This window comes from Microbulbifer sp. ABM4_008 (assembly GCF_056311705.1).
This window is the reverse complement of the sequence record NZ_CM149970.1, coordinates 2,501-60,171: the sequence shown is the minus strand read 5'-3', so window position 1 is coordinate 60,171 and position 57,671 is coordinate 2,501. Positions and strand designations below refer to the sequence as shown.

The 57,671-nt window shown below is 51.0% G+C and carries 48 protein-coding genes and 2 rRNA genes (1 of these 50 cut by a window edge); 26 read left to right on the top strand and 24 right to left on the bottom strand.

What is annotated here, in order from left to right:
* From ACYX4J_RS00265 to ACYX4J_RS00230, 8 genes are all read left to right on the top strand, one after another.
* A protein-coding gene (locus ACYX4J_RS00265) for an RDD family protein (protein ID WP_444926184.1) crosses the window boundary here: on the top strand, positions 1 to 504 show its 3' portion. 180 nt of this gene lie to the left of the window's left edge; 504 of the gene's 684 nt are visible here — the last part of the coding sequence; its start codon lies off the left edge, out of view; its stop codon occupies positions 502 to 504.
* 12 nt (positions 505 to 516) lie between these two features.
* Positions 517 to 1,491 (top strand): stage II sporulation protein M, encoded by a 975-nt coding sequence (locus ACYX4J_RS00260; RefSeq protein WP_476177615.1) that lies wholly within the window; start codon positions 517 to 519, stop codon positions 1,489 to 1,491.
* Positions 1,481 to 3,067 (top strand): DUF4129 domain-containing protein, encoded by a 1,587-nt coding sequence (locus ACYX4J_RS00255; protein WP_476177614.1) that lies wholly within the window; start codon positions 1,481 to 1,483, stop codon positions 3,065 to 3,067. Before ACYX4J_RS00260 ends, ACYX4J_RS00255 begins: the two co-directional genes overlap by 11 nt.
* Entirely contained in the window at positions 3,057 to 4,367 is a 1,311-nt protein-coding gene (locus ACYX4J_RS00250) for a DUF4350 domain-containing protein (protein WP_476177613.1), read from the top strand. The genes ACYX4J_RS00255 and ACYX4J_RS00250 overlap by 11 nt, the downstream gene beginning before the upstream one ends.
* A complete protein-coding gene (locus ACYX4J_RS00245) occupies positions 4,364 to 5,368 on the top strand; it encodes an AAA family ATPase (RefSeq protein WP_444895787.1) in 1,005 nt (334 codons plus the stop codon). Before ACYX4J_RS00250 ends, ACYX4J_RS00245 begins: the two co-directional genes overlap by 4 nt.
* Positions 5,365 to 6,762: a DUF58 domain-containing protein gene (locus tag ACYX4J_RS00240; RefSeq protein WP_444895786.1), complete on the top strand. Its 1,398-nt coding sequence runs from the start codon at positions 5,365 to 5,367 to the stop codon at positions 6,760 to 6,762. The genes ACYX4J_RS00245 and ACYX4J_RS00240 overlap by 4 nt, the downstream gene beginning before the upstream one ends.
* Before the next feature lie 328 nt (positions 6,763 to 7,090).
* Entirely contained in the window at positions 7,091 to 7,558 is a 468-nt protein-coding gene (locus ACYX4J_RS00235; RefSeq protein ID WP_476177612.1) for a hypothetical protein, read from the top strand.
* 203 nt (positions 7,559 to 7,761) lie between these two features.
* Positions 7,762 to 9,915 (top strand): TonB-dependent copper receptor, encoded by a 2,154-nt coding sequence (locus tag ACYX4J_RS00230; protein WP_476177611.1) that lies wholly within the window; start codon positions 7,762 to 7,764, stop codon positions 9,913 to 9,915.
* 113 nt (positions 9,916 to 10,028) lie between these two features.
* Here the strand turns inward: ACYX4J_RS00230 and ACYX4J_RS00225 are convergent, their stop codons facing one another.
* From ACYX4J_RS00225 to cysK, 5 genes are all read right to left on the bottom strand, one after another.
* Positions 10,029 to 10,634, bottom strand: a complete 606-nt coding sequence (locus ACYX4J_RS00225; protein WP_476177610.1) for an outer membrane beta-barrel protein — start codon at positions 10,632 to 10,634, stop codon at positions 10,029 to 10,031.
* A gap of 51 nt (positions 10,635 to 10,685) precedes the next feature.
* Positions 10,686 to 10,943: a type II toxin-antitoxin system HicB family antitoxin gene (locus ACYX4J_RS00220; RefSeq protein WP_108734877.1), complete on the bottom strand. Its 258-nt coding sequence runs from the start codon at positions 10,941 to 10,943 to the stop codon at positions 10,686 to 10,688.
* A gap of 219 nt (positions 10,944 to 11,162) precedes the next feature.
* Positions 11,163 to 11,366, bottom strand: a complete 204-nt coding sequence (locus ACYX4J_RS00215) for a hypothetical protein (RefSeq protein WP_108734878.1) — start codon at positions 11,364 to 11,366, stop codon at positions 11,163 to 11,165.
* A gap of 104 nt (positions 11,367 to 11,470) precedes the next feature.
* Positions 11,471 to 12,307 (bottom strand): 3'(2'),5'-bisphosphate nucleotidase CysQ, encoded by an 837-nt coding sequence (cysQ, locus tag ACYX4J_RS00210; protein ID WP_108734879.1) that lies wholly within the window; start codon positions 12,305 to 12,307, stop codon positions 11,471 to 11,473.
* A gap of 38 nt (positions 12,308 to 12,345) precedes the next feature.
* Complete coding sequence (gene cysK / locus ACYX4J_RS00205; RefSeq protein WP_476177609.1) at positions 12,346 to 13,263, bottom strand: cysteine synthase A; 918 nt, start codon at positions 13,261 to 13,263, stop codon at positions 12,346 to 12,348.
* A gap of 202 nt (positions 13,264 to 13,465) precedes the next feature.
* Here cysK and ACYX4J_RS00200 point away from each other — a divergent pair, with 202 nt between their 5' ends.
* The 10 genes from ACYX4J_RS00200 (at position 13,466) to ACYX4J_RS00155 (ending at position 22,963) form a co-directional block, all read left to right on the top strand.
* Positions 13,466 to 14,131 carry a lysoplasmalogenase gene (locus ACYX4J_RS00200; RefSeq protein WP_444926193.1) on the top strand — a complete coding sequence of 222 codons (666 nt, stop codon included), beginning with the start codon at positions 13,466 to 13,468 and terminating at the stop codon, positions 14,129 to 14,131.
* Positions 14,132 to 14,209: 78 nt separating this feature from the next.
* On the top strand, positions 14,210 to 14,893 hold the full coding sequence (gene yrfG, locus ACYX4J_RS00195) for a GMP/IMP nucleotidase (RefSeq protein WP_444895781.1): 684 nt from the start codon (positions 14,210 to 14,212) through the stop codon (positions 14,891 to 14,893).
* Positions 14,894 to 14,908: 15 nt separating this feature from the next.
* On the top strand, positions 14,909 to 15,286 hold the full coding sequence (locus ACYX4J_RS00190; RefSeq protein WP_444895780.1) for an RNA-binding S4 domain-containing protein: 378 nt from the start codon (positions 14,909 to 14,911) through the stop codon (positions 15,284 to 15,286).
* An 85-nt stretch (positions 15,287 to 15,371) separates the two neighbouring features.
* Positions 15,372 to 16,865: a S1C family serine protease gene (locus ACYX4J_RS00185; protein WP_476177608.1), complete on the top strand. Its 1,494-nt coding sequence runs from the start codon at positions 15,372 to 15,374 to the stop codon at positions 16,863 to 16,865.
* A 25-nt stretch (positions 16,866 to 16,890) separates the two neighbouring features.
* Entirely contained in the window at positions 16,891 to 17,352 is a 462-nt protein-coding gene (locus ACYX4J_RS00180; protein WP_445355457.1) for a DUF4124 domain-containing protein, read from the top strand.
* Between the two features lie 151 nt (positions 17,353 to 17,503).
* On the top strand, positions 17,504 to 18,382 hold the full coding sequence (hslO, locus tag ACYX4J_RS00175; RefSeq protein WP_476177607.1) for an Hsp33 family molecular chaperone HslO: 879 nt from the start codon (positions 17,504 to 17,506) through the stop codon (positions 18,380 to 18,382).
* 277 nt (positions 18,383 to 18,659) lie between these two features.
* Entirely contained in the window at positions 18,660 to 20,207 is a 1,548-nt protein-coding gene (locus ACYX4J_RS00170; protein ID WP_282930824.1) for a phosphoenolpyruvate carboxykinase, read from the top strand.
* Positions 20,208 to 20,393: 186 nt separating this feature from the next.
* Positions 20,394 to 21,074, top strand: coding sequence for a hypothetical protein (locus ACYX4J_RS00165; RefSeq protein WP_444940473.1), 681 nt, complete (start codon positions 20,394 to 20,396; stop codon positions 21,072 to 21,074).
* Positions 21,075 to 21,090: 16 nt separating this feature from the next.
* Positions 21,091 to 21,801, top strand: a complete 711-nt coding sequence (locus ACYX4J_RS00160) for a D-Ala-D-Ala carboxypeptidase family metallohydrolase (RefSeq protein ID WP_476177606.1) — start codon at positions 21,091 to 21,093, stop codon at positions 21,799 to 21,801.
* 82 nt (positions 21,802 to 21,883) lie between these two features.
* Positions 21,884 to 22,963 (top strand): AI-2E family transporter, encoded by a 1,080-nt coding sequence (locus ACYX4J_RS00155; protein WP_413663709.1) that lies wholly within the window; start codon positions 21,884 to 21,886, stop codon positions 22,961 to 22,963.
* Positions 22,964 to 23,036: 73 nt separating this feature from the next.
* On the opposite strand, the gene ACYX4J_RS00150 is transcribed toward ACYX4J_RS00155, so the two are convergent.
* The gene (locus tag ACYX4J_RS00150; RefSeq protein WP_444940471.1) at positions 23,037 to 23,834 is read right to left on the bottom strand and encodes a bestrophin-like domain; all 798 of its coding nucleotides are present in this window, start codon (positions 23,832 to 23,834) and stop codon (positions 23,037 to 23,039) included.
* Between the two features lie 158 nt (positions 23,835 to 23,992).
* Here ACYX4J_RS00150 and ACYX4J_RS00145 point away from each other — a divergent pair, with 158 nt between their 5' ends.
* Positions 23,993 to 24,514: a peroxiredoxin family protein gene (locus ACYX4J_RS00145; RefSeq protein WP_444940470.1), complete on the top strand. Its 522-nt coding sequence runs from the start codon at positions 23,993 to 23,995 to the stop codon at positions 24,512 to 24,514.
* A 67-nt stretch (positions 24,515 to 24,581) separates the two neighbouring features.
* Here the strand turns inward: ACYX4J_RS00145 and ACYX4J_RS00140 are convergent, their stop codons facing one another.
* Positions 24,582 to 24,917, bottom strand: coding sequence for a PAS domain-containing protein (locus ACYX4J_RS00140; protein WP_444906941.1), 336 nt, complete (start codon positions 24,915 to 24,917; stop codon positions 24,582 to 24,584).
* A 200-nt stretch (positions 24,918 to 25,117) separates the two neighbouring features.
* Here ACYX4J_RS00140 and ACYX4J_RS00135 point away from each other — a divergent pair, with 200 nt between their 5' ends.
* On the top strand, positions 25,118 to 27,016 hold the full coding sequence (locus ACYX4J_RS00135; RefSeq protein WP_476177605.1) for a hypothetical protein: 1,899 nt from the start codon (positions 25,118 to 25,120) through the stop codon (positions 27,014 to 27,016).
* A 69-nt stretch (positions 27,017 to 27,085) separates the two neighbouring features.
* Here the strand turns inward: ACYX4J_RS00135 and ntrC are convergent, their stop codons facing one another.
* The 4 genes from ntrC to glnA form a co-directional block, all read right to left on the bottom strand.
* Positions 27,086 to 28,492, bottom strand: coding sequence for a nitrogen regulation protein NR(I) (ntrC, locus tag ACYX4J_RS00130; RefSeq protein ID WP_444906939.1), 1,407 nt, complete (start codon positions 28,490 to 28,492; stop codon positions 27,086 to 27,088).
* A 3-nt stretch (positions 28,493 to 28,495) separates the two neighbouring features.
* Positions 28,496 to 29,578: a nitrogen regulation protein NR(II) gene (gene glnL, locus ACYX4J_RS00125; RefSeq protein ID WP_444906938.1), complete on the bottom strand. Its 1,083-nt coding sequence runs from the start codon at positions 29,576 to 29,578 to the stop codon at positions 28,496 to 28,498.
* Positions 29,579 to 29,894: 316 nt separating this feature from the next.
* Complete coding sequence (locus ACYX4J_RS00120) at positions 29,895 to 30,449, bottom strand: DUF4124 domain-containing protein (protein ID WP_444895769.1); 555 nt, start codon at positions 30,447 to 30,449, stop codon at positions 29,895 to 29,897.
* Between the two features lie 188 nt (positions 30,450 to 30,637).
* The gene (gene glnA / locus ACYX4J_RS00115; protein WP_108734896.1) at positions 30,638 to 32,044 is read right to left on the bottom strand and encodes a glutamate--ammonia ligase; all 1,407 of its coding nucleotides are present in this window, start codon (positions 32,042 to 32,044) and stop codon (positions 30,638 to 30,640) included.
* Between the two features lie 325 nt (positions 32,045 to 32,369).
* Between glnA and thiI the strand changes: the two genes are divergently transcribed.
* The 3 genes from thiI to ACYX4J_RS00100 all read left to right on the top strand — a co-directional run bounded on the left by thiI (position 32,370) and on the right by ACYX4J_RS00100 (position 38,463).
* Positions 32,370 to 33,851 (top strand): tRNA uracil 4-sulfurtransferase ThiI, encoded by a 1,482-nt coding sequence (gene thiI, locus ACYX4J_RS00110; protein WP_282930812.1) that lies wholly within the window; start codon positions 32,370 to 32,372, stop codon positions 33,849 to 33,851.
* Positions 33,852 to 34,051: 200 nt separating this feature from the next.
* Positions 34,052 to 35,860, top strand: coding sequence for a translational GTPase TypA (typA, locus tag ACYX4J_RS00105; RefSeq protein ID WP_282930811.1), 1,809 nt, complete (start codon positions 34,052 to 34,054; stop codon positions 35,858 to 35,860).
* Between the two features lie 533 nt (positions 35,861 to 36,393).
* Positions 36,394 to 38,463, top strand: coding sequence for a glycosyl hydrolase family 18 protein (locus ACYX4J_RS00100; protein WP_476177604.1), 2,070 nt, complete (start codon positions 36,394 to 36,396; stop codon positions 38,461 to 38,463).
* Positions 38,464 to 39,852: 1,389 nt separating this feature from the next.
* On the opposite strand, the gene ACYX4J_RS00095 is transcribed toward ACYX4J_RS00100, so the two are convergent.
* Complete coding sequence (locus tag ACYX4J_RS00095; RefSeq protein ID WP_444895764.1) at positions 39,853 to 40,374, bottom strand: macro domain-containing protein; 522 nt, start codon at positions 40,372 to 40,374, stop codon at positions 39,853 to 39,855.
* A 178-nt stretch (positions 40,375 to 40,552) separates the two neighbouring features.
* Between ACYX4J_RS00095 and ACYX4J_RS00090 the strand changes: the two genes are divergently transcribed.
* Entirely contained in the window at positions 40,553 to 41,635 is a 1,083-nt protein-coding gene (locus ACYX4J_RS00090; RefSeq protein ID WP_444895763.1) for a GGDEF domain-containing protein, read from the top strand.
* 3 nt (positions 41,636 to 41,638) lie between these two features.
* On the opposite strand, the gene ACYX4J_RS00085 is transcribed toward ACYX4J_RS00090, so the two are convergent.
* The 9 genes from ACYX4J_RS00085 to ACYX4J_RS00045 form a co-directional block, all read right to left on the bottom strand.
* Entirely contained in the window at positions 41,639 to 42,409 is a 771-nt protein-coding gene (locus ACYX4J_RS00085) for a VIT1/CCC1 transporter family protein (RefSeq protein WP_444895762.1), read from the bottom strand.
* An 11-nt stretch (positions 42,410 to 42,420) separates the two neighbouring features.
* A complete protein-coding gene (locus ACYX4J_RS00080; protein WP_475709171.1) occupies positions 42,421 to 42,903 on the bottom strand; it encodes an N-acetyltransferase family protein in 483 nt (160 codons plus the stop codon).
* A gap of 35 nt (positions 42,904 to 42,938) precedes the next feature.
* Positions 42,939 to 43,706 (bottom strand): hypothetical protein, encoded by a 768-nt coding sequence (locus ACYX4J_RS00075; RefSeq protein ID WP_475709170.1) that lies wholly within the window; start codon positions 43,704 to 43,706, stop codon positions 42,939 to 42,941.
* A 13-nt stretch (positions 43,707 to 43,719) separates the two neighbouring features.
* Positions 43,720 to 44,301 (bottom strand): hypothetical protein, encoded by a 582-nt coding sequence (locus tag ACYX4J_RS00070; RefSeq protein WP_444918527.1) that lies wholly within the window; start codon positions 44,299 to 44,301, stop codon positions 43,720 to 43,722.
* A 130-nt stretch (positions 44,302 to 44,431) separates the two neighbouring features.
* On the bottom strand, positions 44,432 to 46,324 hold the full coding sequence (locus ACYX4J_RS00065) for a DUF885 domain-containing protein (protein WP_444895758.1): 1,893 nt from the start codon (positions 46,322 to 46,324) through the stop codon (positions 44,432 to 44,434).
* A gap of 188 nt (positions 46,325 to 46,512) precedes the next feature.
* The gene (locus ACYX4J_RS00060) at positions 46,513 to 47,334 is read right to left on the bottom strand and encodes a mechanosensitive ion channel family protein (protein ID WP_476177603.1); all 822 of its coding nucleotides are present in this window, start codon (positions 47,332 to 47,334) and stop codon (positions 46,513 to 46,515) included.
* A gap of 31 nt (positions 47,335 to 47,365) precedes the next feature.
* Complete coding sequence (locus ACYX4J_RS00055) at positions 47,366 to 47,959, bottom strand: DNA-3-methyladenine glycosylase I (protein ID WP_444908394.1); 594 nt, start codon at positions 47,957 to 47,959, stop codon at positions 47,366 to 47,368.
* 105 nt (positions 47,960 to 48,064) lie between these two features.
* On the bottom strand, positions 48,065 to 49,054 hold the full coding sequence (locus ACYX4J_RS00050; RefSeq protein ID WP_476177602.1) for an SDR family oxidoreductase: 990 nt from the start codon (positions 49,052 to 49,054) through the stop codon (positions 48,065 to 48,067).
* 230 nt (positions 49,055 to 49,284) lie between these two features.
* Positions 49,285 to 51,393, bottom strand: a complete 2,109-nt coding sequence (locus ACYX4J_RS00045) for a prolyl oligopeptidase family serine peptidase (RefSeq protein WP_476177601.1) — start codon at positions 51,391 to 51,393, stop codon at positions 49,285 to 49,287.
* A gap of 87 nt (positions 51,394 to 51,480) precedes the next feature.
* Here ACYX4J_RS00045 and dtd point away from each other — a divergent pair, with 87 nt between their 5' ends.
* On the top strand, positions 51,481 to 51,918 hold the full coding sequence (gene dtd / locus ACYX4J_RS00040; protein ID WP_413663730.1) for a D-aminoacyl-tRNA deacylase: 438 nt from the start codon (positions 51,481 to 51,483) through the stop codon (positions 51,916 to 51,918).
* Between the two features lie 108 nt (positions 51,919 to 52,026).
* A complete protein-coding gene (locus ACYX4J_RS00035) occupies positions 52,027 to 52,557 on the top strand; it encodes a GNAT family N-acetyltransferase (RefSeq protein WP_444895754.1) in 531 nt (176 codons plus the stop codon).
* A gap of 32 nt (positions 52,558 to 52,589) precedes the next feature.
* Here the strand turns inward: ACYX4J_RS00035 and ACYX4J_RS00030 are convergent, their stop codons facing one another.
* From ACYX4J_RS00030 to ACYX4J_RS00020, 3 genes are all read right to left on the bottom strand, one after another.
* Entirely contained in the window at positions 52,590 to 53,582 is a 993-nt protein-coding gene (locus ACYX4J_RS00030) for a YncE family protein (protein WP_476177600.1), read from the bottom strand.
* Between the two features lie 806 nt (positions 53,583 to 54,388).
* Positions 54,389 to 54,504, bottom strand: a 5S ribosomal RNA gene (rrf, locus tag ACYX4J_RS00025).
* A 203-nt stretch (positions 54,505 to 54,707) separates the two neighbouring features.
* Positions 54,708 to 57,589 (bottom strand): 23S ribosomal RNA (locus ACYX4J_RS00020).
* Positions 57,590 to 57,671 lie beyond the last annotated feature (82 nt).

Below are 57,671 nucleotides of genomic sequence, written 5' to 3'. Positions count from 1 at the left end.
GTCTGCGCCTTTTTTCTCGAGTGGTTTTACCCGGTGCTTTTTGAAGTTTTACGCGGTGGGCAAACACCGGGCAAAAAAGCCTTTGGCCTAATGGTGGTCAACGACAACCTTACGCCGGTGTCCTGGGGAGCATCCATCGTTCGCAACCTGTTACGCTTCGCGGATTTTATGCCATTTGCCTACGCCACTGGCGTAATAAGCATGACACTGGGGCGTCACTTCCAGCGCCTTGGCGACCTGGCAGCAGCCACCCTGGTGGTCTATCGCGAAGAGGAAAAGGCACCAGTTGCCCTGCCGGATACCACCCCGCTCCCACCACCGCAAAACCTTCGCCAGCAGGACCAACAGGCACTGGTCAGCCTTTTGGAGCGCCACCAGGATTTAAGCGAAGCGCGTCAGCAAGAGCTCGCCAATCTGCTCGAGCCGATTACTCGGAAAAGGGACAGCGATGCCTTGAGCTACCTGCGCTCCGTGGGCAGTTGGCTACTCGGTGGCAGGGGATAGGCAGAGGTACCTATGAAGCAGAGAGACTTTGAGAATCGCTACCGCGACAGCTGGGAGCAATTAGAAGCCTGGCTGAAAGCGGATCAGAACAAGTCCGAAGTTGCGGCCATGGACCTACCCGTCGCCTACCGCAACCTTTGCCAACAGCTGGCAATGGCAAAGGAGCGGCAATATACCAACCGCCTGATAGACCACCTCAACCAGCTGGTTATGGCGGCACATCACCGTGTCTACCGCCAGGAAACCTTGCGCCGCAAGGGATGGTTGCACTATTTGTTGGCAGGTTTTCCCCAAGCCGTGCGCGCTAATAGCCGCGCAGTACTGCTGGCATCCGCTTTGTTTTTAATACCAGGCCTGATCCTGGGAGTCGGCACTTACAACAACGATGCCCTGGTGTACGCAGTAATGTCACCGGAACAGGTTATGGGTTTTGAATCCATGTATGATCCGGGCAACCGGGTACTGGGCCGCGAGCGCGGCTCTGATACCGACCTGTTCATGTTCGGTTTTTATATCAAAAACAATATTGGCATCGCCTTTCGCACCTTTGCCGGCGGTGTACTGTTTGGCCTGGGCTCAATTTTCTTCCTGGTGTTTAACGGCATCTATATTGGCGCAGCGTTTGGGCATATCACCCGGGTGGGCTTTGTCTCCACCTTCTACCCATTTGTGATTGGCCACGGCGCCTTTGAGTTGACCGCCATAGTACTGGCGGGAGCAGCGGGCCTGATATTGGGGCGCTCTCTAGTGGATCCGGGCCAACACCGACGCACGGTCGCACTGCGCCTGGCCGCTGTCGAAGCAATGAAGATTATGTACGGCACTTTCCTGATGCTGGTGATTGCCGCTTTCCTTGAAGCCTTCTGGTCCTCCAGTGCCAGCACACCGATTGCGATCAAGCTCGGGGTAGGCGCCCTGTTTTGGGTACTGGTCTTTGCGTACTTTATCCTGGCAGGACGCAGGGAGGGCGCAACTCATGCAAATTAAGAATCTGGCCGTGCGTGCCCGCTTGCGCTCTCCCTGGGAGTCTGTCGATCTCGGTATCGCCCTGGCACGAAAATACTGGTGGCAACTTTTTATAGTCTACCTGTTGCCTGCAGCACCTTTATTTGTCTTGTGTTATTGGCTCTTTCCGGAGTCACCAACGCTCTCCATCTTTTTTATTTGGTGGCTGAAACCCGTATTTGATCGACTGCCCCTGTTTATGATCAGCCGCGCATTATTTGGATCACCGGTATCCATTGGTGAGGCATTGAAGCATTTCTTTAGCCAAAATCGTCGCGACTGGTTTATGTGGCTTACCCTCCGTCGGCTGAGCCCCACACGCTCTTTCGATATGCCAGTCACCGTGCTGGAGCAATCCACGGGCAAGGCCCGTACCTCGCGCCTTGGGGTACTGCACCGCAAACACTCTGGGGCCGCTACCTGGCTAACACTAACGCTTTACCATATTGAGATATTTCTACTTGCCGCATTAAGTGTGATGGCATTTCTGTTTATCCCTGAACAGTATTCCGATGGGATCGATTGGATCCCTCTGCTCCAAGGGGATACTCAATGGCTGGAATGGATGTATAACGGGCTCTACCTGTTTGTTATGGCAGCAGTAGCCCCCTTCTATATCGTTAGCGGATTTTGCCTTTATATTGGCCGTCGTATTGAGTTGGAAGGCTGGGATATAGAAATCCAGTTTCGGGACCTGCTGGAACGCCAGCAGCGTGAACAGGAGTCTCACCGCAGAAGAAAACCAAGCACTGCTGCCCTAATCCTGATCTGCGGGCTCACCTTTGGCTCATTAATTCCAGCGCCCCCCGCCAGCGCCGCATCCTTGGAAACCCCGCAGCAGGCCCAAGAGCATATTGACGAAATTCTCGCCGGCGATGACTTTCATCAAATGAAAGAGATCAGTGGTTGGCGCCAAAAAGACAAATCTGAAACAGAAGCCGTCAAAGAAAAGTTCCCCGAGTGGTTAATTAACTTTATCGAATGGCTTTTTGAGAACTCTAAAGATACGCCTGAAGTTGACGATGAAGTTAAATGGGGCCCAACAATTGCGAAAATCCTGGAGCTGCTGCTTTGGATTGGCTTGGTATTCGGCCTGGGCTATTTGCTTTGGAGACATCACGATAAAATTCTTCAGAGCTTGAAATGGCAGCCTAAGCCAAAGAAAAAGCAGCCCGTCCCCGAAACCCTATTCGGCCTGGATGTACGCCAATCGAGTCTGCCCGATGACGTTTGCGCTGAGGTCATGCGCCTGTGGACAGAGGGAGACAAGCGAGCCAGTTTGGGACTATTGTACCGCGCCACCCTCTCTCACCTGATTGAAGACTTCGAGTTTTATTTTGGCGATCACCTTACCGAAAGTGAATGCGCACAGCTGGTACAAGTAAGGCAACAGGAGCCGAATGAAGTACAGCGCCCAGTAAGTCCCGCCCTGAGTCAATTTGTACAAGAGCTTACTGCAAACTGGCAGCAGCTTGCCTATGCCCACCGGCCGCCAAAAGAGGCTCAGGTAAGCTCACTTTGTAGCCAATGGCAGGAGGAATTTGGCAATGACCGCTAAGAGAATTCTGTTGGCAGCTTTGGTCATAAGTGGCGTTGCACTTGTATGGCTATTCCTCACTTTCTACGAGCGCTACTCCAAGGAGATCGACAGCGGCTGGAGCATGGAAGCCAGACGAAATCCCTACCTGGCAGCAGAAAGATACCTCACCGATATCCAACTGGCGCCGCGTCAGGCAGATAATATATCTGTACTCCAAGGCCTCTCCTCCGATGCCACCCTGTTTATCAGCAGCTCCAGCCAGGTTTATAACCCCACCAAGGCCCAAGAGCTTCTCGAGTGGGTCGAGCGCGGTGGCCACGCCATCGTTGTAGCCTATACCGGCAACTTCGACAGCGACTCCGGGCGCAGTGAAAACCGCGATTGGCTACTTGAGTCCATGGACGTCTCCATCGAAGAGGGGCACAACAAGTTCGAACTGCAAGAAACCCTGGAGCAACTGCTCGGGGAGGATGCGGTACTCGAGCCTGAGCAGAGCCCCGCTGATGCCATGCGGGAGCACAATCGCAAACTGGACGAAGGCGAAACGGAAGATGAGCCGAAGGAACAAGAGGAACCTCGCAACCCCGATGTGTCAGAAGAGGATCTGGTAACCCTGCCTGTTGAGGGCGGCAGCGAAATACAGCTATACCTCGATGCCAGCCACCTGCTCTACCACCCTTCGTTTAATGACGAGACTATCACCGATGGACCTGTCTTCTGGGCAAAAGTACGACGCGGCGATGTCGGCGTACCGTTTATGCAGTTCGAGCGCGGCAATGGTGTGATTACCCTGATGACTGACAGCACCCTGTGGCAGTCCCAGCGTATTGGCCACTTCGATCACGCCTATTTCTTACAATTGCTGGCCGGCGAAGGAGAGTTTGTCTTTCTCACCCGCCCCCGCTTTGAAACCCTTTCTAAGGTTGCTCGTCAATACGCTGCAGAGTTTTTTCTCGCCGGCGCACTGGCCTTACTCGCTTGGCTATTACTACACGGGCGCCGCTTCGGCCCCTTGCAGCCGGAGCCAGAAGTGTCCCGCCGTTCTCTGCTAGAACATATATCCGCCTGCGGCCATTACTACTGGCAGGACGACCAGGGGGAAACCCTGCTGCGCGGCCATCGGGAAGAACTTCTACGTCGTCTTGGCGCCACCCATATCAACGCCACTAAAAAACGCAAACTGTGCGACAAGCTCTGTGCCTCCACTGGTATGGATGAACGGCTAATAGTTGAAACCCTGTGGGGCAAGCCCCCCACAACCGAAGAAACATTTACTGAACACATGCGTAATCTGCAGCGAATCGAGGCAGTCCTATGAACGAGACCACCCTTCAACCAGAACAACAAACCACGGGCCCGTCACCTGACTGGCAGGCTGCGTCCGCCAAACTTCAGATACTGCGCAACAATATCAACCGGTTGCTGATTGGCCAGGAGCAGGTGGTTGACCAGGTACTCGTAGCTCTGCTGGCTTCTGGCCACGTACTGCTCGAAGGTGTACCCGGACTCGGCAAAACCCTTCTGGTGCGCACCCTGGCCAACTGCTTTGGCGGCAATTTCCGCCGCATCCAGTTTACCCCGGATTTGATGCCCGCCGACGTTACCGGCCACGCCATGTACAACATGGGAGAGAGCCGCTTTGAGGTGCGTCGCGGGCCGGTATTTACCAACCTGCTGCTGGCGGATGAAATCAACCGCGCCCCCGCCAAAACCCAGGCCGCCCTACTGGAGGTGATGCAGGAGAAGCAGGTCACTATCGACGGCCAGGCATTGAAAGTACCCAGTCCATTTATGGTACTCGCCACTCAAAACCCCATCGAGCAGGAAGGTACCTACCCGCTGCCAGAGGCGGAACTGGACCGATTCCTGCTGAAAGTCCTCATCGATTACCCCAGCCTCGAAGCGGAACTGAAATTGGCCGCCGCCGCCAGCAGTGGCCGAATTGAGCGCAGCCTGCAGGAAAAGCTGGCCGGAGAAATTACTGTCGAGGGATTGCAGCAACTTCAGGCCCTGGTGCCCCAGGTGGGCTTGGACGAACAGGTATTGAATTACGCCGTGCGGCTGGTGCGCGCCACCCGCCAATCACCGCAGCTGCGCAGCCCCGCCGGCCCACGCGCCAGTATCGGCCTGCTGCAGGCAGCTCGCGCCAATGCGCTGTTACAGGGACGGGAATTTGTACTGCCGGATGATATCAAGGCCATGGCCATCCCGGTAATGCGCCACCGTATCGGCCTATCTCCAGATATGGAAATTGACGGTGAAACTGCTGATACGGCGCTGGCAATGATTATCGACAGTGTTGAGGCGCCGCGACTGTGACACAGACTGTAGCTGCAACAGAGCAACAGGCAGCACCAGCACAAAGCGGTCGCACCGGCCCGAGTCCGCGCCTGGTCAAACTGCTCGGCTACTGGTGCCTGGCGGCTCTGGCAATTACAGCAGCGCGAATTTGGTTTCCGCAAGCCAGCTCATTTATCGGCAACCTTTGGTGGGGAGCGAGTGCCCTGTTAATCAGCGCCACCCTGCTGGACTATCTCACCGGTTACCGTGTAACCGGTCTGCAGGGGCTGCGGCGATTGCCCGGCAACCTGGCCCTGGGCGTACGCAATACTGCGCGGCTAAAACTTCACAATACCGGCCCACGCCCACTATTACTCCAGGTTTCCGACTCAATCCCACAGCAACTGGGATCGACAGGGCTGCCGCGCTCCGCACAACTTAACCCGGACCAGGAAATCACCATCGAGTACGACCTGGTACCCCGTCGCCGCGGCAGCGCCTCTTTCGGACGAATCGAGGTACTGGCCAACTCTCCCTGGGGACTCTGGCAGACGAGGGTATGGTTGGGACAGGAGCAGACCGTCAAGGTCTACCCCAATTTTCTCGGTATATCCTCACTGCAATCTCTCTCCACCGAACAGAGCCTGCGCCTGATGGGGTTGCACCAGCAGCAGCGTCGCGGTGAGGGCATGGACTTCCGCCAACTACGGGAATACCGCCAGGGAGACAGCCAGCGACAGGTGGACTGGCGCGCGAGCTCACGGCTGCGCAAACTGATCAGCCGTGAATACCAGGACGAACGCGACCAGGAAATTATTTATATGCTGGATTGCGGCCGCCGGATGCGTGCGAAAGACGGCGAGCTGAGCCACTTTGACCACGCACTCAATGGCTTGCTACTTTCAGCTTATGTCGCCATCAAACAGGGGGACGCGGTCGGCTTGCAGGCATTTGCTGCGGCACAGGAGAGCAGTGGTGGACAGCTGCCTCCAGTAAAAGGCGAAAGTGCGATCAACCTACTGCTGAATAATGTCTACGACCTCCACTCTGGCACCAGTAGCGCAGATTACACTAGCGCCGCACAACAGTTGATGGCCCACCACAAGCGACGTGCCCTGGTAATCCTGATTACCAACTTGCGCGATGAAGATAGTGACGAACTCCTAGCAGCAGTCAAATTGCTGTCGCGCAATCACCTGGTGATGATTGCCAGTCTGCGGGAGACTTCTGTGGACAAATTGCTGCAACAGCCGATTCAGAACTTTGACAGTGCAGTAAACAGCGCAGCAGCGAGGGACTTCCTGCGCCGCAGGGAGCAATTACTTCAGCATTTGCAGGCACACAATGTCATAGTGGTTGACTCGAGGCCGGAGCTTTTGCACCAGTCTCTGGTAGAGGCCTATTGGCGCCTAAAGCGCAGCGGCAGAATCTGAATCGTCAAATTCACCGAGTGGGGACTCTCCGAGCCCCCACTATTTAAACCTTCTCTATAACCTTCCCACTACTCGCAATAATCCAGGGCTGTCCGGGAACTCTCCCCAATCCCGGGAATCTCTTATTGAGCGCGCTACCTCCTGGAACCTTTAGCTTCCAGCAAAGTTAGATTTATTTTTAGAATGCGCTGAAGAAAAGAAATTAAATTCCAACAAAACCTGATAAAGCTCAATTTACCTCGTATTAGTTCGCAAAAGTTAACTTGGGGCAGTGGCACTTTGCTGTATCACCCGTTAACCTCTTGTTACTCATCTCCGGGTATTTAAAATGGGCCCGGGCAAAGTACAGACCTTCTTATTTATGAGCGGTAAGCGCACCATCCAATACTGTTCCCGTCTGTCCCAGTGGCAGGCGCTATTGCTATTGCTGGTATTTCTCAGCGCGCGAGGCCTGGTTCCTGCAGGTTTTATGCCGGCAGATTTTGCAGCGGGAACGCCCTATGGGCTCTGCCATGGCGATAGCCGCAGCGCTTTATTGCTCAATGCCCTCAAAGCGAATTCCCACAGCGATCATCACGGCGACCACTCTGCAAGCCACAACCACGATACGCTTACCGCTCACTCATTTGCCGATAACCATTGTAATTTTTCCGCCGCTGCCAGTATTGCCAGCGCACCAACTACAGAACTGGAAATAGTCCTACCCGGTTTTACTCAACCGCCCTCTTGTCCGGCTTTTTTCCGCGTTATCTCTAACGCTTACAGCCGCCCACTAATTCGCGCTCCCCCGGTTTAATTCCTTTTTTATTCCAACATCATCACTCCGCAGTTCGCTGTGGACCGCAAGTCTCATTGCTGTCTTAACATTTTCAGCGCTTTGGGTCTTGCCAAAATACGACCACTTTTTCAAGTGGGGATATGTCGCGTGCGCCAAATGTTACTCAGGCCTGCGCGCTCACTGCTGCGTGTTCGAAACGCCAGCGAAAAGGATTGAAAACCATGCATCAGAGCATCAACGCAAAAATTTTTCTGAAAAAACCTCTCAGCCTGGCACTCGCTGCCTGCTGTACCTTTTCAGCACATCTCGCAGCGGAAGAATCCGAAGAGTCAGAGACATTAAAAGATAGTGAAATGGAACAAATGGTGGTTACTGGGGTAAAAACTGAACTCCCCCTCAACCTGGTAACCGACCCGAAAAAACCCCGTCAGCCATTACCTGCCAATGACGGCGCCGACTACCTGAAAACAATTCCGGGATTTTCCGTAGTGCGTAAAGGCGGCACCAGTGGCGATCCGATGCTTCGTGGAATGGGGGGCTCGCGCCTGGGAATGGTAGTGGATGGAGAAACAATGGCGGGTGGTTGTCCCAGCCGAATGGACCCACCTACAGCCTATATTTTTCCCGAGGCAATGGACGAAATTGAAGTTATTAAAGGGCCACAGAGCGTCCTCTATGGCCCCGGAAATTCCGCCGGCGTAGTTGTGTTTAACCAGCAGCAGGAGCGCCCCACTGAAAGCGACTGGAATATGCATGCAAGCCTGCTCGGCGCCAGTGCCGAGCGCCGCGATGGTCTATTCGATATCTCCTATAGTTCGCCGCAGTTTTCTATCCGCAGCTCCTCGACCTCGGCATCTGCGGACGACTACGAAGACGGAGATGGCAATGAGGTAAATTCCAGTTATGAGCGCTGGAGCAGCCAGGTCAATTTGGCCTGGACACCCAGCGACGATACACGGGTCGAGTTTGATACTGCATTTAGCGATGGTGAAGCTGCCTATGCAGATCGGGGAGTCGACGGTTCCAAGTTTGCCCGTGAGAGCTACAAAGCGAAATATGTCCGCAGCAATATCAGTAGCTGGCTCGACTCAATTGAGCTCCAGGCCTACTACAACTATATCGACCACATAATGGATAACTACAGCCTGCGCGAGTTATCCAGCACCGCTACCCCCATGGTCATGAATCTCGATAGTGAGACCACAGGTTTCAAGATGGCTCTGGTGTTTACGCCTATGGACGGTGTGGAATTGACCAGTGGAATTGATGCCCGGGAAAATCGCCACACCGGCCGCTCGACCATGAACCAGTCCACCATGGACTACCGGGATATGAAGCGAGAGGCCGATGCCGAATTTAGCCAGCTGGGGTTATTTTCTGAGGTCAGTTGGCAGGTCGCAGCCAATCAGCGCTGGATCGCCGGTGCACGAGTGGATGATTGGGAAGTAAAAGACCTTCGCGATGAGGTTGCTATATCCATGATGTCCTCAGTGGATAACCCCACTGCGGGAGAAACTCGCTCAGAGCTATTGAGCAGCGGCTTCCTGCGCTATGAATATGGTCTCGAAAGCGGCCCCAATAGTTCTGCCACACTCTTTGCCGGGCTCGGCTACACTGAGCGCTTCCCCGATTATTGGGAAATTTTCTCCTACGAGACAGCAGACTCCTACAGCGCACTGGATATCGAATCAGAAAAGACCACCCAGCTGGATATCGGCTATATCTATCGCGGTGAAAAACTCTCTGCCAGTGTCTCCGGATTCGTCAATCAGATTGATGACTACCTGATGATTGAGAAGGATTACGAAAAAGCGGCAGTAATGAGTAGCATGGACTCTATGGGTAGTATGAATATGGATGGTATGGACTCCTCCGATACTCGCACTACCTCCATTGTCAGAAACATCCAGGCACGCTCCTGGGGTTTGGAGTTTGACTCCTCATATCAACTCAATGAGCAGTGGCGCACTGAATTCACCGTAACATCTGTTCGCGGTGCCAACGAAACCGATGGCACTACCTTGGCACAACTGCCGCCTCTGGAGGGCCGCCTGGGACTCTACTATGAACAGGCCCAGTGGTCAGCAGGTGTTTTATGGCGCGCTATCGCAAGCCAGGACCGAGTGGATATCGGCAAAGGCAATATTGTTGGTCAGGATATTGGTGCAACTGACTCTGCCAACGTCGTTTCCATCAATGCCGGCTGGAAACCCAGTAAAAGTGTACTGGTAACTACCGGTATCGATAACCTATTCGATGAGACTTACGCTGAATATATCAGTCGCTCTGGAGCCAATATTATTGGTTTCGATCAGTTGACTCGGGTTAACGAACCGGGACGCACCTTCTGGCTGAAAGCCATTTATCGAATTTAAAAGCTATTGGGGCCCCAGGGCCCCTTTTCCATTCTCTAAAAAAATCAGTATTTAATTAAGAAATTTCTACGAATAAATTATTGAGAAAAATAGGTTAAAAGGCGGAGGGCATACTAAAAGCGGTAGGAAAAATTCAAACTCAGGGTACGCAGATGCCCGAGGTTAACACGTTCTATTTTGCCAATATTATTGTAGTTATACTCTAATGAAGTATCGAAATCTTGAGTCCACATAATTCGGTAACCCACTCCGGCGTTCCAAAAGGTATCACTGCCACTGGCATCAATAATATAGATATATCGATCATCCGGATAAAATGGTGGGTATTCTCGATACCAATAGCCTCTTCTTAAAACATTGTTCAAATCCACATCGGCATAATTATATCCCACCATCCAATAGAGACATTGAACGTGACAATTCAGGGTAAAATCAATTTTAAAATTTAAACCTACCTGATCTACTGTGACATGATTGTCATCAAAATGTGACGCCCGCAGCTCAACTTGCCAGACTCCTACCGCCGGCGTAATTCCAAGGCTGACATAGCCAAAAGAATCCCGCTGCTTATTTAACTGCTGCTCGCCACTCCCAAAACCAACAGTACCGATAATCCGGTACTCTCCCGTGGCGACACCATCAAAAGGATTATTCGCCTCGAATCCATAACTGGTCGCAGCTATAAAAAAGGAAAGCAGGTAGACGGATAGCTTTATCATCGCCACTCACATCAAAAAGCCAGTCATCAAGTTCAAGCTCAGTGAATTATTTCAAGTTGTTTCTACATCAATAATGGCCCAGACGCCTCCTACAAAAGCCGGGTTTTTCTTCAGGTTGTCTACATCGCCTGCTTGCGGCATTGGTTGTCCAGCCTGACGGAGCTCTTCCAACCGCTGAAAAATCGTTTCAGCCATTTTTTGCAGGGTCCCCTCAAGGGTATCGGCATAGCAGTGGCAATGCGGCAGATCCGGTGCAATGGCACCAAATCCGGCATATTCAATATTGTGCACCACAACCGGGTAGCGCATTGAAAAATACTCTTATGTATTAGCTTTCCAAAGCGTAGACTGCTTTACATTTTACGGGGGAATTTGGCAAGGAAATTAGCTAATTAGCCGGGAAATAATATTTCGCGCTGGCACAGATTCAACACTATAAGTGACAGCACTGAGTAGGAAGAACTGCCGTATTCAAATTAAAACCTGCAGCACTACAGTTTTTCACACTAGAAAATACTTGGAATTTAGTTAACGGGGCATCCTACCTAATAGGGCTCGGCGGGAAAATAGCATGCTGTTATAAGTGCGCCGCAGCGCAATATCATTTGCATCGACTGCATTGGAGAGGGCTTCAAAATGCCGCTGCAACCAGTTTATTTCCTCCTCCAGTTCCCGGCGCAAACAGCGAATTTCACCTTTATCCTGGTTAAAGCGCAGATCGGGTCCAGACATCAGTGAGCCTCCTGAATTTGGAAATATCCAAATCCCCTTTAAAGCCTCCACCAGTGGTGGTGGAGGCACAAAAATGCTCTCTATATATTTACTGGCGTCACACCCTAAGCAGCGGACTTATCCAGCAGTAGGGATTGCCAATCAAAAGAAGAATCGCCAATTACATAGAAAAAGGGATTTAGCAGAGAGTCTTTGGTGTTGTAGCGCAACAAATTAAACTCTTCATCCACAACAATACCACCTGCTGCTTCAACTACGGCTTGAGCTGCCGCTGTATCCCACTCGCAAGTAGGAGCCAGACGCGGATACAAATCTGCTGCCCCCTCAGCAACCAGGCATAATTTCAGCGAGGAGCCCATATTTTTGCACTCGACAGCTCCCAGTTCAGACTCGATACGTTGTACCAGCTGGTCGACGGTGCCAGTTCCATGGCTGCGGCTGGCCACAAGCTCAACAACTTCACTATTATCCAGGCGCGGCTTCAGTGGACGCACCCGAATTTCAGTTTCGCCATTGGCATCGCGCTTAAAGGCTCCTTCGCCCTTGCAGCCGGCATAAGTGATATTCAGTACCGGTACGTAAACCACCCCCAAAACGGGCTCGCCATTTTCGATTAACGCGACATTTACGGTAAATTCACCGTTTCGTCGGATAAATTCTTTGGTGCCATCGAGCGGATCGACAATCCAGTAACGCTGCCACTGACTGCGCTCTTCGAACGAGGGCATTTCCTGCTCTTCTGATAAAACCGGTACCCCCTCGATAAGCTGTGCTAACGCCGGTTCCAGTACTTTGTGAGCGGCCAGATCTGCGGCAGTTACTGGGGAATCATCTTTCTTTGTCTCGACTTCCAACTCAGCGCTGCTGTGATAAACCTCGAGAATCGCCTCTCCCGCGCGTTTGCAAATCTCTATCACCTGCTCCAAAAGTGCTTTATCCATTACAACTCCATACTCTGTGAACTCACCATTTTAAAATCTTAGGCGGAGAAAAGGTCCTGAACGGACAGGTAGCGCTCACCAGTGTCATAGCTGAACACCAGTACCCGGCTGCCCGCATCCATCTCCCCTTCGCGCTTTTTCAGGGCCGCAAGGCTGGCACCGGAGGAGATACCCACAAAAATTCCCTCTTTTAATGCGCAACGACGCGCCATTGCAAAACTGTCTTCCTCACTCACCAATACAGTACCGTCGAGTACTTCCGTATTGAGTACCTGGGGTACAAAGCCGGCGCCGATACCCTGCAAACGATGCAGGCCTTTCTCTCCACCGCTAATCACCGGTGATTTCTCCGGCTCTACCGCATAGACCTGTAATTTGGGAAAGTGCTCTTTTAAGACTTCACCACAACCAGTGATATGCCCGCCAGTACCCACACCGGTAATCATATAATCCAGCCCGTCAGGAAAATCTGCCAAGATTTCCTTGGAAGTAACATCCCGGTGCACCTGGGCATTGGCGCGGTTATTAAATTGTTGGGGCATCCAGCTATTCGCATGTGAGGCCAATAACTCCTCCGCCTTAGCAATAGCGCCGCCCATACCGCGCTCTTTAGGTGTAAGGACCAATTCTGCGCCCATTGCCTTCATGACCTGGCGACGCTCTACCGACATAGACTCCGGCATGGTCAGGATCAGGCGATAACCCTTCACGGCAGCAACCATCGCCAGTCCAATACCCGTATTACCAGAGGTCGGTTCGATTATTACCCCACCGGGCTGCAGGGCTCCACGACGCTCCGCATCCTCAATCATCGCCAAGGCAATTCGGTCCTTAATACTGCTACCCGGATTAAAACGCTCTACCTTCATCCAAACTTCTATATCGGGGCGGAAGAGGTGATTGATTCTTACGTGAGGGGTATTGCCGATTGTTTCCAGAATATTGGCCGCTTTCATCAGTGAGGCTCTCCATGACTAGTGCTCAAGGCAAACAACTGCCGGGCATGTATTTTCGATGCCCCATATTACCCCAGAAATGTCCCGCGGCCGGCACTGGAGAAAACTCAATTGGAATTAGAGAGTACAAGCTATCGATGATGCGGAGGAAAACCGTTAAATTGATGGGGAGGTATACAAAATAAAAATAAGGTAAGTACCTATGTCCGTAGAAAATTCCGCACCCCAGCACAACTTTCGCAATTACCTGGTACCGATGTTCCTGGCCAGTGCCACTTTATTCATCTTTCTGGATACCTGGAAGCTGGATAACTTGTGGATGCCCGCGCTAAAAGCGCTGCCGATACTGTGCCTAATGATGATTGCCAGACTGGAGCTGCGGGGCAAAACCCTGCTTTTCACTTTTCTAGCCCTCAGCTCCTCCGCCATCGGGGATGTACTCCTCGAAATGCAATTCCCCCAACACTTTGTGTTTGGACTGGGTGCTTTTCTTATTGCCCAGCTAATCTACGCGCTGGGCTTCCTGCGTTTTGCGGAGCCCCCCAATCGGCGCAACCTTATTCGGACACTGCCTATAGTGATTGCCGCACTGCTTTTGGCTCAAATTATCCTCCCTGCTGCTGGAGATTTAGCCCCAGCAGTATTAGCGTATCTGCTGGCTATCCTCGCCATGGCAGTCGCCGCCGCAATGCACAAGGGTGACGCCACCCTGCTATTTGCCGGGGCTGTCATCTTTATGGCTTCAGATACATTGATTGCTATTAACAAGTTCATCACCCCACTACCGCTAGCCGATGCCGCCATTATGCTCACCTACTACAGTGCGCAACTGTGTATCCTGTACGGAATCCGCCGCGCCCAGGCATAATGCAAACGATCCGGGAAGGCAGTGGCAAGCCAACTAAACTTGTCTTCCCGCCCCATTTCAAAGAGGTACATAGCTCCCATGCTCGACTGGCGAAGTATCGATACCGTATTGCTGGACATGGACGGCACCCTGTTGGATTTGCATTACGACAATCATTTTTGGCTCACGCACCTGCCCAAGCGTTACGCTGAAGTCCACGGCTTTGACCCGCAGGAAGCCCAGCAGAAGCTCGAGGCTGAGATCAATGCCCGCCGCGGTACGCTGGAGTGGTACTGCCTGGACTTCTGGGCGGAAAAACTGGAGCTGGATATCCTCAGCATATTGCGCGAAATCGAGACCCGCATCGCCCTGCGCCCTCACACTGAGGCGTTTCTGAGCGGCCTGCAACAACTGCAAAAGCCCACCTACCTCGTGACCAATGCGCACCGTCAAGGGCTGGATCACAAGCTGGAGATCACCGGTATCGACCGCTGGTTTGACGGCATCATCTCCTCCCATGATTATGGGCATGCCAAGGAGAGTGCCAATTTCTGGGACTCTCTGCGAGATAACCTGGAATTTGACCCGGAGAACACCCTGTTTGTCGACGATAACCAATCTGTTCTGAGCGCGGCCCAGGACTACGGTATCGCCCACCTATTGTGTATTCGCCAACCGGATAGCCGCGGGCCCAAACGGGAAATCACCAACTTCCCGGCGATCCATCATTTTGATGAGATCATGGCTTTTAACCGCAGCAGACTGGACACCGGGTCCGCCTGATTTCACAAGGAAACTATGGAAAAAGTACGTATCGATAAGTGGCTCTGGGCCGCGCGCTTCTTTAAGACTCGCAGTATTGCCAAGCAGGCGATCGAAGGTGGAAAAGTCCACGCCGATGGCCAGCGGGTCAAAGCCAGCAAGGAAGTCACTACCGGTGTCAAACTGAGCATCCGCCAGGGCTGGGATCTGCTGGAAGTTGAAGTAACCGCTCTATCGGATCAGCGGCGCGGCGCCGAGATTGCTCGCACCTTATACCGCGAGACCGAAGACAGTATCGCCCGCCGGAAAAAAGAGAAAACCGAGCGACAGGCAGCCAATGCCGGGATGCAACAGGAGCGACCTAATAAAAAGCAACGCCGTCAGATACACCGCTTCCTGCGGGAACAAGAGTAGACTCGGCAGACAAAAGTGGTGAAATTTCCGCCATTTCCCACTTTAGCTGCTAAACTGCCCCCACTTAACCGGATAGAAAACAGCCATGATGAAACGACTGATCGCCATTTCCCTGCTGATTTTGCTCGGTACACAAACCGCCCTAGCAGACAGCCGAGAACACGAGCAACTCAAGCGCTCAATCATCAAGATTTACACCACCGCCGCCGCCCCGGATTATTTCAACCCCTGGGCCCTGCTCAACCCCAAGCAGCTGTCCGGTTCCGGTGCCGTTATCCGCAACCAGCAAATCCTGACCAACGCACACGTGGTGGCCAACGGCAGCTTTATCCAGGTGCAGCGCCACGGCGATGCAAAGAAATTCCGCGCCCGAGTGAAATTTGTCTCCCACGATGCCGACCTCGCCCTGCTGACCGTCGATGACGAAAGCTTTTTCATCGATACCCGCCCCCTGGCCCTCGGAAAATTGCCCGACCTGCAGGAAGAGGTCACCGTCTACGGCTACCCAATTGGTGGCAAATCCCTTTCGATTACCCGCGGAGTACTCTCCCGCGTGGAGCACCAATATTATGCCCATGCGGAAAGTTACCTGATGGCGGGCCAGATAGATGCGGCCATCAACCCGGGCAACAGCGGCGGTCCGGTTATCTCCAATGGCCGCATCGTCGGCGTGGCCATGCAAACCAACCAGAGCGCTGAAAACCTGGGTTACTTTGTCCCCCCCAGCGTGATCGCTCATGTCTTAGAAGATGCCAAGGACAATGTGCACCAAGGGTTCCCCGAACTGGGACTGGTAACCCAGAGCCTGGAAAGCCCATCGATGAAAAAAGCGGCCGGTCTCGAGGAAGACCAGGATGGTGCCATGGTCGTTAAAGTGTTCGACAATTCCCCCGCAGCTGAAGTGTTTAAACCCGGCGATGTCCTGCTCGAAGTCGATGGCTTTAAAGTAGCGGCTGACCGGACTGTGGAATGGAGGGAAAACCAGCGCACCAACTACCACTATGCTGTGGACCGCCACCATGTCGGTGAACGTTTACCCGTGCGCTTCTCCCGCGATGGTAAAGAGCAGACCGCTGAGGTCACGCTGGCCGCAACACCTCCCTCACGCGCTATGGTGCTGGGAGAGCAATTTGACCGCCAGCCCCGCTACTATATCTACGGCGGTGTTGTCTTTGTGCCCCTGAATATGAACCTGATCAAACGCTGGGGCAAAAACTGGCACTCCAAGGCGCCTATTGACTACCTCTATGCCCGCAATCAATGGAGTGACGAGGAGCGCCGCGAGCTGGTCGTCGCCCTGAAAGTACTGCCCGCCAATGTGAACCTCGGTTACCACGACTGGAAGAACTGGATTATCGACTCAGTAAATGGCCACAGCATCAAGGACTTCGACGAGTTCGCTCAATTGATGGAAGGCAACAAACGGGACTTTGTAGATTTGCGCGACCGCTCCGGTTATCGGATGGTCTTGGATGCGGCAGAGGCCCAGGAGCAGCAGCCTCTGATACTGCAGACCTACCATATCCCCCAGCGCCATTCACAGGGGTTGTTCAGCCAGCTGGCCAATAAAGAAGAATAGAAATATAGAAGGGCATGGAGTAGCCGTGAAATTACTGTGTCTACGTTCCGTAATAGGCGGCCTTATACTGGCCGCTAGTGCAACCGCAAGCAGCGCAGAGATGTACCGCTGGGTCGATGAAAGTGGCCGGGTACACTTTGGCGATCGCCCCCCGACTGACGCCAAAGCCGAGGATGTTTCGGGGGATCTGGCCCCGATCAATTCTATTGGCTCCAATGGCAGTCGGCGGCCTATTTTAACAACCGCAACGAGATCGAGAGTTTCTCAAAAGGTTGATGATGAATACCGCGAGCGCCAATTGCGCGAGAAACAGGAAAAGCAGCAAAAGATGAAGAAAGCCTGCGACAAGGCTCGCAATGACCTTGAAGCCATTCAAGGGCGGGTTGTGTTTCTCGACAATAACGGCAAAGAGGTTCGTCGCACCGAGCGGGAGAGGCAGCAAATAGCTGAAAAGCTTCAGCGGGAAATTAAATACTACTGCGGCTAATTACCCTCCTCCATAAGCGCTGACCCATTGTGATAATGGGGTAGCGCTTTACATTCTTCCTCTACTACATCAGCAATGATCAGCGACAGCTACCATTTAGGCATATCCACCTCTAAAATCCTGCGGTTTTAATACCGAGAGCCCCCGACCTATGTCCGATCAGCTGGAACGCTTTATTTTCTCCAAACACGATATTCGCGGACAGGTGGTGACACTTACTGATTCCTACCGCGATGTACTGGAACACAACCCGCTGCCTACGCCAGTAGCCCGCCTGCTGGGGGAGTTCCTCACTGCAGCCAGCCTGCTTTCAACCACACTGAAGTTCGAAGGTGTCCTGAGCCTCCAGGCCCGTGGCGAAGGCGATGTGCCGATGATTATGGCGGAGTGCACTCACCACAGCGACCTGCGCGGCATCGCCCGAGTTGCCGAGGGTGCACAAATCGACGAAAACGCTACCCTGCGCGATATGATCGGCCCCCGTGGAGCCCTGGCCATTACCCTTGAGCCAAAGCGCGGTGAGCGCTATCAAGGTGTGGTTCCCATGGAGCAGGACAACCTGGGCGGCTGCCTGGAAGACTATTTTAAGCAATCGGAACAGCTGGCTACCCGCGTATGGCTGGAAAGCAGTGACAATACCGTCGCCGGTCTTATGTTACAGATTCTGCCGGGCAATAATGCCGCCACGGAAGAGGAAAATCAGGACGCCTGGGAAACAGCGATTCACTTAGCGGAGACCGTAACTGACGAGGAGTTATTTACCGTTTCCCACCCAGAGCTGATTCACCGCCTATTCCACCAATTGGAGCCGGCAACCCTGGGTACCGACACTATTCGTTTCAAGTGCAGCTGCTCGAGAGAGCGCAGCGCCCGCGCGCTGGTTTCCCTGGGTGCAGAGGATGTCTACCGCCTGCTGGAAGAGCAGCAGGGTGAGATTATCGCGGACTGCCAATTCTGTAACACCCAGTACCGCTTTGACCGGGATCAAATTGAGTCGCTCCTCAACGCTCCCCCCCACACTCTTCACTAATGCGCGCAGGGCTGCGCAACCGCCGAATCCTCAGCGCAGCCCTCTACTCCCCCTATTAAATTCAGAAAAAAAATAATCAAGACCTAGACCATAAATTGCATGAATTCAAGTCGACATTATTTTCCATGACAGCGCTGTCATTGACTACAAAATAGCCATAGTTGGTATCCGCATATTTTGAATTTTGCAATAATGCGCCCCCAAAATTTTCTACGGCTGTCTAAACCTTGGGCAGCCCCATTTTATTTACTGTCCAACTTTCACGGGTATTCCACGAATGGCACAGATCGACGACTCCGCGATGGTCTTCAAGAACCTATCACCGGCACAATTGGTAGAGCAGGCTCTGACGCGCGGCGAGGGCAAGCTGTCAGATACAGGCGCTCTGGTGACTGAAACCGGCGCACGCACCGGTCGCTCCCCGGCTGACCGCTTTGTTGTAGAAGAGCCCTCCACTGCCGACAGCATCGCCTGGGGCAACGTCAACCGTCCTTTCCCGCAGGATAAGTTTGACGCCCTGTGGGATCGTGTAGAGGCTTTTGTTGCCGGTCACGATACTTTTGTTCAGCACCTGCATGTGGGCCAGGATGAAGATCACTACTTGCCAGTGGTAGTGACCACCCAAACTGCATGGCACAACCTGTTCGGCCGCAACATGTTTATCCGCGCCGAAAAGTACAACCCCAAGTCCAAGGAAGAGTGGCAAATCCTGCACGCTCCTCACTTTGTCTGTGAGCCCGAGCGCGATGGCACCAACTCCGAAGGCTGCGTAATTATCAACTTCGGTCAGCGCAAAGTACTGCTGGCCGGTATGCGCTACGCCGGCGAAATGAAGAAGGCCATGTTCTCCGTACAGAACTTCCTACTGCCGGAAAAAGACGTGATGCCCATGCACTGCGCGGCTAACGTCGGCGAAGATGGCGATACCTGCCTGTTCTTCGGCCTGTCCGGTACCGGCAAGACCACCCTGTCCGCAGATCCCGAGCGCTACCTGATCGGTGACGATGAGCACGGCTGGACCAAGGGTGCCGTCTTCAATATGGAAGGTGGCTGCTACGCGAAAACCATCGACCTGAGCCAGAAAAATGAGCCGGTAATCTGGGATGCCATCCGTTTCGGTGCCATCGTTGAAAACGTGGTAACCAACGATCACGGCACTGCTGACTACTGCGACACCAGCCTGACTGAAAACGGTCGCTGCTCCTACCCGCTGGAGCACGTCGAAATGCGTCAGCTGGAAAACCGCGCTGGCGAGCCGAAGAACGTTATCTTCCTGACTTGCGATGTATCCGGTGTACTGCCACCGGTATCCATCCTCTCCAAAGAGGCTGCGGCTTACCACTTCCTGTCTGGCTACACCGCCCGCGTAGGCTCCACCGAACTGGGCGCAGAGGCCGGTATCCACCCGACTTTCTCCACCTGCTTTGGCGCGCCGTTTATGCCCCGTGCACCGCGCGAATACGCAGACCTGCTGATGAAGCGCATCGAAGAGTTCGGCTCCAAGGTCTACCTGGTAAACACCGGTTGGACCGGCGGCTCCGGCGACAACGGCAAGCGCTTCCCGATTCCGGTAACCCGCGCTGTCGTTGCCGCTATCCAGAGCGGCGCCCTGGAAGGCGTTGCCACTGAGCACCTGGATGCCCTGAACCTGGATATCCCGATGGAAGTGCCCGGCGTGGACAAGTCTTACCTGAACCCTCGTGAAGCCTGGGCTGACAAAGCTGCTTACGACGATCAGGCAGGCAAGCTGGCCAAGCTGTTCGCCGAGAACATTGAGAAGTTCAATGTCAGCGAAGACGTTAAAAATGCAGGCCCTAAAGCCTAAGTAGAGGTTGTCGGGCACAGTGCGCTGTCCGTGACCCAAAAGCCGCTGCTCCCCCAGGAGCGGCGGCTTTTTTTGTGGCTGATCCCAAGCCCGCAGCCCGTCGATTTTTGCGGCTATAGTGAGTAAACAGGCGCCGACGATTTTAGCGTCGGAGGAAAAACTCTCTCAGCAGCAATCGCGAGCACTATGTCCGCAGGTAACTCGTTTACTCGCTTCGAAACTCTGTTCCCACACAAGCCGCCCGGGCAAAGAGTCAATCGGGTGGTCGTCAGTGCCCTCACTTTAATACTCAGTGCCATCCTGTTTACCCTCTGGCTCTATCTATTCCTCTCCTCGCAAGAGAAGTCCTATGTCGAGCAGCGTGGCTATCGCCTCGCCAACGAGGAGACCTTTAACAAATTCCTGCGAGAGGGCAGTAACCGCTCCAGCGTACAAGCACTCAATCAATTGCTTCGGGACCGGGGTGTCGCCGAGGTTTTTCCTATTCGTGATCTTCTGCGACAGGGGGGGGACTGGCTGGAACTGGGGGAACCCCCATTCGCCATACCACCCAGGGACCAGTGGTCCAATATTGTGAAAACCCTCACCCTGGTGCGAGATCAGGTAATACCGCTAATTGGCCCTGTCACCGTAGTTTCCGCTTACCGCACTGATGCCTACAACCGAAAACTTGTGACCGAAGACCAGCCCCGCCACCGTGACTTTTGCGGGCTGGACTTAATTCCGAATTCCAATATCGGTAAAAACGAACTCGCTGAAGAGCTAAGCACACTGCACGCACGCCTCGGTCCCGACAGCAATGTCGGGATGGGCCTGATTGACGATGTCCTGTTTCATGTCGATACCTGTGGCTATCGCACCTGGTAATTGAGGGAGCTGCCCGATGGTTATGCAAAGTAACAAAGAGTGCGTAGAAATCGGCCAGCGTCAACTGCGCTGGCGGATCATCATCATTGGGGCAATCGCACTGGCGATTCTCACCGGTCTATTTGTTTTTACTTACGAACGAGCGCGCGAGGCTGATGACCGGATGAAATCCCCTATCGATATCCTACCGCTGCTAATGATCCCGGAGGTTTACGATATCCAGGGCTATCCGGCAGCTTCCGAGAGGGCATTCAGCCGCTTCCTGAGCAAAGGCAATAACCATGCACGCTTTACTCAACTCAAAAAATTCCTGCGCTCCAACCGGGTTGAACAGGTTGTACAACCCTATGAGCTATTGCGTCAGGGCAGTGACTGGCAGGATTTGGACGAACCCGCATTCGCCATCCCTCCCAAGGAGCTCTGGTGGGGCATCGTAAATACTCTGCGGGTAATCGAGCGGGAAATAGTGCCCCGCGTCGGCCCAGTAACAGTGGTCTCCGGGTGGCGCACAGTGGATTACAACCGTAAGGCCGGGGGTTCCAAGGGAAGTAAACATCTGCATTTCTGCGGGCTGGATATAGTTCCGAAAAAGAAGTTCTCCCGAGAGCAATTGGTGCCCGTACTGAGGGATATCCACAAGCGCAACGGCCGCGAGTGGCAAATGGGCCTCGGAATCTATCGGGGCATTCGATTTCACGTGGATACGTGCGGATATAGGCGCTGGTAAAACCCCACTGCATCTGCTTAGATAGAGCAAAAATTAGGCGCCCTACCACTGGGCTGCCGAAAGAGAAGCAGAGGAAGTCGCAGTGCAAGAAAAACTGGAAAGGCGCTCATTTATATTGACCTTATTATTGGTCAGCGTAGCTTTTTTACTCCTAATAAAACCCTTCTTTACCCCTATTTTTTGGGCTTGTGCCACCGCACTGATTTTCTACCCCGTGTACCGTCTGCTGATGCAGCGCTTTCCCAATTCGCCTAATTTAATGGCTCTGCTAACCCTGTTTATGTGTATCGTTCTATTGGTGATACCCGTATTGGTAGTGGCCACCTCTTTTATTAATGAAGCGGTAACTCTGTATCACCGGATCCAGGAAGGACAAATTGATGTTTCTAAATCCTTTGAGCAGATTCGCAGTGCTTTCCCCAGGGTTAACAGCACGCTCGAAAGTATTGGCGTGGATGTCGAGGAGGCCAAGCAGCGCCTGATGGGTGGAGTGATGAATGCCGGTAGCTTCGTCGCAAAAAATGCGATTGAGGTCGGACAGAATACTGTTAACTTTTTCGTTATGTTGGGCTTAATGCTCTACCTCACCTTCTTTCTGATTCGCGATGGTGAAAGACTGGTAAACCTGATTATCCACGCCCTGCCACTGGGTGATGAGCGCGAGCACCTTTTGTTGGCAAAGTTCGCTGAAGTCACTCGCGCAACCATCAAAGGAAATCTGGTAGTCGCTATTACCCAGGGCGGCTTGGGCGGAATTATTTTCTGGGTGCTGGGCCTACCGGCACCGGTCCTTTGGGGTGTTTTAATGACCCTGTTGTCATTGCTGCCCGCCGTCGGTGCCGCATTGATCTGGTTCCCCGCTTCTATTTACCTCTATGCTATTGGCGAACCCATGAAGGCAACGATTTTACTCGCCTATGGTTTCACCGTGATTAGCCTGGTAGATAACCTGTTGCGCCCAATATTGGTGGGTCGAGACACAAAACTCCCCGACTATTTAGTACTATTCTCCACTGTCGGCGGTCTGTTTATGTTTGGAATCAGTGGCTTTGCGATAGGGCCCTTACTCGCCGCACTATTTCTCGCCTTCTGGGAGATTTTTATGCGTGAGTTTGTGCATCCCGAAGATGTCTTAATGCCACAAAAACCTGAAGATCTTTAACCTGTTCCCCGGGGCGGAAAATCCTTAATTCCGCCCCATCCTATTAATATGCAAAGTCAACTCGCACAACAGCTCAGGGGGCAGCCTCCTGTAGCTCTTTCAGCTGCAAATTGAGATCGCTCATCGGCGACTGATCAACCAACAGTGCTCCCTCATTTGCCCGATCCAAATCCGCCACCAGTAAAATCACTGTTGAGAAAGTCAGGGCCAAAGCTATAACTACTTGAGCAGATCCCCCGCGACTTATACCCAACTGGTATCCAATTGCCAGCATCGCCAAAATGGTCATAAAGTACAGGGAGAGCCAGAGTGGACCCGGTATACGGTATTGCAGCCCAACCACAACCCTGGCGCGGTGCAGATCTACCATCCCGTTAACCTGCTCGGCAAACTGGCGTAAATAATCGGCGTTGTAATCCTGTGCGATGTGCGCCTCGATCATACGCCAAAGAGCCTGGTGAATTTCCTCACTGCGAGCTACATCTTCCGGAGTGACGGCGATTGATGGGTCAATATCCCTAAGATTTGCATATTCAGCTATTAGGTCTCGCGCCTTATCCTGCTTATCCAATTGCAGAAAGCTCGCATTTAAATATGCGGCCTGGATGGTATTGACCTCCTGCAACAGCAATGCCTTGCGTTCATTAAATCGGTCGGCTGTCATATTAAAGGTAAATGCCAAAACGAATGCGACCAGGCCCAAAGTGGCAGCTACCGCACTGCCCAGGGAAGAATCCTCCTTGATACTGGCATTCACTACCCGCCGCTGCCCCAGATAAATCCCCACAGCTAAAGCGCAAAGCACTACGGCAACTGAAATGGTATAGATCAGTGGAAGTGGCAGAGTATAGAAAAGGCTGTCAAAGCGCATTTAAGCCCCTGCAAAACGGCAAGTCCATAACGGTGCATTGACGCACCAATATTCTTACTTTGGCGCATAAAGCATAGCAGTTATAGCAGAGCTATTGGCCAGTTAGGCCTTAGGGCAGTAGCATAGGCGTATCGGTAAACTACAAGGAAAAAATATTCGTGAAATATCTGCTGACCCTCTTAATTACGGCGTTTATCAGCCTTCCCAGCCTCGCTCTGGAAGTTGGTGAAATGGCGCCAAATTTCACTCTACAGGGGTCTGATGGCCAAACCCACACATTGGCGGACCTCCAGGGAAAAAGCGCTGTTGTGATCGCTTGGTTTCCCAAGGCATTCACCCGTGGCTGCACCATAGAGTGTAAATCGCTCGCCCAAAACGGTCACTTGATCAAAGATTATGAAGTCACCTATTTTATGGCCAGTACAGATGATCTTGACGATAACACCCGATTTGCTGAAGAGAGCGAAGCGGACTTCCCGTTACTCAGTGACCCCACCGGTGAAACGGCTAAAGCGTACGATGTACTTATTCCCGTAATGAATATCGCCCGTCGCGTTACCATTTATATCGGTAAAGATGGCCGAATTAAAAAAATTGACAAGGATATTAAACCGGCAACCAGCGCAGAGGATATAGCGCGAACGCTTGGTGAATTGGGAATTAAAAAAGTTTCAACCTGAAGGGTAATCCAGATCAATTACTATAAATATCAAATAGCTCAAATTTTGGGCTATTTGTATTGCAAAATCACTTCTTAATAGAAAAAGAAATTCCAAAACAACATTGCTCTCCTTCAAAATCCGCCAGCCACTTACACACACTTAGATTAACTTCACCCAGGCTAGATTGAACGACATGCTCGAGAAGGTAATCGGGTTCCCCTGAGGAAAATACACGCTGGTCAGCTTCACGTAACGCTTTGGCATTCTCTGCCCAGGCCAATTGGACATCAGTTTTACCAACCACATCCTCTCCGGCCAATTCGCATATCCTTTGATTACCCCAAATATATTTCTCACTTTTATCTTTTACCCAAAACAAGAATGGAACGTCATCAACGACTTTCAATTCATCTCGAGTCATATAACACCTGTGGATTACTCACATTAAGCATTTAATAAAAATAATAATAGCTGAGTTAATCGACCCTATAAGTTCATAAAAAAATAAAAGGAAAACTTAGCTTTGCAACCTAATGCATGCGTACCACTATTATGCCGTGCAATTTAACTTCACAAAGGTATTATACGGCCAATAATTAATATTGAATATAGAGAGAGGTTATGAAGGAACTGACCAGACACCTAACAATACTAGCAGCATCATCGATTCTTGTTAGTGCATGTAGCGGAGGAGGAAGCAATTCATCTAGCCCAGAGCCGGCACCAGAAGAGTCATCAATTACCCTGCATGGAGTCTTTGACGAAAGCTTCTCTGAGTTTCCAGAAATAACAGTCAGCATTGGCGAAAGCCATTATACTGCCGAGCAAACAAACAACAATGAATTCACGGTTGAAATAGAAGGCGACCATAGCGACGAGCTAGTAACCATAATTGCGCAGGGTGCGGTCTCAGATGACTGGAGTTACAGTTTTAAATCCTATACTGGGTCATTTAGTGAACTCTCGAGCCAAGCAATAAATAATGAAGTAAGCTACCTCAACAATAACCCGGGTTTAGTGTTAAACAGCTTATCAGCGTCGATCTCCAACCTTGCAGAGATATCAAACAACAACAGTGAAATCACAACCACTGAAGGCCTAAAAAAACATATTTTCGAAGTGCCTATGGAGGATGCTATTAATTTAGCTATATTCCTAAAAGGTGCAATTAATGAAGAGTTCTCAGACAACACGAACTTTTTCTTTCTCGAAGATAGATATTCAAATACGACAGACTTCATCAGAGATTATTCATTCTCAAAAGCCTATATAGAAGACATAATTCAATCAAATCAAGAGTATGCAGAGGAGCTTCTACTGAAAATCCTAGACAATAATTACTCTCACCAACAGAATTACAGGCTGAATGAATCCTTAGAAACAATCTTTTTGACTGGAAGCTCAGGCAGCGACAATTTAATACCCGGGGTCATACAACTCAAGGAAGAATTACAAAATTCCGGCACAGCTAATTTTATTGGAATTGGAGAGTTCACTCTGTCACTGGATGAGGACGGTGACATTAATGGACAAATAGCTGACGGAGTAAGCTGGGGCAGGTTCAGCCTTCATAACTGTATAGATATTCGAAACAGCAACTTTAATACAAGGCATATTTATTCGACGCCATATAGCCAGGTACTGGAGATCAACCTCAATAGCACTTGTACAAGCCAGAGCGGGGAGCAATATGAATACAGCGAAAAAAGATACTTAAACACCATAAATACAAGTTATTCCGCCTCCTGGGAATCAATTCCCAGTCACTTTTCAACTAAAACTTACCATCCAAATTTCCACCAAAACTGCAACTGCAAATACTTCTCTGGAAAGTTCAGCATGGACTCTGAGAATACTGGTAAAGAGAAATTTGGGCCGGACCTAAAAGAAGAAGAAACATTTTCAGCAGTTCTAACTAATGAATTAGTCATAAACTACGAAAGTGGCCAACAAACACGTTACATTCCCATGAGTACATTCGGAAATGCGACCAGGGTCATTGCCGTTAGCACAGGTAGCGATGGCACAACAGATATATTTTCTAGTTTTTTGGTTGAAGAAGATGACACACTACTTGAGGCTCCTCCATTAAGAGTGGAGACTCACACTTCATTTCCAACTCCCAATATTTGGGCAGTCGTTTATTCCGATAATGGAACTATTCAACAAGAATTTACCTACCCTCTCGATCCATTCAATCCATTTTCTGACTATGACTGGATGACGGATGAACGCAAAGGCTCGTGGGAGATAGCAGCAGACGGCTCAATAGTTTCGAACCACTACTATGATCCAAATCTGGAAACGGAGGAGAATTCCACTGCTGCTTACCTGCCATCCTGCGAGGGACAATCTGAAGACTGCATACTATGGAAAAAAAGGCGATTACGACTTATCAATACCGATGAGGATATCTACTATCTTGAATCTTACCTTGAAATCTTCTCTTCAAGACTAGAAGAAGGCCAGACAGATTATAAAAACGGCTTCATTGGCCGCTTTAAAAAAGTAGATATCTAAAACCAGCTGCAATCTATTTTAATTGAAAAATGTGCTTGGAGAAAAATTTTCCCCAAGCACAAACTCTCTTTATTCCCCACCGATCTCCAATTCTTTTAGCTTCCGTGTCAAGGTATTTCTACCCCATCCCAATAGATCAGCTGCATCGCGTTTACGCCCAGCAGTATGCTTAAGCGCAATTTCTATTAACGCTTTTTCAAATGCGGGAACAGCCTCATTTAAAATTTCGCGCTGCCCAGAGGATAGGGCCTGGTCAGCCCACAAGCGCAGTGCTTTTTGCCAGTCTGCCGGTGTTTCTGTCGTCGCGCCCTGCTGATGCAACTCCTGTGGCAAATCTTCAATATGCACCTCGCGCCCAGAGGCCATCACGGTAATCCAGCGGCAGGTATTTTCCAGTTGTCGTACATTACCAGGCCAATCCAGCCCAGAGAGGTACTCCTCAGTTTCCTTGGTTAGGATCTTTGATTCCACCCCCAGATCTTTTGCCGCAGCATTAAAGAAATGCCTCACCAATCGCGGAATATCCTCACGGCGATCCGCGAGTCTTGGAATATGGATGCGAATAACATTCAGGCGGTGAAACAGGTCCTCGCGAAATTTATGCTGACATACCAACTCTTCCAGATCCTGGTGAGTCGCCGCAATAATACGCACATCCACTTTGACCGGGGTGTGGCCACCGACACGGTAAAATTCACCATCAGCCAACACGCGCAATAACCGGGTTTGCGTATCTGCGGGCATATCACCAATTTCATCTAGAAACAGGGTGCCACCATTGGCCTGTTCAAAACGTCCGGCACGCTGGGAGCTGGCACCGGTAAAGGCCCCTTTTTCATGGCCAAATAATTCAGACTCCATCAGGTCCTTGGGTATAGCCGCCATATTCAATGCAATAAATGGCTTATCCCTGCGCGGACTGTGATTGTGCAGAGCCTGCGCCACTAACTCCTTACCGGTGCCGGATTCACCGTTGATTAAAACGGTGATATTGGAGTGAGACAAACGGCCAATCGCACGGAAGACCTCCTGCATCGCCGGCGCTTCTCCAATAATTTCTTTATTACCCTGACCATTTTCCGGCTCAACCCGTTCTTCAGCACTCTGTTCACTGGCGTGCATCAATGCGCGCCGGGTTACCGCTACGGCCTCATCAATATCAAATGGCTTAGGCAGGTATTCAAAGGCTCCCCCTTGGTAAGCAGCTACCGCGCTATCCAGGTCCGAGTGCGCAGTCATAATAATTATCGGCAGACTCGGTCGTTCAGCCTGGAAACGCTGCAACAATTTAAAGCCATCGGAGCCCGGCATGCGGATATCACTGATTACTACATCCGGTGAATCGCTATAGAAATCATCCAGGGCGCGGTCGCCACTCTCGTAACACTGGGTATCAATTCCCTCACGCGATAGCGCTCTCTCCAGCACCCAGCGGATTGATCTGTCGTCGTCAATAATCCAAACGCGATTACTCATTCTCTAGGTTCCTGTATTAGCTAATTCGGTAGTCAGGGGCAGATAAATTTGGAAAATGCTACGGCCGGGTTGGCTGTCACACTTAATCAGCCCCTTGTGCTGATTAATAATGTTCTGGGAAATTGAAAGTCCAAGACCTGAACCCTCGGCGCGGCCGGATATCATCGGGAAGAATATCCGCTCGCGAATTTCCTCCGGTATGCCCGGGCCGTTATCTTCAATTTCTATACGGCAGACCAATGGGCAGTTGCGGCGGCCAATGGTGAATTGGCGCTGGATACGCGTACGCAATACCATCTCCCCACTACTGAGGCCAATACTTTCATCGATGGCTTGCATGGCGTTGCGGGCAATATTAAGCAGCGCCTGAATCAATTGTTCGCTATCGGCGGGAACATCGGGAATAGACGGATCGTAGTCCCTGCGAATTTGAAGCTCACCGATACACTCTGCATCCAGTAATTGGGCAACCCGCTCCAGAACCTCGTGCACATTAACCGGCTCCAGTACTACCGGCTGGCGTGGTCCCAATAAACGGTCAACCAGATTGCGCAGGCGATCCACTTCCTCGATGATAATCTGTGTATATTCGTCTAACTCCCGGTCCGGCAACTCGCGCTGCAATAGTTGTGCCGCCCCGCGGATACCACCGAGGGGGTTCTTGACCTCATGGGCCATACCGCGAACCAGGTTTCGTGTCGTTTCCTGGGCACTGAGCAGCGCATCTTCCCTGGCAATTCGCAACAGGCGATCCATCGGCTGCACTTCCACAAGTAGCACAGAAAACTCGGGGACCGGGCTGACTGAGTAATCCACGGTCCGGGTTTCAAGATTGTTCAACCTCCAACTGGCCCGGCGCACTGTATACTTCTCATTTTTGCGCAATGCTTCCCGCATAGCCTCATAGGCAGTGGGAGATTCTCGCACCACCTCCTCCAACTTCGAGCCTTTAACCCGGGTACTGGAGGCGGCAAACAAGTCCTCAGCAGCATTGTTCAAATAGCAAAGCGATAAGTTTTCATCCAGCACCAACACTGCGGAAGTCAGGCTATCGAGTAATTGGCGCAACTGGCGATCATTCAGCATTCACAAAATTTCCGATTCATTCCGAGGCTCTGACCAAACTCCCTTTGGTCACCCCCAGCAAACTAGCGCTGTATCTAGTCAGTGCAAAAAGCAAACCAAAATGGCGCATAAGCTGGCATTTGTAGGCGGAAGCAGCTTCAACCGGACACAATCAGTGCGCGATTAGCAACAACGGCATTGCGAGTATTCAGTCTCAGAAATAGGATGCCGCCGACCACAGAGAGAATGCACCATTAAGGTGCATAGGTCAAAAAACAGGCAGGCGGACTTTAGAGCGAAGTAAGGGGTAGCGGGAGCTTTGCACTCCCTCAAACATTCACCCCCGAGCTATCGGGCGCTTGACATGAATTGTGATCGTTTGCGACTGGGCCAATACTTGCCCTTTGGGCCCTAGCAGAACCGCCTTGAGCGTATGGGTACCGCGGACCAGGGCGGAGATATCCAGGGAGTTACCAGCCGAACTTCCCTGCCAGCGCTGCCCATCAATAACCGCATAAAAGCTAGCGCCCTCTGGATAATTGGGGGCCACATCCACCTGAAGCGCTATCAGTGTCTGCCCTGGCGGAATAGTCGCCTCATTAATTGGACTCACAATTCGAATCGATACCGGCCCCAACTCTCCATCATCACTTTTGGGCGACAGCTTTCTTGTGGGCAGCTGGCGGGGCAGCGCAATTGGCTGAATATTGATTGGGGCTAAATCCACTTTCTCTGAGTTGCCATTTGCCGGTGGTGTATCGCTAAAACTGACCTGGCCATCGGGCCCAACCACTTTGTAGATCGCGCCAGCCTCTTCATTCTCTTGAGAAGCCGCAACTGCCACCAGAGGCATTGCGAGTAACAGGGCCTTTAATTGCCAAAACCTTGCCATAGTGTTTTCGACCGCAGGGCGGACGCTCCTTTCTTCCCAGATCGGGCCAATGGGATATTCCTGAGCCTCCGCATAGCGGCACTCAATTCACTTCCACTGACAGTGTACTCGCAATAAAAAAGCCCGCACCAGGGTGGCGCGGGCTTTTCGAGAACAGCTCGACGGCATCATCGTGATGCCGGTCGCCATTACACGGAGTAGTACATATCGAACTCAACCGGGTGAGTGGTCATGTTCAGGCGCTCTACTTCTTCACGCTTCAGCTCGATGTAGGCATCGATAGCATCGTTAGTGAATACACCACCGGCTGTCAGGAACTCGCGATCCTGATCCAGAGCATCCAGGGCGCCTTCCAGGCTGGAAGCGACAGTCGGGTACTCAGCCAACTCTTCCGGCGGCAGATCGTACAGGTCCTTGTCCGCAGCATCGCCAGGGTGGATCTTGTTCTTGATACCGTCGAGACCCGCCATCAGCAGTGCGGCGAAAGACAGGTATGGGTTGGCGGTCGGGTCCGGGAAGCGAGTCTCGATGCGCTTGCCTTTCGGGGAGGGCACGAAAGGAATACGGATAGACGCAGAGCGGTTGCGCGCAGAGTAAGCCAGGATTACCGGCGCTTCGAAGCCAGGTACCAGACGCTTGTAAGAGTTGGTGGAAGCGTTGCACAGCGCGTTCAGGGCGCGAGCATGCTTAACGATACCGCCGATGTAGTACAGAGCAGCTTCGGACAGACCAGCGTAGGCGTCACCGGCAAACTGGTTTACGCCATCCTTGCTAAAGGACTGGTGAACGTGCATACCGGAACCGTTATCGCCAACCAGCGGCTTGGGCATAAAGGTCGCGGTCTTGCCGTAGGCGTGGGCAACGTTGTGTACAGCGTACTTGAGGATCTGTACTTCGTCCGCTTTCTTAGTCAGGGTGTTGGCGGCAACGCCGATCTCACACTGGCCAGCAGTACCCACTTCGTGGTGATGCACTTCTACGCGCAGGCCCATCTGTTCCATCGCAGAACACATTGCGGCGCGAACGTCGTGCAGGGAATCCACCGGAGGAACCGGGAAGTAACCGCCTTTAACGCCGGGACGGTGACCAATATTGCCTTCTGCAAAGTTGTGACCTGAGGACCAGGCTGCTTCTTCGGAGTTGATCTTGTAGAAGGCGCCGCCCATTTCGGCACCCCAGGTGATGTCGTCGAATACGAAGAACTCGGGCTCGGGACCGAACAGAGCGGTGTCACCCAGACCAGTGGACTTCAGGTATTCCTCAGCGCGCAATGCGATGGAGCGAGGATCTCGCTCGTAACCCTGACCGGTAATTGGGTCGACGATGTTACAGCGAATGATAACAGTGCTCTCATCGGTGAAGGGGTCGAGGAAAGCGGTCTCGTCGTCCGGCATCAGGATCATGTCGGATTCGTTGATGCCCTTCCAACCGGCGATGGAAGAACCATCGAACATTTTGCCTTCTTCAAAGAACTCACCGTCAACTTCCGACGCAGGGATGGAAACGTGTTGTTCTTTACCCTTGGTATCGGTAAAGCGCAGGTCTATCCATTTCGCTTCACTTTCATTAATCAAACCGAGCGTTTTCGCTGACATTGCAGTCCTCCAGGTCTTGAAAAGTAATTGGTCGCTATGCCTTGCTGTCGCTGCCGGCATTCACTCTCTACCTGGCGTGAAATAAAGCAAGGAGTGTGCCAAATTAGGGCAATCGCCTCATAGTCCCGGTTGGCGCCGGTGCGAGCCCCAGCAAAGTGCTGACGCAGCCAGGATAGATGTATTGTGGCCGAGCAGCCACATAAATACGCACCAAAATAGAACATATTTGTTCTCGCTTCGCCCGCAAACAGTGCACAACCAACTTGGCTCTGGCTAGTTTATAATGCCGCACCTTCTATCAACATGCGGTACCCCACGGATTCCCATGCACTTTGTCGTCAAGTTTTTTCCAGAGATCACCATCAAGAGCAACCCTGTGCGCAAGCGCATGTCGCGCCAGCTCAAGGACAACCTGCAGCGCCTGCTGCGCCAGCTGGACGACCGTATCCAGGTGCGAAAGGATTGGGAAAAGATCGATGTGATCGCGCCCGATGCTGTGTCCCACCTGGGTGGACGTATCGAAGAGGTGCTCTCTCACACCCCCGGCATCGCCAACTTCTCCCGCGTGCGCCAGTTCCCCCTGGGTGACCTGCACGACATGTACGAGAAAACCCTGTCGGTTTGGGGCGCAGCCCTGAAAGACAAGACTTTCTGTGTACGGGTTAAACGCACCGGCAAACACGACTTCCAGTCTCTGGATGTGGAACAGTATGTGGGTGGCGGCCTCAACAAGAATACCGAGGCATCCGGAGTCAAACTGAAAAACCCCGACATCACCGTTAAGCTGGAGATCCGCCACGACAAGCTCAACGTGATCGAAGAGCAGCATCCCGGCCTGGGCGGCTTCCCCCTGGGCACGCAAGACCCGGTTTTGTCACTGGTCTCCGGTGGCTTCGACTCTACCGTGGCCAGTTACATGACCATGAAGCGCGGTATCCGCACCCACTTCCTGTTCTTCAACCTGGGCGGACGCCAGCACGAGCTGGGCGTGAAAGAAGTCGCCTACTATCTGTGGAACAAATACGGCGCTTCCCACCGGGTGCGCTTTATCACCGTGCCGTTTGACGAAGTAGTGGCAGAGATTCTCGAGCGGGTCGACGACTCCCATATGGGCGTTATTTTGAAGCGCATGATGCTGCGCGCCGCCGATGTGATCGCCAAGGAACTGGAGGTGGACGCCGTAGTCACCGGTGAAGCCATCGCCCAGGTTTCCAGCCAGACCCTGAAAAATCTGTCGGTGATCGACAGTGTTACCAATACCCTGGTATTGCGCCCACTGATCACCACCGACAAGACCGATATTATCCGCACCTCCCGGGCCATCGGCACTGAAGAGTTCGCCGCCAATATGCCGGAATACTGCGGCGTTATCTCGGTAAAACCCACCACCCGCGCCAAGATTGAAAAAGTGGAGTCCGAGGAAAACCGCTTCGATTTCACCGTCCTCGATCGCGCTATCAGCAATCGGGTGATGCAAAATATTGATCAGGTGATCGAAGAAGTCGATGGCGAAGCACCGGATGTGGAGATCCGCGAAGAGCCGGGCAGCGCTGTGGTTATCGATATCCGCCACCCGGATGAGGAGGAGCTGGATCCACTGGAGCTTGGCTGTGAGGTGCAGACTATTCCTTTCTACCGTCTCAACAACAGCTTTGCCCACCTGGACCAAGAGCGTGAGTACCTCCTGTATTGCTCCAAAGGCGTTATGAGCCGCCTGCACGCCTCACACCTGTTGGACGAAGGTTTTCGCAATGTGGGCGTGCTGCGCCCGCTGATTCCCCACAGACCGGAAACCATTAAGAAGTAACTTCTGCTCAAGGCGCGGGCAATTACCGCCCGCGCGGGTTTTAAAGCGATCAGCGCCCCGGGGCGGTGATTTTTTACTCAAAATCACTCCCAATTGTCATGCGGCCCCCCTATAATCGCCGCCTTTGGCCGGAATGCTGCTGTAGAAACCCCGCAGGCCCCCGCCCCGACTTACCAAGATTTAACGCCCAGAGGCCCCCAGTGATAGAGAATCTGCGCAATATTGCGATTATCGCCCACGTAGACCATGGCAAAACCACCCTTGTGGACAAGCTGTTGTCCCAGTCCGGCACTCTCGACCGCCGCGACGAAGGCGCCGAGCGCGTCATGGACTCCAACGATCAAGAGCGTGAGCGTGGCATCACCATCCTGGCGAAGAACACCGCTATCCGCTGGAATGACTACCGCATCAATATTGTCGACACCCCTGGGCACGCCGACTTCGGCGGCGAGGTAGAGCGCGTACTGTCCATGGTGGATTCAGTTCTGCTGCTCGTAGACGCAGTAGATGGCCCCATGCCGCAGACCCGCTTCGTAACCCAGAAGGCATTTGAGCAGGGCCTCAACCCGATCGTGGTGATTAACAAGATCGACCGCCCCGGCGCTCGCCCCGACTGGGTGATGGATCAGGTATTCGACCTGTTCGACAGCCTCGGCGCCACCGACGAACAGTTGGACTTCCCGGTTGTCTACGCCTCCGCCCTGAACGGCATCGCCGGTCTCGACGACACCGACCTGGCCGACGATATGACGCCGCTGTTCCAGATGATTGTGGACAAGGTTGAGCCCCCGAAGGTTGACCCCACCGGCGCCTTCCAGATGCAGGTTTCCGCTCTGGACTACTCCAGCTACGTAGGCGTAATCGGCGTTGGCCGTATCACTCGCGGTACCCTGAAGCCGAACCAGCAAGTGGTAGTTCTCGATCGCGAGGGCAACTCGCGCAAAGCCAAGGTCCTGCAGGTTATGGGTTACCTCGGCCTGGAGCGTGTAGAAGTGGAGCAAGCCAGTGCTGGCGATATCGTGTGTATCACCGGTGTGGGTGAGCTAAATATCTCCGATACCCTGTGCGATCTGGATACTCCAGAAGCCCTGCCCGCCCTGAGCGTGGACGAGCCCACCGTAAGCATGACCTTCCAGGTCAACGACTCCCCCTTTGCTGGCCAGGACGGCAAGTTCGTTACCTCGCGCAACATCAAAGAGCGTCTTGACCAGGAGCTGATTCACAACGTGGCCCTGCGTGTAGAGCAAGGCGACTCTCCTGATAAGTTCAAGGTTTCCGGCCGAGGCGAATTGCACTTGTCTGTCCTGATCGAATCCATGCGCCGAGAAGGTTTCGAGCTGGGCGTTTCCCGCCCCGAAGTGGTGCAGAGAGAGGTCGACGGAGAGATCCACGAGCCTTATGAAGAAGTGGTTATCGATGTTGAGGAACCTCATCAGGGGCCCATTATGGAAGAGCTGGGCCTGCGCAAGGCCGATCTCACCAATATGGAGCCCGACGGCAAAGGTCGCGTGCGCCTAACCTTTATCGTGCCCTCGCGCGGCATGATCGGCTTCCGCTCCCAATTCCTTACCATCACCAGTGGTTCTGGCATTATGACCAGTATCTTCGACCACTACGGTCCGGTGAAGCAGGGTGAGGTGGCCAAGCGCATCAACGGTGTACTGGTTTCCATGGTCAAGGGCAAAACCCTCGCCTATGGTCTGTTCGCACTGCAGGATCGTGGTCGCTTGTTCCTGGGCCACGGCGAAGAGGTCTACGAAGGCCAAATCGTCGGTATTCACTCCCGTGGCAACGACCTGGTAGTAAACCCTACCAAGGCCAAACAGCTCACTAATGTGCGCGCGTCAGGTACTGACGATGCGCTCACTCTGTCACCACCCATTCGTCACACCCTTGAGCAGGCTCTGGAATTTATCGAAGACGATGAATTGGTAGAGGTGACTCCCAACTTTATCCGCCTGCGCAAGAAAATTTTGCAGGAAAATATGCGCAAGCGTGCGAAGAAATAATTAGTATTTTCTTCAACTTTAAAAAGGGCCCTCTGGGCCCTTTTTTGTTTTTGCCATATCATGACATCTTCAATCCCTGAAGAGGGACAATCAAAAACTTCTCCGTAGCAACATTCCATAGTAAAGAGGTGATTGATTAACTCGACAGAAGCCGTGCTGCACTAAACTGCAGGGAGGCTGCCTGCAAGAGGCCGTAAATATCGCTCGCCAGAATCCGGTATTTTTTTCCAATCTCTTACCCAAAAAAGAAAATTTATCTTCTTTTGATATTAAATAATCGACCATTTTTATCGTTTATCTGCTCAAATATTTATTCCTGGAAGGTGCAATTAAATTTATGCCCGCACTTTTTATTGTCCCCATCATAAAATTACAGCGGAAATAAATATAACCACTCAGCCACTACCCTCCGTGGCTTGCACATTTATTCCACATTTCCTCGCGGAACTTTTACCTCTCCATTTATTCAAATTTTTCCACATATAACGACAAATTTCTTTATACATAATTAAGACCTATGGGAGGTCAATCTAATGTTTTCTTTCCTGCAATCTCAGGATCGAACAAGGATGTTGGTGGGCAGCCGCAGTGAACGCGGATCTAAATTTGGGTTTAAATTAAAAGCTGCGGCGGCACTCGCAGCAGCAATCGCCATCAGCGGAAACGTCAGCGCACAAGAAACCTCTAAACGTGTATCTGCCTATTGGGCCGATTGGGAATACTGGGCCGACTCATCCTTCACCCATGACAACGTGGATTTCTCCAAGCTCACTCACGTTCAGTACGCCTTTGCCTGGAATGACGAAGACGGCAACATCTACTTTACAGACCCCTACGTTTTCTACGGCCTGGGCGCCCAATCATTTTCCGGCGGCGCCGGTGATGGTCCCGTAAAATGCTCGCCGCAATTCTGGCACCCCTACAGCCAATACGATTCCAGTATTCAGCCCGCGGTCTGCCAGGGCTGGAATGACCACGAATCAGGTTTTGTAAAATCGGTACATGACGACGGTGCCAAGGCGATCCTGTCTATGGGCGGCTGGACCCTCTCCCACAAAGTCTCCGAGATGATGGAGAGCGACACCGCACGTGCAGCCTTTATCGAAAATGCAGTGACACTGCTTACTGACTGGGATTTCGATGGTCTCGATCTCGATTTCGAATACCCCGGCTATGCACCGAACGGCGGACGCTCGATCGACAAAGAAAACTTCACCACCCTGCTGCAAGAGCTGCGCGCGCGCTTCGATGAGGTTGAAGCGGAGACCGGCAAAAATCTGGAACTGACCGCTGCCGTGGCCTGTGGCCCCTCGATTGCAGAAGAGGGTTATGATTTTGCTGCTGTGGGCGAAGTCCTCGACTATGTCAACCTGATGACTTATGACTTTGGTGGCGACTGGGATACCGTAGCCCAGCATACCTCGCCGCTGTACCCCTATGAAGGCCAGGTCAACGAAGGCTTCGACGCAGACAGCTGCCGCAATATGTGGATGACTGAGGGCAATATTCCTGCTGAGAAAATCACCCTGGGTATGTCCCACTACGGCCGCAGCGTGGCTGGCGCCACCGCAATCGGTGAAGCCGCCTCCGGACAAGACGTCGCTCACTGGGGCTCTGACACCGAGACGCGCTACTACCAGATCGTTGAGAAAATGCAGAGCGACTCTTCATTCCAGACCGCTTACGATCCCGAGGCCGTCACCCACTATGGTTGGTTTGAGGATGGCGGTTTTATCTCTTTCGAAGATACGACTTCTATCGCCGCACGCGCCCAATATGTGCTCGACCAGGGCCTTGGTGGCGTGATGATCTGGCAGCTACGCGGTGGAATGCTATTGGAGAACAATGAATACCAGTATCCACTACTCGATGCCGCACTCGAAGTTTTCGGACAGGGTGGCTCCAGTGATAGCGATACCGGAGATACTGGCGATACCGGAGATACCGGAGACACCGGAGACACCGGAGACACCGGAGATACCGGAGATACCGGAGACACTGGAGACACTGGAGACACTGGAGACACTGGAGACACTGGAGACACTGGAGACACTGGAGACACTGGAGACACTGGAGACACTGGAGACACCGGAGATACTGGCGACACCGGAAGTGGCGGTGGCAATAATAATGGCGGAAGCAGCGCCTGCGTCGCGTTTGAGCAGCCCTATGCCGGCGACCCAGGTTATTCAGTCGGTGACGTTGTTGTCTTTGAAGGAGTCGCCTACGAGTCCACCCACGAGCCAAACTGGTGGTCTCCAGGTTCCGCGCCATCGCTGTGGACCGAAACCACCTGTCAAACTGAGGGCGAAGGCTCCGACAATGGTTCCGACAGCGGCTCTGACGATAGCAACAACAATGGCTCCGATAGCGGTTCTGACGACAACGCCAATAACGGTTCCGATGACAACACCGACAGCGATCAAGGTTCAGGTGAGACCGCTTCCTGCCCCGAATTCCAGCAGCCATATGCTGGTGACGAAGGCTATCAAGTTGGCGACCTAGTAACCTTTGAAGGCCAGGTTTATGTGTCTACCTTTGGTCCCAACTGGTGGTCCCCGGCTAGCGCCCCCCAGTACTGGGAAGCGAGTTCCTGCCAGTAACCTGGATACACTTTGACCGTCTTCTCAAGGAAGGCGGCTCAATATTTCAATAAAAGGGCCCTTATCGGGTCCTTTCCATTTATTATTTAGTCCGCCCTTAAAATAATTATTACGGCGTATCTTGTAAGATATGCATCACTTCACCAAAGTTATCCTTTGACAAAATATATCTCAGCCAACGAATACCATTATCTGTCAAACTTTGCTCATACTAAATGTGCTTTTGATCTCGCAGATAAATTCTGAGTCTGGGGTAAGAGGCAATAAATCTCTAAAACTTACAATCAATTAAATTAATTTTTTATTATCCATTCTTAAAATGTATTTTGGAATTCATCGGCTAGGTGCCGGACCAGTGCCATTAGCTGTTTCAACCGCCTGAATTTGGCTCCAATTATACTCTTTAGGAAAAAGGGAAAATAATGAGTTAAATTTCACTCTATTGGAGCTGGCAACAAAATAACTATTTATCCCCAAGACTATCAAAGTTAAAAAAACGATAAGATTCTAAAATTTTTACGAATTGATTGCCTCAACCTATAGTCTCCCAATATCTTAGACTTAACTCTTTATCAAGTTCTATTTTTCCGTAGGGATTAAGTATGCAAGCAGCTTAAAGAAGGTCGCAAACAATATTATAGAAACAAACATTACTGGCCGCATTGATAAAATATATCCCTCAGTAGTAAGGCCTGCCAAGATAGCGTTCTCAGATAAAGACTGTTCTCGCTGAGATACTAAAAATTTTAAATAAGAAGTAACTATAAGAGCCACTAATGAAAGTGGTAAGCAGAATGACAATCCAGTCCTACTTACAGTGAATAATAACGCGCTGGCTATTCATAGGCGGCATGGGAAACTGTAAAAAAGAGGATTTCTTTTTCATTTTAGGGGACACTCACCCCCGACACAAAGCACATCTACGCCCTATGCCTTCATAGATATTTTGTTCTTGTATGCAGACTTTGCAGTGGTCCATAGTTACTAAAAATTTTTAGGCTTAAAAAATACATATAAAAATAATGCATATTTATTAAGTTATTGACAACTATCTTTAGCGAATAGATGACTCATTACAACTAACGATTTCAATATTTAGTACGTTAGAACTAAATAGTTAGGTGGAGACATAGCACTTAATAATCAACGGAAGAGTTAGAAAAGACTGTATAGCACCTGAATAACTCTCAATTCATGAGATCAGAAGACGACTTGGTAAGTTATTGCTTGTTAGACTGACATGCCGTGGTTCGATCTGCCTGCACCGCAGAACTACTTTATATACGCCACATTAGGTTATTGAAGGAACCATTAACTGCATGGAATCAATAGTGCTTAACTAAACAATTAACACAATAGGCTGTATCCCATTCAATTACCCGTGACACATCAATTATGGCCATAAAAGCGCTGCTCAACTTTCTGCCACTGCGCCAATGCAGTTTGTGAGTGCAAACAAACTGTGAGTCTCTCGAACCTTGAGGCATAAGCGCGTAAAACGGCCAATCCCTGGTGTGCCGCAATCTCGTGAGGGAAGCGGTTAGTGCCAGCTCCCAATGCCGGAAACAGTATCGTTTTGCAGCCGCGCTCTATCGCCAACTCTAAAACACTTTCATAGCAGTGTCTCAACAGCACTATGGCCTGGCTCCCCCATTGATCGCCACTGCTCCACTGGGGCGTAACAGTATGCAATAAGTAATCGACCGGTAAATCATAGGCTCGAGTCACGCGAGCTTCACCAACTGGGCATGCTCTTTGATTGGCACATTGGGGGGTTAACCGAGTCCCGCACTGGGCATAAATCTGCGCTGAAAGCCCCCGCCCCCGAATAAGATGCTTGTGTGCCGGACACACCAGAGCATCTCCACGCATCGTCAAGATATCGCCAGAAGTCAGTTGAATTTGTGTCACGATTTCTCAGTTCTAAAGTTTGAGTTACTGATACTGTAGCTTGCTACTTTGGTCGGTGACAGATTCCCCCTATACTCACCATTGCTTCACTCCGGCAGTGGCTACCAGCATAGTTGTATGATGCAGGACGGTCCCGAGCAAGCGGAAGGTTGCAGTCGGTATAGCAACGGGAATGACTATGAGCTCAGGGTATAACAATCAAAACCCCGCGATATCCACCTCTATTGATGAAGTGCAGCGCATAGATCTGCGCAGACGGATATTGGCCTCCTCTTATATGCTGATATTCGCTATGGCTATCACCGGAGCCATGGCGATCATCGCCCTTACTGCAACTAATATCCTGCAGGCATCGACGCTTTTTATCGTCGCGGTGGTTATTTTATTTGCATATATCACTGTCAACATTATCGGTCCTACCGAGAAAACGCCATTATTGGTGGGAATTCTTTTATTGGCGCTGTATTTCTACTTACTAATGACTGGTGGTGTAAACAATACCGGATTGATGTGGGCAGTTATGCTGGTCCCCGGATTTATCAACCTTTACGGCTATAAAACCGGCACCACTGCACTGCTCGGCATAGGTCTCGCTACGGCAGCAATCCTGTTTTATCCGGATTTCCCAGGGCTCACGGCCAAATATGATACGGCCTATCGTGCGCGTTTTATTGCAGTATTTGGTGCACTCACGGCTCTAACTGCATTACTTGACAGTAGCCGTCACCAAACTCAACAGCTCCTCCAGCGATTAACAGGTGAATTGGAGACCTATGCTGCCACGGACACATTGACCGGATTAGCAAATCGCAGAGAAGCATTTCGCGCCATTCATGAATTAGAACGCCGGAATGATGAGCTGAAAGATCAATATGTCATCCTTATCGGAGACTTAGATAACTTCAAGACGATCAACGATACCTACGGACACTCCTTTGGCGACCGCGTATTACAAGATGTTGCCAAGATACTGAAAAGTAACACCCGGTCTGAGGATATTGTGGCGCGCTGGGGCGGCGAAGAATTTTTATTGCTATTGCCGAATACTGACTTGAAAGGCGGCAGTGTCCTTGCAGAAAAACTTCGTCGCAGAGTATCCACCCTCAGTCGCCGCTATACACGCCCGGTAAAAATCTCAATCAGTCTCGGAGTCGTCGAAGGCAGCACCAATGGCAAGCCACTCAATCAGCTATTGGCCGAAGCAGATAAACGTATGTATCGAGCCAAGAATGGCGGGCGCAACAAAGTGGTAGCCGCATAAATATTAAGTCACCAAGTGGCGCAGTAGATAGCCAACGACGAGTGCCAGGGCCGCTGCGCTACTGCCAAAAAACAGAGTTTTTAAGCCCGCCACCAGCAGGTGGTGGGAAAACACCAGTCCTTTGCACAAGCCAATAGCAAAAAAAGCGCAGACCGACAGAACGGCGCTCGCATAAAATTGTTCGGCGGGATTAAGGCTGTGGAAAAGGTAGGGCAGCAGGGGAATAGCACCTACACACAAAAAAGCGGCGAAGGTTATCAGTGCCGCCCCCAGAGGCTTATGCTCTAAGCGGCTTATACCGTACTCTTCCGCCAGCATTGTCTCTATCCACAGCTTTTGATTCGCAGTGATAGTGGCAACAATATTATCGAGAACTTCACCTCGAAATCCCTTTCGATAAAAAATCTGCCTGATCTCTTCCCGCTCTCCCTCGGGAATTAAAGCAATATGCTGACGCTCTGTACGCATAGCCGCGGCTCGTTGCTCACGCTCCACACTGGCAGCTTCATAATTGCTTACCGCCATGCTGAAACCATCAGCGATAAGGTTGGCAAAGCCCATCACGAGCACAACCGCTTCGGAGAAGCCTGCACCAAAAGCGCCTGCAACAATGGCAAAGGTAGTTACGCAGCCATCTATCGCTCCCAAAACAAAATCAGAGAGCCACTGTGACTGTGGACGACTTCGCAAGCGCGCCTCAATACGCTCCGGTCGATGCTCCTCAATTAGCGCTTCCCGGCTTTCCTGTTGGTGTTTTGGGTTTTGCCGGTCCATAACCAGGCGAGCTACTGTAAAAACCGCTGCATAACATAAGCATCTTGCAACCTTCCCAAAGGATCTGTAAATGCTCTATCTAGCGTTTTGATAATAGTGAAGCCCAGCTCGGTATAAAGGGTAATTACGGGCTCATTGTCGCTGGGAACGTAGTTGAACTGCATTTCCAAATAGCCGGCGTCCTGGGCTCTGGCGACTGCATGCTGGACCAGTGCACGATCTACACCGCGATCGCGCACATCCGTGTGCACGAGAAAGTTGGCTGTCGCGACATGGCTATGAATACCAGGGAAATTAACCCCTAATTTATACACCCCCAGCAGGTGAGGTAACTCTTCGGTAACATAAGTCTGTAAGTCGTCATTAAGCCATTGAGCAGAAAACACTTCTCGACTGATCTTATGCGAGAAAGGCAGATCCCCTCTGTTTCGCACAACACTAAAGAGGCTCCACATGCCTTCGAGGTCACTCTCTATAGCCTGCCGAATATCCATAGGAATCCATATCTCAGACGCCTTGCCGCACTTGCCTAGCGCACAATGAAGCTCCCCCGATCCACACCGGTATTTCCAGTCTTGGGATCATAGGCATATAGCACAATTTCATAAACACCTGGCAAATCCGTCGCAAAGGGCGCACTAAAGGTATTCATAGTCTCCTGTATCTCTAGCGGCACTCGAGCAAATGATTTGCCATCTCTTTTAACCAATGCCACAACTTCTATCTTACTGCCATCCCAAATCCCACCATCGGTAAGTGAACATCCGCACATCATTACCACATTAGCGCGAATCTCAAAGGGGCTCTGGTCCAAGCCTGTATAGAGATGGGTCTGTGGGCTGAGTAAATCTACCAACATTCCCGGAATTTCCACAATCAGCCCATCACCAGAAATAGGCTTTCCCGGAACCAGCCAGGTCTGTGTCTGCGCCACCACTCGGGCCTGCTTTTTGATATACGGTGCAAGAACTTCCACCGTCAGAAACACCGGCTCACTGATATTCAGTGTAGCGGTAAAATGTGCAGCGCCATCGGCGATAGGTTGGAACCTCTCTCGGGGCCTTTTCATAATTCTGGTGGTGTCACCGGTGCTCCCTTGGGTAAGCCCCTTGGCAAGAATTTCCCCAGAATCTGCATCGCGAATAATAACCATGGCACCACCGATGGAGGAGCCAATAAACTTGGCATCCATGGCCTTGGCGCGCACGGTAATTTCAGTGGGTGTTGGCTCCGCCCATAAAGCGGAAGGAAACAGTTGTAATAGCAGAGCGACGATAATAAATCCTGAACGTCTCATAGATACTCCTCTCTTATACATTGCCCAGCAGATAATAAGCCCCAAAAATACCCACTCCCCAAAACACAGCCCCTACAGCCAACCAAACAAAATTCCAGGGAGTAAATCTCGAGTTAGCCTGTCCTGAAATATCTCCATTAACCATATTGGCAGCTTTCTGTCCCTCATAAAGTGGCCACAATGTAAAGGGTAAGAGAAGTATGCTTACTATATCGATCAATGAAATTACATCGGAGTAATAGGAAATCCTGTCGACAATAGCCCCGGCAATCGCAAAAACTACATATAACGTAGCCCAAAGTGCCGGCACCCAGCGGTAATCCACCTTATCAATCTCGATACGGCTTTGAATCCTGGAAAAAAGGGAATGAGTAAAAAAGATAGAGAATATCGCCCGCATAACCGGCCACATATTCTCTCCACTAGCACGCTGATATTCTGCCCAATGACGGTAAAACCAATAAACTGAATAGATGCCCACTGTACCTAGGCTCATTACCCAGAATTTGGTTGGTGAAACTATATAAAACTGCGCTTCATCTTCTGAAACAGTATCTAATTCAGCCTCTGGGGCAGAGTAAATATTTGAATCCATTGGGACTTTTCCATAAACAATTATTTTAGGGAAAACCAGCTTTCCTCTATACACAGACGATATTCACAGAAATAAGCCCAATAAAAAAGCCGGGCTATGCCCGGCTTTTTAAAAGAGTCAGCTAAGAAGCTTATGATTGCTTCACTGATTCCACCCAAGAGGCTACGCGGCTCTCCAATACTGGCACTGGCAAAGCACCGCCACCCAGTACGGTATCGTGGAATCCGCGAATATCGAATTTATCACCCAACTGATCTTCAGCCTGCTTGCGCAGCTCCTGAATTTTCAGCATACCGATCTTGTAAGCAGTCGCCTGGCCCGGCCACGCCAGGTAACGACGTACTTCGGAACGAACTGCAGTCTCGGGGATTGCGGAGTTTTGCAGGAAGTACTCCACCGCTTGCTCTTCACTCCAGCCTTTGGCGTGCAGGCCGGTATCAACAACGAGGCGAATGGCTCGCCACATTTCAGCGGTCAGGTGGCCAAACAGGTTATAGGGATCTTCGAAGGCCCCCATTTCTTTAGCAAGCTTCTCAGAGTACAGCGCCCAGCCCTCTACATAGACAGTAAAGTGAGCTTGAGTGCGGAACTGCGGGATACCTTCCAATTCCTGAGCAATTGAGATCTGCATATGGTGACCGGGGTTGCCTTCGTGGTAGGCCACAGTTTCCATATCAGTCGTGGAATAGGCACTCATATCGGACAGGTGCGCATAGTAAATACCCGGGCGGGAACCGTCGGGAGTGCCGGGGTAGTAATGCTGGGCACCTCCATCCTGTTCGCGGAAAGACTCAACCCGCTTTACTACCAACTCAGCTTTCGGCAGAAGGCCAAAGTATTCCGGCAATTTCTTGGTAATGTTGTCCAGGAACGCGGTTGAGTCAGCCAGGTAGCCCTGGCGACCTTCATCGGTATTCGGGTAGTAGAATTGGCCATCTTCGCGAATAAACTTGAAGAAGTCCTGCAGGCTACCTTCGAAACCAACCTGCTTCTTGATAGTTTCCATCTCACCACGGATACGCGCCACTTCTTCCAGGCCGATATTGTGGATCTGGTCGGCAGTCAGATCCGTAGTTGTGGTGTTGGCCAGGCGTTGATTGTAGTAAGCCATACCATTGGGCAAGCTACTAGCACCTTGAGGCTCTGCTGAGGCCTTCTGCATATCCGCTTTGAGCCAGGTAACCAGCCCTTGATATGCGGGGAAGAACTCAGTCTCTAATGCCTTGCGCGCTTCCGCGGTCAGCTTGTCTGCCTGCTTCTGATCAATAGTACCGACTTCGAGCAGCTCAGCGATCTTTCCTTTGGCACCGGCCCACAGAGGTGCGTCTTCACCATCGGTAAACGGCGCGCCTTCAATCAATTTACTGGACTGATCAATCGCACCTTCATAGGCAAAGCGCGGGGGGCGGATACCTTCTTTGGACGACAGCTTGGCGCGGTCAAGCAGCTGGTTGATCGCGCGGGAGATACCACCGATACGGGTGATATACGCCTGCATATCTTCAATGTTGTCGACCTTGTGGAAGTTCAGCAGGAAGTTGGGCAACTGCGATTGTGCACCTCCCATCTGCTCAAAGATGTAGCCGTGACGGATAAACGGCGCAGCGGCCTTGGCCTGTTCAAACTGATAAATCCAGATATCGTAGGAAGTTTTCCCTTCCTGGGTCAGCTTGCTGTAGTCGAAATTCTTCTTGAGCTCTTCAACACTTTTCTCTTGCCAAACCAAGCGGCGAGCCTCTGCGGCTTCACTCATATCGTCGATTTGGTCGTAGTGGTCTTTGCGGCCCAGGTAGGACAGCTGAATCGGGCTGAACTGCAGCTGTTCCTCATAACGCTCATCCAGCCACTCAGTCAGGCGCTTGGTTTCGGCAACCGCATCTACAGTTACTGAGGCCTCGGCAACCGCATTTTGGGGCTTATCTGCGTTAGCTACAGTCTGGGTACTCTTGTCACCCTGACAGCCCGCAAGGATAGCGACAGCCAGCAGGCTGGGGATCAGTGGGTTGTTCAGCTTTATCGGCATCTTCCTATCTCGATCAAAAGTTGTACAAAAAAACGCCGCTAACTTTGACACGAATTCGGTGAGGTGTCGATTCATGCCCCTCAGAACGCCATATGTTTGCGTTGAGTTGAGGCAAATCGGAGATTTTGGACTAGGTGGACCCAATACCTGGAGCAGGATATTTCCACAAGTGACCCTCCGGTAATGGACTAACGCCGGCTTGTGACCCGGTCCACGATATGAAGCTCCCGTTGGGGAAAGGGTACCGTCAAGCCTTCTGCCTCCATGGCAGGCTTAAGCTTTTGCATCAGGGACCAATAAACATCCCAGTACTGATAATTGGCAGCCCAGGCCCGCAACTGTAAATTTACCGCGCTGTCAGCAAGCGCCTTAACAGCGAAACTTGGCTCTGGCTCAGCGAGAATACGGAGTTCCTGTTCTACCAAGCGACGTAATACTGTTAGACCGCGATCAATGTCATCGCCATAGGCGATACCCGCCACAATCTCGATACGGCGAGTCTTATTGCGACTGAAGTTGGTGAGCACTTGCCCCCAGATAGCACTGTTGGGTGCGGTAATACGCAGCCCATCCGTGGTATCCAGCTCCGTAGTAAATAGCCCTACCTCGCGAACAGTGCCCATTATGTTACCGAACTGAATCACATCCCCAACGCGGAACGGCCGCAATCCCAGCAGTAGAAACCCCGAAGCAATATTTTGCAGGGTATCTTTCAACGCTAAGGCTACTGCCACACCAGTAGCGCCGAGTAGAGCAATTAAGCTGGTAGTGTTAATACCAAATACATCCAATACCAGCAGTGCGCCAACAATATAAACTGCCCAGCTCGAAATACTGCGCAGTACCGAGCGCAAGGTAACATCAAACCGGTCCGGCAGACGATCAACCGCTCGGCGGGCAAGATGGGCCACAAACAGCGTCACCAAAACTACCAGTAGTGCGGCCGCCAACTTTAGGGGTAATGCAGTTACTTGGGGCCAATACTCATTGAGTAAGCTATTAATATTCATCGATCCCCGAAAATAAATCCCTATTTTAAATTCAAGCCAAACCTAAATTCTGCGCCTCATCGACACAACGCTGATGAGCCGGACAAGTTTCCAAGTGATCATTGACCATTCCAGTTGCCTGCATATGCGCGTACATAATGGTTGATCCCACAAAACTAAAACCCGCTTTCTTTAACGCCTTACTCATCGCATCAGATTCTGCTGTAGTGGCCGGCACCTGCTTCATGGAGCGGGGGCGATTAACAATCACTCTTCCACCGGTGAACTGCCAGAGAAAATCCTTTAAGGATATACCGCGATCGCGCAACTCGAGGGTTGCCCGTGCATTCTTGATGGCCGATTCAACCTTGAGCCGGTTGCGAATAATTCCCGGGTTTAGAAGTAATTTCTCTACCTTTTTAGGGGTGTAGCGAGCAATTTTTTCAGCATCAAAATTATTAAACAGTTTACGGTAATTCTCCCGCTTATTGAGCACTGTAATCCAAGATAAGCCCGCCTGGGCCCCCTCCAGCAACAAAAACTCAAACAGGGTTTGATCATCGGTAACCGGCCTACCCCACTCCTCATCGTGGTAACTTTGATAAAGTGGTGTAGACAGGCACCAGTCACAGCGCTTTTCCGCCATCATTATTTCCTTTTTATGACTAGCTTGCGCCAGAGAAAAAGTAATACTGAATAAGCTGTAAAACCAAAAGCAAGGCAACTAACCCAAAAATAATATTATTACGATTCACTTCGACTCCAACAAATTGTTCTGTACTAACCAATCGCGACATTCGCATAACATAGTATCCAAAGCCACCCCCGATTGATAACCGAGTTCACGTTCAGCCTTAGCACTACTAGCAACGACTCTCCGCGTTACCAACGTGGCCTTTTCAGGAGTAATAACCGGCTCTTGCCCACTCACCCGAGACCAGAGATCGGAAAACCAGGCGATAGATTGAATTAGAAATGCCGGTGTGGTGCGTTTTGGTACAGGTTTATGCAATAACTCAGCAATCTTTCCAAAGAATTCTAAAAAACTGGCATCCGTTCCGGCCAGGATATAATTTTCACCACACCGCCCTTTTTCAACCGCATCGATATGGGCTCGCGCTACTGCACCGGCATGGCAAAAAGAACCCCAGCCCGGTGGAACACCTGGTAATTGATTTTTATCAATCAGAAAAAAGGTCTGCGCCCAACTGGTGGTATCGTATTTACCCACAATTGCGCAAGGGTTAAGAAATACCGCATCCAGGCCCTGCTCAATTTCTTTGCGAACGGCAATTTCCTCTCTTTTTTTCGTGTAAAGATAGTGATGGTGAGGATCATCTGCCAGCTTATCACTTTCTTCAGTAATTCTTTCCTTATGGTAGCCATAAGCAGAAATTGAGCTGGTCACCACCATACGCCCTACATTTTTCTCCCTGGCAACTTTGGCAATATTCGCTGCCCCCTCAACATTATCTTTCCATTGCTGGGCATTACCGCCGCGCCACATACTGGTATTAGCCGCCATATGGAAAAGCGCATCGACGTTATCTGGGATTGCAGCTTGAAGGGACTGAGGATCATTCAGAGAGGCTTCAACCAGGTTGACGCCCAAAGAGCGTAACTTATCGGTATTGGAGGTGCGCCGATGCATAGCGGTAACTTTCCATCCATCACCAACCAATTGCTCTACTAAATTAGCGCCGAGAAAACCGGTTCCCCCGGTTACAAATGCATGTTTCATAAATCCACCGGATGAGTTGTTATCGTTATTCATACCCAGTGACTAGCTCTATCGAAGCCACCTCCTCCCGGAAGGGCAGACCGGTTGGTGATACCACCACTCCGACAGAGTGGGCGGCACACTAACTTCATTAGTGACACCGCCCCAAAACTAAACCCTATTTGCAATCGTCCTACCGGGAGTTTTATTGATTGATCCCGCTATTACTCTTGCTGGGTTAGCTGGAAAGGCTACTTGATTTTCATGCCCAGCTGGTAGGCAAGGAAGCTCCACTGATTGGCGAAGTCTTCCACCTGCATCCATACCGGCTTGCCTGCACCGTGCCCTGCCCGAGTCTCCACGGCAAGCCAGACCGGTCTGTCACAGCCCTGATCCCTTTGTAGGGCTGCCGCAAATTTGTAGCTGTGCCAGGGAACCACTCGATCATCGCGATCGGCAGTGGTGATCAGCGTGGCCGGATAGCAGGTGCCCTCACGGGTGTTGTGGACTGGAGAATAGGCATGCAGCGCTTTGAACTCATCGCGATTTTCACTAAGCCCATAATCGCTCGACCACTGCCGCGCATTGGCGGAGGCGGTGTGGTAACGCAGCATGTCCAGGACACCCACTACCGGTAATGCCGCCGCAAACAAGTCCGGGCGTTGTACCAGTGTTGCCCCCGCCAAGAGTCCACCATTGGAGCGACCACTGATAGCAAGCTTTTCAGGAGAAGTCACTTTCTCCTCGATCAGCCACTCAGCTGCAGCGATAAAATCATCAAAGACATTTTGCTTTTGCGTCTTGGTACCCGCCTGGTGCCAAGCATTGCCGTACTCGCTACCACCACGTAAGTTGGCCAGTGCCAGGGTGCCGCCCATATCCAACCAACCGACAAAGCGGTTGTAGAAGCGCGGTAACTGAGCGGAGTTAAAACCACCATACCCATAAAGCAGCGTGGGGTTGGAGCCATCGCGCTTCATTCCCTTCTTATGCACGAGGAATAGAGGCACCTGGGTACCGTCCTTACTCTTATAGAAATGCTGGCTCACAGTCAGGTCGGAAAAATCTGCTGCATATTTTGGCTGCTTGAACAGTTTGGTTTCGCCAGTCTGTACATTCAGGTGGTAGATACTCGGCGGGGTAATAAAATTAGAGAAAGCGTAGAAGGTCTCGACTTCATTCGGCTCACCGTAAAACCCCTTCACTGAGCCCACCCCTGGCAGCTTCAGCTCGTACTGTTTCTTACCGTTAGTATCGGTCACCAGCACTCGCGATTTCGCATCCTCCAGGTAGTGAAGCACAAAGCGATCACCGATATAACTGGCACTCTGCAGGGCACTAGTCGTCTCCGGCACCAGATCGCGCCAGTGTTTGCGTTGCGGCTTATTCAGATCAATAGCGATTACACGGCCCAGCGGCGCCCCCGCACTGGTCTCAAAGTAAAAGGTGCTCCCTTTATTTCCGAGATACTGGTATAGGCCATCCCAGTCATCCAGAAGCTTAACTACCTTGCCGCTTTCATCGCGTAAATCGCGATAGTAAAAGCCGTTCGAGTCATAGCCGTCGAAGATACCAAACAGGAGATAGTTGCCATCATCACTCACCGACGCCCCCGGATTGCGGGTGGGATGGTCAGTAATTTCATAGACCAGTTGATCACTCTCCTGGGCATCTTCCAGTCGGTGAAAATATACGGCTACCTGTTTGCTATCATCCGCCGTGCCATCTCTGTTAAACGGGTACCGGCTATAGTAAAAACCGGACTCATCCGGCGCCCAACTGGCATCACTAAACTTGATACCGGTCAGTTGTTCCTTCAGATCCTTGCCTGTCTTTAGGTCGCGAATACGATAGTCGGTCCAGTCAGTGCCACCATCCGAGATACCGTAAGCCAGATAGCGGCCCTTTGGACTGACTTTGAGGCGCTTGGCAGCAATAGTGCCATCTTCACTTAGGGTGCGTGGATCTAAAACCGTATCGCCCTCAGCAGACAGGCTAGAGGCCTTATAGAAAACATTCTGATCCCAATCACCGGTGTTGTAGCTGTAGTAATAGCTATCGCCCTTCTTGTACGGAACACCGTAGCGCTCGTAGCGCCATAGTTCTGCAAGCCGGTCATTGATTTTCTGCCACCCGGGCAGGTCCTTCAAACGCGGTAATGAATGATCATTCTGTTTGGCCACCCAACTCTTTACCTCATCACTGGACATTTTTTCCATCCAGCGATAGGGGTCAGCCACCTTTTGACCAAAATATTCATCAATTTGAGCACCCGGTTTACTATCCGGATAGCTATCAGCTGCGTGAACACTCACCGCAGCAAGTGCACCGGCAACTAGTGCCACTAGCTGTCTCTTCATACCGTTATTCTCGGTTTCTCTACTGGGAACAGTCCGCTAATCTAGGCGATTTAGACGATCGGTTCCAGAGCAGCAGAGAGAAGTGAGATGAAAGGATTGATCCAAAGGGTAAGCCATGCCCAGGTTAATGTAGCGGGAGAGGCCGTTGGGGCCATAGATAAGGGTATCCTCCTGCTGCTAGGTATCGAAGCCCAGGACACTACCGATAGTGCAGATAAGCTGCTGCACAAAGTCCTGAATTACCGTATTTTTCCCGATGATAAAGGGCGTATGAATCTCAACCTCCAAAAGGCGGGAGGTGGGCTCCTGATTGTCAGTCAGTTCACACTAGTTGCCGAAACTGATAGAGGTTTACGCCCGAGCTTTAGTCGCGGCGCATCACCAGAATACGCGGAGGAGCTCTACAACTATTTCGTTAAAAGTTCCAAAGCCCAATTTACACCAGTGGCCACTGGAATATTTGCAGCGGATATGCAGGTTTCACTAGTCAATGACGGCCCGGTAACTTTTATGCTGGAAACCTAGAGACCTTCCACAGGCTCTTTCTGTTGTTTCACCTAATCAGGAAAACTCTACCAGTTGGTTAGGTTGCTAATGACTAAAAATATCGCTAAGAAATAGAGAGGCAAAAGGATGACTAAGAAGCCTATAGTAGTAAACAGTGATATCAAACTCGATCCACTTTCGGATAGTGACACAGAAGTCATCTTTGCCTTAATTGAAAATAACAGACCACTGCTAGAGAAATATCTCTATTGGGCAAAGCTTGTTATCGACCTCCCGACCACTGAAAAATATATTACCGATAGAATATTCAGTAATAGCTTCGGAGCATCCTGGTACAAGATCCACTATTCAGGCAAAGTAGTCGGGATCTTTGGTATCAAGGAAATTGATCTTAAAAAACAAAATGCAGAAATAGGATATTGGCTATGTAAAAGCTGCCACGGCAATGGAATCGTGACTCGAATCGTAAATAGAATATCTAGCTACTTGAAAGATCTACACGATATTCAAGCGTTGAAAATTCACTGCTTATCTGAAAACAGTGCCAGCATAGCCGTAGCAGAACGCGTAGGTGGAGTGCATAGTGAAACTATTCCAAATTATTATTCGATTGATGGAATATTCCAGGACTTGAAAATCTACACAGTTCCTACCTGATTCATTATTTTAACTGTGGAGTACAGGAATATTTATTGCTGAATATTTACTGGGCTCCACTCAATACCATCTGACCCTTGTCCCGCATTAAATATACGCTTAACTTTCCAAGTTGCGGTATCTATTTCAATAACTTTTCCGTCTCTCTGAGAACCGGCAAACAAAAACTTTCCGTCCGGAGAGAAAAATAGCGACGCTGGCTGTCTGGCCCCTGCGCTGCCGACATCAATCTCATGTAACTGTTTACGGGTCTTGGCGTCATACACCAGTATACGATTACCATTTAAGTCTGCTACAGCTACCACTTCGCCATCAGGGTGAAATCTGATTCGGATAGGCAGAAAACCAACATCTATCGTTTCTTTTTGCTTTAACGTTTCAGTATCGAAAATAAAGATATTTTCTGACTGATTATTTCCTATCCATAGCTCGCTATTATCGGGGCTTACCCACACCGCCTCCGGCCCATCCCCTGCCGGTATTGTAGATTTCAACTCCATAGTCTCTGTATCAATTACACTGAACGTATCCGACCCCCGGCTAGTAACGTAGGCGGTCTTCAGATCAGGTGATAGTGCAAGCATATGGCTACCTACCTGATCAGTACGGGCAACTCCCAATACTTTTCCTTCAGCCACATCCACCTTTATCACGTCGCTGGTTTCTTCTGTCGTAACAATCACATTATTGCTATCGCCCAGCCAAGCGATACCGTGAGGGCCTTTGTGTGGACTGATATCAATTCTTTTCAGGCGCTTACCGCTCGCGATATCGAATACATTCAGCTCTTCTCCCACGTAGCCATCTTCAAGGTAAGAAACTACCACCACTTTAGATTTATCCGGCGACACTATTAATTCATGGGGCGAACCTCCAGTTTCCGGTTTCTTAACCTCTTGGCCGGAAGCCAGGTTAATAAAACTCACCGTGCCCTCATATTTATTTCCTACTACTAACGTCTGCGCCCTTAGCGATCCAGCAGCTAAAAGTACTAATGACATGGAAATTAAAAGTAGAAATCTCATTAGCAAGCCTCTCGGAGGAATTTGTCGCTAATAGAATGCTTCCTTAACAGCACATCCCAGCGAGCCTTTTAGAACTGAAAAGTCAGCCCTGGTTATCCACTGAAACACTGGATAATAGATCGTAAAAATAGAATTCTTTAGATGTTTTCTTCATTACAGGGACGTTACTAACAGAATTCTTGGATAGTACTGTGCATAACTTTTGGATAGAGGTCTGGAAGCCTTTAATTTCGTGCAATGAAATAATTCGATTAAAAAACCAACGAAAAAAGTGTCAGGTTATCCACTAAAAGTAAGACCAGAACGTTACTAACAGAAAGTCTGGATAGAGTTGTGTATAACTTTAATAAATGGGCTACAGGCCCCGTGGTTACAGGGGATCACTGCAGAGACTAAAAAATCACCGATATTTTTATGGGCTAATTTTAATTTTTGGCGGGAGTGGTATGGGTACTTTTCTGGTTTTTACGCGGGTTATTTTTGTTGGATGATTTTTTGAGTGAGTGCAAAGGCGTTTGGAGAGAAGATCGGTAAAGACCTATTTTTATAGGCTTTTTAGGAGAGTGTCTGTTTAAGGTGCTCAAGTAGTTTTAGGTTTTTATTTTTTGTTTACTGACTGATTTTTTAAATAGAAAGTTAAGCATTAAATTTTTTCAGAGTTACTTTTATTTTTTCTATTTAATTTTTGCTAAATATTTTCTGCTTTCTCTTTCTTATTTTTGTCTTTTGTTTTTTTTGTTTTTTAAAATATTTTTTCAGCCATAAAAAAAGGGCCACCCTATTGGGTGGCCCTTTTCGGATTAGAAGCCTGACGATGACCTACTCTCACATGGGGAAGCCCCACACTACCATCGGCGATGTTGCGTTTCACTTCTGAGTTCGGCAAGGGATCAGGTGGTTCCACAACTCTATTGTCGTCAGGCAAACTGGCTTGGGTTGGCATTGGTCTTATAAGCAAAGTGCTTGGCCTGCCGTGTTATCGCTGTTTGCCTCGGTCATGTTATTGACCGGCGATAACCCCAAATAAGTCGGTAAAACAATCTGTAGTAATACACCGCAAGCGATCGTATGTCTCTAACTCACAATCCGCTAGCTTAGCTAGTCGTTAGTAACCATCTCTGTTGTATGGTCAAGCCGCACGGGCAATTAGTACTGGTTAGCTCAACGCCTCACAACGCTTCCACACCCAGCCTATCAACGTGGTAGTCTTCCACGGCCCTTCAGGAGGCTCAAGGCCTCAGGGAGATCTTATCTTGAAGGAGGCTTCCCGCTTAGATGCTTTCAGCGGTTATCCCGTCCGAACATAGCTACCCGGCAATGCCACTGGCGTGACAACCGGAACACCAGAGGTTCGTTCACTCCGGTCCTCTCGTACTAGGAGCAACTCTTCTCAAATCTCCAACGCCCACGGCAGATAGGGACCGAACTGTCTCACGACGTTCTAAACCCAGCTCGCGTACCACTTTAAATGGCGAACAGCCATACCCTTGGGACCGGCTTCAGCCCCAGGATGTGATGAGCCGACATCGAGGTGCCAAACACCGCCGTCGATGTGAACTCTTGGGCGGTATCAGCCTGTTATCCCCGGAGTACCTTTTATCCGTTGAGCGATGGCCCTTCCATACAGAACCACCGGATCACTATGACCTACTTTCGTACCTGCTCGACATGTCTGTCTCGCAGTCAAGCGCACTTATACCATTATGCTCATTGCATGATTTCCGACCATGCTGAGTGCACCTTCGTACTCCTCCGTTACTCTTTGGGAGGAGACCGCCCCAGTCAAACTACCCACCATACACTGTCCTCGATCCGGATAACGGACCAGAGTTAGAACCTCAAACATACCAGGGTGGTATTTCAAGGACGGCTCCACAACAACTAGCGTCGCTGCTTCAAAGCCTCCCACCTATCCTACACAAATAGGCTCAAAGTTCAGTGCAAAGCTGTAGTAAAGGTTCACGGGGTCTTTCCGTCTAGCCGCGGGTACACTGCATCTTAACAGCGATTTCAATTTCACTGAGTCTCTGGTGGAGACAGCGTGGCCATCGTTACGCCATTCGTGCAGGTCGGAACTTACCCGACAAGGAATTTCGCTACCTTAGGACCGTTATAGTTACGGCCGCCGTTTACCGGGGCTTCGATCAAGAGCTTCGCCGAAGCTAACCCCATCAATTAACCTTCCGGCACCGGGCAGGCGTCACACCCTATACGTCCTCTTACGAGTTTGCAGAGTGCTATGTTTTTAATAAACAGTCGCAGCCACCTGGTCACTTCGACCGGCCTCAGCTTAGGGAGCAAGTCCCATCACCAAAACCGGCGTACCTTCTCCCGAAGTTACGGTACCATTTTGCCTAGTTCCTTCACCAGAGTTCTCTCAAGCGCCTTGGTATTCTCTACCTGACCACCTGTGTCGGTTTAGAGTACGATTCACTATTACCTGAAGCTTAGAAGTTTTTCCTGGAAGCAGGGCATCAACCACTTCACCCACTAAGTGGGCTTCGTCATCAGTTCTCAGCCTTAGGGACCCGGATTTGCCTAAGTCCCCAGCCTACAACCTTAAACATGGACAACCAATCGCCATGCTGGCCTAGCCTTCTCCGTCACTCCGTCGCAGTAATAGCGAGTACAGGAATATTAACCTGTTTCCCATCGACTACGGCTTTCGCCCTCGCCTTAGGGGTCGACTAACCCTGTCCCGATTAGCGTTGGACAGGAACCCTTGGTCTTCCGGCGGGGAGGTTTTTCACCTCCCTTATCGTTACTCATGTCAGCATTCGCACTTGTGATACCTCCAGCAGACCTCCCGATCCACCTTCAACGGCTTACACAACGCTCCTCTACCATGCTCCTAAGAGCATCCGCAGCTTCGGTTATCAGTTTGAGCCCCGGTATATCTTCCGCGCAGGCCGACTCGACTAGTGAGCTATTACGCTTTCTTTAAAGGATGGCTGCTTCTAAGCCAACCTCCTAGCTGTCTGGGCCTTCCCACATCGTTTCCCACTTAACTGATATTTGGGACCTTAGCTGGCGGTCTGGGTTGTTTCCCTTTCCACGACGGACGTTAGCACCCGCCGTGTGTCTCCCGCGATTGCACTCCTCGGTATTCGGAGTTTGCATGGGGTTGGTAAGTCGGGATGACCCCCTAGCCCAAACAGTGCTCTACCCCCGAGGGTGAGACGCGAGGCGCTACCTAAATAGCTTTCGAGGAGAACCAGCTATCTCCCGGCTTGATTAGCCTTTCACTCCGATCCACAGGTCATCCCCTAATTTTTCAACATTAGTGGGTTCGGTCCTCCAGTTGATGTTACTCAACCTTCAACCTGCCCATGGATAGATCGCCGGGTTTCGGGTCTATTGCCTGCAACTAAACGCCCTATTAAGACTCGATTTCTCTACGGCTCCCCTAAGCGGTTAACCTTGCTACAGACAATAAGTCGCTGACCCATTATACAAAAGGTACGCAGTCACCCCGAAGGGCTCCTACTGCTTGTACGTATACGGTTTCAGGTTCTATTTCACTCCCCTCTCCGGGGTTCTTTTCGCCTTTCCCTCACGGTACTGGTTCACTATCGGTCAGCTGGGAGTATTTAGCCTTGGAGGATGGTCCCCCCATATTCAGTCAAGATAACACGTGTCCCGACCTACTCGATTTCACTCTAAATGCCTTTTCGTGTACGGGGCTATCACCCTGTATCGCGGTACTTTCCAGAACCTTCCACTAAAACATAAAGAGCTTAAGGGCTAATCCCCGTTCGCTCGCCGCTACTAAGGGAATCTCGGTTGATTTCTTTTCCTCCGGGTACTTAGATGTTTCAGTTCCCCGGGTTCGCCTCCATAACCTATGTATTCAGTTATGGATACTCCTAAAAGGAGTGGGTTTCCCCATTCGGACATTCTAGGATCAAAGCTTGTGTGCCAGCTCCCCTAGACTTTTCGCAGGCTCCTACGTCCTTCATCGCCTCCAGCTGCCAAGGCATCCACCGTATACGCTTAGTCGCTTGACCATACAACACAAACGACTACTAACGACTTTTAACATCCAGGTAAAATCCTGGACGCCGGATTGTGTGCTTGAGAGACACACAA

Coding starts and splice junctions, on each gene's coding strand:
- ACYX4J_RS00260 (WP_476177615.1), top strand. CDS start 517: ATGAAGCAGAGAGACTTTGAGAATCGCTACCGCGACAGCTGGGAGCAA.
- ACYX4J_RS00255 (WP_476177614.1), top strand. CDS start 1,481: ATGCAAATTAAGAATCTGGCCGTGCGTGCCCGCTTGCGCTCTCCCTGG.
- ACYX4J_RS00250 (WP_476177613.1), top strand. CDS start 3,057: ATGACCGCTAAGAGAATTCTGTTGGCAGCTTTGGTCATAAGTGGCGTT.
- ACYX4J_RS00245 (WP_444895787.1), top strand. CDS start 4,364: ATGAACGAGACCACCCTTCAACCAGAACAACAAACCACGGGCCCGTCA.
- ACYX4J_RS00235 (WP_476177612.1), top strand. CDS start 7,091: ATGGGCCCGGGCAAAGTACAGACCTTCTTATTTATGAGCGGTAAGCGC.
- ACYX4J_RS00230 (WP_476177611.1), top strand. CDS start 7,762: ATGCATCAGAGCATCAACGCAAAAATTTTTCTGAAAAAACCTCTCAGC.
- ACYX4J_RS00225 (WP_476177610.1), bottom strand. CDS start 10,634: ATGATAAAGCTATCCGTCTACCTGCTTTCCTTTTTTATAGCTGCGACC.
- ACYX4J_RS00220 (WP_108734877.1), bottom strand. CDS start 10,943: ATGCGCTACCCGGTTGTGGTGCACAATATTGAATATGCCGGATTTGGT.
- ACYX4J_RS00215 (WP_108734878.1), bottom strand. CDS start 11,366: ATGTCTGGACCCGATCTGCGCTTTAACCAGGATAAAGGTGAAATTCGC.
- cysQ (WP_108734879.1), bottom strand. CDS start 12,307: ATGGATAAAGCACTTTTGGAGCAGGTGATAGAGATTTGCAAACGCGCG.
- cysK (WP_476177609.1), bottom strand. CDS start 13,263: ATGAAAGCGGCCAATATTCTGGAAACAATCGGCAATACCCCTCACGTA.
- ACYX4J_RS00200 (WP_444926193.1), top strand. CDS start 13,466: ATGTCCGTAGAAAATTCCGCACCCCAGCACAACTTTCGCAATTACCTG.
- yrfG (WP_444895781.1), top strand. CDS start 14,210: ATGCTCGACTGGCGAAGTATCGATACCGTATTGCTGGACATGGACGGC.
- ACYX4J_RS00190 (WP_444895780.1), top strand. CDS start 14,909: ATGGAAAAAGTACGTATCGATAAGTGGCTCTGGGCCGCGCGCTTCTTT.
- ACYX4J_RS00185 (WP_476177608.1), top strand. CDS start 15,372: ATGATGAAACGACTGATCGCCATTTCCCTGCTGATTTTGCTCGGTACA.
- hslO (WP_476177607.1), top strand. CDS start 17,504: ATGTCCGATCAGCTGGAACGCTTTATTTTCTCCAAACACGATATTCGC.
- ACYX4J_RS00170 (WP_282930824.1), top strand. CDS start 18,660: ATGGCACAGATCGACGACTCCGCGATGGTCTTCAAGAACCTATCACCG.
- ACYX4J_RS00165 (WP_444940473.1), top strand. CDS start 20,394: ATGTCCGCAGGTAACTCGTTTACTCGCTTCGAAACTCTGTTCCCACAC.
- ACYX4J_RS00160 (WP_476177606.1), top strand. CDS start 21,091: ATGGTTATGCAAAGTAACAAAGAGTGCGTAGAAATCGGCCAGCGTCAA.
- ACYX4J_RS00150 (WP_444940471.1), bottom strand. CDS start 23,834: ATGCGCTTTGACAGCCTTTTCTATACTCTGCCACTTCCACTGATCTAT.
- ACYX4J_RS00140 (WP_444906941.1), bottom strand. CDS start 24,917: ATGACTCGAGATGAATTGAAAGTCGTTGATGACGTTCCATTCTTGTTT.
- ACYX4J_RS00135 (WP_476177605.1), top strand. CDS start 25,118: ATGAAGGAACTGACCAGACACCTAACAATACTAGCAGCATCATCGATT.
- ntrC (WP_444906939.1), bottom strand. CDS start 28,492: ATGAGTAATCGCGTTTGGATTATTGACGACGACAGATCAATCCGCTGG.
- glnL (WP_444906938.1), bottom strand. CDS start 29,578: ATGCTGAATGATCGCCAGTTGCGCCAATTACTCGATAGCCTGACTTCC.
- ACYX4J_RS00120 (WP_444895769.1), bottom strand. CDS start 30,449: ATGGCAAGGTTTTGGCAATTAAAGGCCCTGTTACTCGCAATGCCTCTG.
- glnA (WP_108734896.1), bottom strand. CDS start 32,044: ATGTCAGCGAAAACGCTCGGTTTGATTAATGAAAGTGAAGCGAAATGG.
- thiI (WP_282930812.1), top strand. CDS start 32,370: ATGCACTTTGTCGTCAAGTTTTTTCCAGAGATCACCATCAAGAGCAAC.
- ACYX4J_RS00100 (WP_476177604.1), top strand. CDS start 36,394: ATGTTTTCTTTCCTGCAATCTCAGGATCGAACAAGGATGTTGGTGGGC.
- ACYX4J_RS00090 (WP_444895763.1), top strand. CDS start 40,553: ATGAGCTCAGGGTATAACAATCAAAACCCCGCGATATCCACCTCTATT.
- ACYX4J_RS00085 (WP_444895762.1), bottom strand. CDS start 42,409: ATGGACCGGCAAAACCCAAAACACCAACAGGAAAGCCGGGAAGCGCTA.
- ACYX4J_RS00080 (WP_475709171.1), bottom strand. CDS start 42,903: ATGGATATTCGGCAGGCTATAGAGAGTGACCTCGAAGGCATGTGGAGC.
- ACYX4J_RS00075 (WP_475709170.1), bottom strand. CDS start 43,706: ATGAGACGTTCAGGATTTATTATCGTCGCTCTGCTATTACAACTGTTT.
- ACYX4J_RS00070 (WP_444918527.1), bottom strand. CDS start 44,301: ATGGATTCAAATATTTACTCTGCCCCAGAGGCTGAATTAGATACTGTT.
- ACYX4J_RS00065 (WP_444895758.1), bottom strand. CDS start 46,324: ATGCCGATAAAGCTGAACAACCCACTGATCCCCAGCCTGCTGGCTGTC.
- ACYX4J_RS00060 (WP_476177603.1), bottom strand. CDS start 47,334: ATGAATATTAATAGCTTACTCAATGAGTATTGGCCCCAAGTAACTGCA.
- ACYX4J_RS00055 (WP_444908394.1), bottom strand. CDS start 47,959: ATGGCGGAAAAGCGCTGTGACTGGTGCCTGTCTACACCACTTTATCAA.
- ACYX4J_RS00050 (WP_476177602.1), bottom strand. CDS start 49,054: ATGAAACATGCATTTGTAACCGGGGGAACCGGTTTTCTCGGCGCTAAT.
- ACYX4J_RS00045 (WP_476177601.1), bottom strand. CDS start 51,393: ATGAAGAGACAGCTAGTGGCACTAGTTGCCGGTGCACTTGCTGCGGTG.
- dtd (WP_413663730.1), top strand. CDS start 51,481: ATGAAAGGATTGATCCAAAGGGTAAGCCATGCCCAGGTTAATGTAGCG.
- ACYX4J_RS00035 (WP_444895754.1), top strand. CDS start 52,027: ATGACTAAGAAGCCTATAGTAGTAAACAGTGATATCAAACTCGATCCA.
- ACYX4J_RS00030 (WP_476177600.1), bottom strand. CDS start 53,582: ATGAGATTTCTACTTTTAATTTCCATGTCATTAGTACTTTTAGCTGCT.